Raw genomic sequence first — 49079 nt, forward strand, 5'->3', positions numbered from 1 at the left:
CCCCAAACCCCCAGAGAGTACTTCGGCCAAGAGGAAGGGAGGAGTCATGGCGCCCCCGGGATCGGCAGGTCGAAGACGAGGATGCCGTCGATCCCGCCCAGGGCAGCGGCAACGAGGGCGGCGCCCACGCGCTGGTGGTCGGGGTGGGACTGGTAGGCGGCGAGGGCTTGCCAATCGGTGAAGTCGACGGTGAAGCCGTGGAGATAGCCGCGCTCGATCTGCTCGGGGCTTTCGCTGCGGCCGGAGTGGATGGCGAGGATGCCGGGGAGGCGGAGCGCGTGGAGATCGGCGAAGATGGCATCGAGGTGGTCCTCGGTGACTTCCGGGCGGGCTTTGAGGAGGACGATGTGGCGGATCATCTTTGGGCTTCCTTGATCATGTCGGCGGCTTTCTCGGCGATCATGATGGTGGGGGCGTTGGTGTTGGAGGAGACGACGGTGGGCATGATCGAGGCGTCGACGACGCGGAGGTTGGCGATGCCGTTGAAGCGGAGCTGGGGGTCGACGACGGCCTCGGGGTCGGCGCCCATGCGGCAGGTGCCGGCGGGGTGGTGGTCGGTCTTGGCGTTCTTCACGGCGTAGTCGATGTAGTCCTCGTCGCTGCGGACTTCGGGGCCGGGGAGGCGTTCGGCGAGGACGAAGGATCTCAGGGCGGGCTGGCGCATGATTTCCTGCGCGAGTTTCAAGCCCTTGATCGACATCTCGCGGTCGTAGGGGTCGTCCCAGTAGTTCGGGTCGATCAGGGGGGCGGCCTTCGGGTCGGCTGATGCCAGGCGGACCGTGCCTCGGCTGCGGGGGCGGAGGAAGGCGGAGTTGAGGGTGACGCCGCCGGTCGGCATGGCGGCGACCCCGGCCTCGATCCCGGAGCCGAGGCCGAGGTGGAACTGGATGTCGGGGGAGCGGGCGGAGGGGTCGGCATACCAGAAGCCGCCGGTTTCGAAGAGTGAGGAGGCGACGGGGCCTTTCCTTGTGAGGAGGTATTGGAGGCCTGCGAGGGCCGACCAGTGGAGTTTCGCGTAGCGGTCGTACGTGTGGGGGCCGGTGCATTCGGCGATGACGAAGAGGTCGAGGTGGTCCTGCAGGTTGGCGCCCACCTGCGGGCGGTCGAGGACGACGGGGATGCCGAGGCGCTGGAGGTCGTCGGCCGGGCCGATGCCGGAGAGCTGCAGCAGGCGCGGCGAGCCGATGGCGCCGGAGGAGAGGATGACCTCGGTCGTGGCGCGGAGGATGCCGTCGGGAGTCTCGACGCCGACCGCCCTGCCCTTTTCGGTGACGATGCGCAGGACCTGCGCGCCGGTCTTCAGCGTCAGGTTCGGGCGGCGGAGGGCGGGCTTCAGGAAGGCGGTTGCGGCGGAGGAGCGGCGGTACCAGCGCTGGGTCAGCTGGTAGTAGCCGACGCCGTCCTGGCTTTCGCCGGTGAAATCGCGGTTGCGAGGGATGCCGATTTCGGCGGCGGCGGCGAAGTAGGCCTCGCAGATCGGCAGGGGCGCGCGGGGCTGGCTGACGCCGAGGGGACCATCCTTGCCGTGAAAGCGGTTTTCAAAGCTGTCGTTGACCTCGGACTTGCGAAAGTACGGGAGCACGTCCTCATAGCCCCAGCCGGTGCAACCCATCTGCCGCCAGTCCTCGTAGTCCAGCGCATTGCCGCGGGTGTAGAGCTGGGCGTTGATCGAGGAGCCGCCGCCGATCACCTTGGCCTGGGTGTAGCGGATCTGCATGCCCTTCATGTGGCGCTGCGGCACGGTCTGCCACCCCCAGGAGCCGATGCCCTTGGTCATCTTCGCGAAACCGGCGGGCAGGTGGTAGAACGGATGGCGGTCGCGGCCCCCGGCCTCAATGAGGAGGACCTTGGCGGCAGGGCTCTCTGACAGGCGGGCGGCGAGGACGCAGCCTGCGGAGCCGCCGCCGATGATGATGTAGTCGTAGCCTTCGGTCATGGGTGTCTCGCAGAGGGATGCCGGGCGCAGCGCCGGGCGAGAGGTGCCTCCCCTCCCCCGCGTGGGGAGGGGCTGGGGGTGGGGGGCGTCTGGCGGTGCGCAAGCCCCCCCACCCCGGCCCTCCCCCACAGTGGGGGGAGGGAGGTGCGAGTGTCCGTCCGTTGCGCGGGGTGATGGGCCGGGGGCATGGTTCACAGCCTTTCGATAGAGAGCCCGCCGTCGACGGGGATCACCGCGCCGGTGGCGAAGGCGAGTTGGCCGGTGATGAGGGGGATCACCGCCTGGCCGATGTCTGACGGCTGGCCCCAGCGTCCGGCGGGGACGAGGCCGCCCTCGATGCGGGCGGTGTAGCTGTCCTTCACGGCGGCGGTCATGCCGGTCTCGATGATGCCGGGGCGGAGTTCGAAGACGCCGATGCCGTGGGGCGCGAGGCGGAGGGCGAGGCTCTGCGCGGCCATCGAGGCGGCGGCCTTGGAGATGCAGTAGTCGGCACGCTCGGGGCTGGCCATCCGGGCGGAGACGGAGGTGACGAAGGTGAGCGAGCGGTAGTGGGGGCTTTGGGTGGCCAACATCCGTTTGGCGACCTGCTGGGCGAGGAAGAAAGCGCCTTTCAGGTTGATGTCCATGATCCAGTCGAGGTTCTCAGGTGTGATCTCCAGTATGTCGCCGCGAACCTTCGCCGCCACTCCGGCGTTCTGGATCAGGGCGTCGAGGGGGCCTTGCTGGGCTTCGATGTCGGCAAGGAGCGGGGGAATGGCGGCAAGGTCGGAAAGGTCGTGGCGGTAGTAGCGGGCGTCGGGGCCGAGGGAGGCGAGGACCGCCGTCACGGTCGGGTCATCGGGCGGGGGCAGCGAGGCGATGGCGAGGCGGAAACCTTGCTGGCTGAGCGCACGGGCGATGCCGAGCCCGATGCCCTGCTGGCCGCCGGTGACGAGGGCAAGCGGCGCGATCATGGCAGGGCCTTCGCGATGTGCTCGCCTGCACGCAGGGCCAGGGCGGCGATGGTGAGCGAGGGGTTCACGGCGGCGGAGGTCGGCAGGACCGAGGCGTCGCAGATGTAGAGGTTGTCGAGGTCATGCGCCTTGAGGTTCGGGTCTACGACCGAAGTCGCCGGATCCGCGCCCATGCGGTTGGTGCCGCATTGGTGCGAGGGCTTGGACTTCGGGAAACCCCGCGACAGGGTGATCGGCCAGCCGGCCTTGCGCATCGCCTGTTTCAGGCGCTGGACGAGGAGGTCGTGCGCCTTGGTGTTCGTCTTGCGCCAGTCGAGCACCACCTCGCCATTGCGCCAGAGCACGCGGGAGTTGGGGTCGGGCAGGTCCTCGGACATGGCCATGATGTGAATCGAATGGTTCGCGATGTGGTGGGAGAGCCAGAGGGGGAGGCCGGATTCGCCCGCCAGGATCGGGCCGGTGATGCGGCCGAGCATCTGGATATTGCCGAGGGGTTCGCCGTTCGGACCGCCGGTCAGGTAGAAGTCATTGACCTGGATGGTCTTCTCATAGGTGGTGCGGTTCCTGCGAAAGGGGTTCAGAGCGACCATGCCGGTCAGGTTGTGGTTCATGAAGTTGCGGCCGACCTGGTCGGAGCGGTTGGCAAGGCCGGTGGGGTGGTCGTCGTTGGCACTGGCGAGGAGGAGGGCGGAGGAGAGGATCGCTCCGGCGGAGAGGACCACGATGGGGGCCGTCAGGCGCTGCGGGCCATCGGAACGTTCCAACTCGACACCCGTGATCCGCCGCCCCTGCGCGAGGAGGCGCGTGACCCTGGCGCCGGTCATCAGGGTGACGTTGGGGTGCTTCAGCGCCTCGGCCAGGGCGCAGCTTTCGGCGTCGGATTTGGCGCCGGTGGTGTCGGGGAAGGCGTCCCAGCCGGTCGGCGCGCGGTTCAGCCAGGCGTCGATGTCGACGCCGAGCGGGAGGGCGGAGACATGCAGGCCCTGCGCCTGGAAGGCAGCGCGGAGGCGTTGGATGTCGGGCTCGTCCGGGACGGGCGGGAAAGGATAGGGGGCGGAATGCGGCGGCTCGGTGGGGTCGTTCGCCACGTCTCCCCGGACTCGGTAGAGCGTTTCGGCCCTGGAGTAGAAGGGTTCGAGGTCGGAATAGGGGATGGGCCAGCCGGGGGTGGTGCCCTCGATGTGTCGGAGGGGGGCGAAATCCTCGGCCCGGTAGCGCAGGAGGACGGCGCCGTAGAACTTGGTATTGCCGCCGACATAGGCGTAGTTGCCGGGGTGCAGGGCCGCGCCGGAGATGTCGCGCCAGGTCTCGTTCGGCTTGAAATGGCCACGCTGGAAGATGGCGGCGGGATCGCGGGCCTCGGGGCTGTCTCGCAGGTAGTCGCCGCGTTCCAGGATCAGGATGCGGCGGCCGGTCGGGGCCAGGGCGGCGGCGAGGGTCGCGCCGCCCATGCCGGAGCCGATGATGATCACGTCCGGTTGCATTCAGGCGATCCGGTCCTCGGTCGCGGGGTCGAAGGCGACGGCTTTCTCCATGTTCACCGCGAAGTCGAAGACCTGCCCGGCGGCGACATTGGCGTCGGCGCGCATCCGGGCGATGGCGTCCTTGCCGGAAAGGGTCATGGTGACGAAGGTGTCGGCCCCGGCGGGTTCGGTGACGGTGACGCGGTTCTTCAGCGCGACGATGTTGGCGGACTTGCGGTCGGCGCCTTCCGGGTCGGTAATCGCCTCGGGGCGGATGCCGAGAAGGATGGGCTTGCCCTCCCATTTCGCGAGGCCGGGCTGGGAGAAGCGCAGGCGCTGGACCAGGCCTTCGGCATCGGTGACGGCGGCATGGGGATGCCCCCCTTCGATGACCACGGTGGCGGGGACGATGTTCATCGCCGGGCTGCCCATGAAGGTGGCGACGAAGACGTTGGCGGGGGTGTCGTAGATCTCCTTGGGCGTGCCGAGTTGCTGGACGAACCCCTTGTTCATCACCGCGATGCGGGTGGACAGCGTCATCGCCTCGATCTGGTCGTGGGTGACGTAGACGATGGTGGTCTTGAGGTTGTGGTGCAGCTTCTTGATCTCGGTCCGCATGTCGACGCGGAGTTTCGCGTCGAGGTTGGAGAGCGGTTCGTCGAAGAGGAAGACATCGGGGTTCCTGACCAGCGCCCGGCCCATCGCGACGCGCTGGCGCTGGCCGCCGGAGAGCTGGCCGGGCTTGCGGTCAAGCAGGTGGTCGATCTGGAGCAGTTTGGCGACGGAGGCCAGAGCCTTGTCTCGATCGGGCTTCGGGACCCCGTGCATCTCAAGCCCGAAGGTCATGTTCTGGCCGACGGTCATGTTGGGATACAAAGCATAGCTCTGGAACACCATCGCGATGTTGCGCCTGGACGGGTGGACGCCGTTCACCACGCGGTTGCGGATGGCGATCTCGCCGCCGGTGATGGCTTCCAGCCCCGCGATCATGTTCAGAAGGGTGGACTTGCCGCAGCCGGAAGGGCCGACGAGGACCAGGAACTCGCCCTCCTCGACCGCGATGTCGACGCGGTGCAGGACCTCTACGTTGCCGTAGGACTTGGTGACGTTGCGGATGTCGAGAAAGCCCATCGGGTCAGCCTTTCACAGAGCCTGCCATCAGCCCGCGCACGAAGTAGCGGCCTGCGACGATGTAGACGAAGAGGGTGGGAAGCGCGGCCAGGATCGCGCCCGCGAAATGGACGTTGTATTCCTTCACGCCGGTCGAGGACTGGACGAGGTTGTTCAGCGCAACGGTCATCGGCTGCGAGGTGCCGCCGAAGGAGACGCCGAACAGGAAGTCGTTCCAGATGTTGGTGAACTGCCAGATCACCGAAACCACCGCGATGGGGCCGGAGACCGGCAGGAGGATGCGCCAGAAGATGCGGAAGAACCCGGCGCCGTCGATCTGGGCGGCGCGGATCAACTCGGTCGGGAAGGAGGCGTAGTAGTTGCGGAAGTAGAGCGTGGTGAAGCCGATCCCGTAGACGACATGGACGAGGATCAGGCCGGGAACCGAGCCCGCGAGGCCGAGCTTGCCGAGGACCACGGCCATCGGGATCAGCACGATCTGGAACGGGATGAAGCAGGAGAAAAGCATCAGCCCGAAAACCCAGGTATCGCCCCGGAAGCGCCATTTGGTCAGCACATAGCCGTTCAGCGCGCCGACGATGGTCGAGATGGCGACAGCGGGGACGACCATCAGGATCGAGTTCAGGAAATAGGGCTTAAGGCCGGTCGGTTCGACCCCGATCTGGGCGGTCGACCAGGCGGAACGCCAGGCGTCCAAAGTCCAGGTCTGCGGCAGGGCCATCATGTTGCCGCCGGTGATTTCCGGCAACGGCTTCAGCGAGTTCACTCCCATGACGTAGAGCGGCAGCAGGTAGAAGAGCGCGAAGAGGATCAGGATGAGGTAGAGGAAGGCGCGGGTGACGCGGCCGGTGGAGACTGCGGTGTCCTGGGTGACGGCGCTCATGCCTTCTTCTCCTTCAGCTCGGCGTAGAGGTAGGGCACCATGATCGCGGCGATGGTCATCAGCATGATCACGGCACTGGACGCGCCGATGCCCATCTGGTTGCGGGTGAAGGTGTAGGAATACATGAAGGTCGCGGGCATCTCGGTGGCCCGTCCCGGCCCGCCGCCGGTCAGCGCGATGACGAGGTCATAGGACTTGATCGCCAGGTGGCTGAGGATGACGAAGGCACTGAGGAAGGCAGGGCGCAGGAGCGGGATCACGATCCGCCGGTACAGCTGCCAGTTCGAGGCGCCGTCGATCTGCGCGGCCTTCAGGATTTCGTTGTCGATGCCCCTGAGGCCCGCAAGAAACATCGCCATCACGAATCCGCTCGTCTGCCACACTGCAGCGATGACGATGGTATAAAGCGCCATCTCGCCATCCTTGATCCAGGTGAAGGAGAACGACTCCCAACCCCAGAGATGCATGATCTTCTCCAGCCCGATGCCGGGGTCGAGGAACCATTTCCAGGCGGTGCCGGTGACGATGAAGGAAAGCGCCATCGGGTAGAGGTAGATCGGGCGCAGCACGCCCTCACCGCGGATCTTCTGGTCCAGGAAGATCGCCAGCATCAGGCCGATCAGGGTGCAGATGACGATGTAGAGCGTGGCGAAGATCGCGATGTTGACGATCGCGGTGTTCCAGGCGGGCAGCGCGAAGAGCTTCCGGTAGTTCTCGAAGCCGACCCAGTCGTATTTGGGCAGCATCTTCGAGCCGGTGAAGCTGAGCACGATGGTGAAGAGGATGAAGCCGTAGACGAAGAGGAGCGTCACGGCGAAGGAGGGCGCAAGGACGAGCTTCGGCAGCCAGTCCTGCAGCTTCGTGCGGAAATCGGCCTCGGTCGTGGCCATCATCGTCCTCCCTCGGGTTCAAGCGGGCCAAAATCCTTGAGTAAGGATTTTGACAAATTCCTTGCTTAAGGAATTTGGGGCGGGGGCGACGGGTGCCGCCCCCTTCTCTCAGGTCACTGCGCGGCGGCGACGGCGTCGGCCAGGGCCTTGGCCGCCGTGGCGCCATCGGCATATTCGCCGTTGAAGGCCGCGGTGATCACGTCATAGGTGGCGTTCTTCACCGCCGCAGGCGCGGCATGGCCATGTGCCATCGAGCCGTAGAGCGTGCCGTTGGTCGACGCCTCGGCCAGGTCCACCATGCCCTTCTTGCCGCAGTCGTCGAAGGCGTCGTTCGGCACGTCGGTGCGGGCCGGGACCGAGCCCTTGACCACGTTGAACGCCGACTGGAAGGCCGGGTCCATGATCGCCTTGGCCATCGCGACCTGGGCTTCCTGCTTGGCCGGGTCGGTCTGGTTGAACATCGCGAACTGGTCGGAGTTGAAGGTCACCGACCCTTGGGTGCCCGGGAAGCGGATGCAGACGAAATCGGTGCCGGGCACCTTGCCGGCCTTCAGGAACTCGCCCTTGGCCCAGTCGCCCATCATCTGCATCCCGGCCTCGCCGTTGATCACCATCGCCGAGGCGAGGTTCCAGTCGCGGCCCGAGAAGTTGTCGTCGACGTAGGAGCGCAGCTTGATCAGGTGGTCGAAGGCGGTGGCCATTTCCGGCCCGCCCAGGGCGGCGGGGTCGAGGTCGATGAAGGCCTTCTTGTAAAGATCTCCACCCATGCCGAGCACGACTCCGTCGAAGATGGTGGCTTCCTGCCAGGGCTGGCCGCCGTGGGCGAGCGGGGTGATCCCGGCTTCCTTCATCTTGTCGAGGACGGCCACCAGCTCGTCCCAGGTCGTCGGCGCGGCAAGGCCGGTGGCGTCGAGTGCGGCTTTGTTGATCCAGACCCAGTTGGTCGAATGGACGTTCACCGGCGCGGCGACCCACTTGCCGTCATAGGTCGAGAAGGCCTGCAGCGCGGCGGGAACGACCTTGTCCCAGCCCTCGGCCTGGGCGGTGGCGGTCAGGTCGGCGAGCGCGCCTTCCTTGGCCCAGTCCTGGATGTCGAAGCCCAGCATCTGCACGGCGGTCGGCGGATCGCCTGCCGTGACGCGGGCGCGAAGCGCGGTCATCGCCGCCTCGCCGCCGCCCCCGGCGACGGGCATGTCGACCCAGCCGGTCCCGGCCTTGGCCAGGTTGTCCTTCAGCACGTTCAGCGCGGCGGCCTCACCGCCGGATGTCCACCAGTGCAGCACTTCCACGTCTTCCGCGAAGCCGATCGAGGTGGTCAGCACCAGGGCCGCCGCAGCGGTCATCGTCTTTCCGAACAGGCGCATTGTGGTTCCTCCCGTTTTGCGCATCGTTGCCCGCCGTCAGCGGGGTCTTACCCAAGGCGCGCGCGTGCGGCCGATCCGCATCACCAGCGACTTGATCTCCATGAACTCGTCCAGCCCGTAGCGGCCGATCTCTCGGCCAAGGCCCGATTGCTTGACGCCCCCGAAGGTCACTTCCGGGAAGCCATCCATCCAGGTGTTCGTCCAGACCGTGCCCGCCTGCGCTTGCCTTGCGAAGGTCAGGCAGGTGTGGACGTTTTCGCTCCAGACGCCTGCGCTCAGACCGTAGTCGGCATCGTTCACCAGTTTCAGCGCTTCGTCCAGCGTGCGGAAGGTGAGGACGGTCAGGACCGGGCCGAAGACCTCCTCGCGGGCGATGGGCATGTCGGGGGTGACGTTGGTGACGACGGTCGGGGCGTAGAATTGCGGGCCGAGGCCGGGGATTTGCAACGGCTTGCCCCCAAGCGCGACTTTCGCCCCGGCGTTGCGGGCGGCAGTGACGTAGCCGTCGATCTTCGCACCGTGTTCCGGGCTGACGATGGCGCCGACCTGGGTCGCGGGGTCGAGCGGGTCGCCGAAGGCCACCTGCCGCGAAAGCTCTACGACGCAGTCGGTGAAGGTTTCGGCGATATCCTCATGCACGATGATCCGGCTGCCGGAGTTGCAGCACTGGCCGGTGTTGAAATAGACGCCGAAGGTGACGGCATCGGCGGCGGAGTCGAGGTCGGCGTCGGGAAAGATCACCTGCGGGTTCTTGCCGCCAAGCTCCAGCGCGACCTTCTTCAGCGTGCCCGAAGCCGCCGCCGCGATCCCCTTGCCCACGGCGGTGGAGCCGGTGAAGGTGATCATGTCCACGCGGGGGTCGCTGGCCAAGGTGGCGCCGACCGGCTGGCCGAGGCCGAGGACGATGTTGACGACACCGGCGGGTAGGCCCGCTTCGGCGAGCAGGTCGCCCAGCATGGCCGTGGTCGAGGGGGTGAGTTCCGAGGGTTTCACCACGCAGGTGCAGCCAGCGGCGAGGGCGAAGGGAAGTTTCTGGGACAGGATCCAGAAGGGGAAGTTCCAGGGGGTGATGATCGAGACGACGCCGATGGGTTCCTTCAGCACCACGGCCAGCATGTCGGCGCCCAGCGCGTTGTGGCTATCGCCATGCAGCGTGCGGGCCAGCGCGGCGGCATAGCGCCAGAGATCGGCGGCGCCGGAAACCTCGCCCCGCGCCTGGGTGATCGGCTTGCCGCTCTCCAGCGTCTCGATCAGCGCCATGCGGTCCACGTTGGCCTCGATCAGGTCGGCGACTTTCAGCAGGACCGTGGCGCGGGCCTTGCCGGACAGTGCGCTCCAGCGGCCATCGTCGAAGGCGGCGCGGGCGGCGGCGATGGCGGCTTCCGCCTCGGCCTTGCCGCCCTTGGCCGCGCGGCTGACCACCGTACCATGCGAGGGCGAGAGGCGTTCGGTAGTCGCGCCGTCGGCACTGTCCTGCCACAGGCCGTCGATCAGGTGGCGGGCCTGGAAGACCGGCGGGAGGGTCGCGTTGATGGCGGGGATCAGGGTCAGGTCGAGCATCTCAGGTCCCCGGGAATTCGGCTTTGCGTTTCTGTTGGAAGGCGGCGACGCCCTCCTGCCGGTCGGCGCTGGCGGCGATGGCGGCAGAGCCCAGCGCCTCGATCAGCGCCGCGCTGTCCTCGCCCCGGCCTGCATGGATCATCGCCTTGGTGATCTCGGTCGCGCGGGGGGAAAGGGTGGCGGCTTTCTCGGCGATCTCCTGCGCGGTCGCGCGCACGTCCTCGGCAACCTCGGCGACGAAGCCGCAGGACAAAAGCCGGTCCGCCCCGATCCGGCGACCGAAGAGGGCCATTTCCTTGACCATACCCTCCGGGACCAGCCGCGCCAGCCGCTGCGAGCCGGACCAGCCGGGGACGATGCCGACCCCGGCCTCGGGCAGGGCGATGGTGGCTTTCGGGGTGATCAGCCGGATGTCGCAGGCGGCGGCGAGTTCCAGCCCGCCGCCGAAGGCATGGCCGTTCAGCGCGGCGATGGTGGGTTTCGCCAGCCGCGCCAGCCGGTCGAAGATGCGGTGGCCGCCGCGCACCCAGTTCCGGGCGAAGTCGGCAGGCGACAGGCCGCCCCAGGCGTTGATGTCGGCGCCGGAGCAGAAGGCCTTTTCGCCCTCGCCCGTCACGATCACGGCCCGCACTTCCGGGCGGCCCTCGATCACCTCCAGATGGCTGGCAAACTGGGACAACATCTCGACCGTGAAGCAGTTGAGCTTCGCCGGGTTGTCCAGCCGCAGCTCGGCCACCGGCCCGGCGATGTGCAGGCGCACGCCGGTCATGGCTGCCACCCCATCGGGCCTTCTGCCAGCAGCGACAGCGGCATGGTGGTGGCATTCTCGGCCACCGTCACCCGGCCCTGGCTGGCGCCGACAATGTCCCGCGCGGGGTCGATGCCCGGCATGATCTCGGTCGCGACCAGCCCCCTGTCAGTCGACCGGATCACGCAGCGTTCGGTGATGTAGAGCACTTCCTGCCCCGTGGCGCGGGCGCGGGAGCCCGAGAAGGTGACGTGTTCGACCTTTTCGACCATCTTGCAGAACTTGCCGGGGGTGGCGACGGTCAGCCCCCCTGCCCCGATCCGCACGTCCGCCCCGGCCTCGAACCAGCCGGAGAAGACGATCTTGCGGGCGTGGGCGGTGATGTCCACGAACCCGCCGCAACCGGCAGTCAGGTAGGGCTTCTTGCCCAGTTTCGAGACGTTGACGTTGCCTTCCACGTCGATCTCGAGGAACGAGAGGAACGACATATCGAAGCCTGCGCCCTGAAAGTAGATGAACTGCTGCGGCGAGGGGATGTAGCCCCAGGCATTCGAGGCGCAGCCGAAGGCGAAACCGGTCAAGGGCATACCGCCAACGGCGCCCTGCTCGATGGCCCAGGTCACGGCCTCGGGATGGCCCTCTTCCAGCAGGATACGGGGGACCATCGCCGAGATGCCAAAGCCGAGGTTGGCAGTCTGGCCCTTGCGCAGTTCCATCGCGGCGCGGCGGGCGATGATCTTTTCGACGCCGTGTTCGGCGAGGGTGAAGCTGGACCAGGGACGCATGATCTGGCCGGAGATCGCCGGGTCGTAAGGCGTCTCGGTGGTCTGGCGCTGGTCGGGGTCGAGGACGATGAGATCGACCAGATGGCCCGGCACGCGCACGTCATGCGGGCGGAGCGAGCCTGCAGCGGTCAGGCGGCTGACCTGCGCGATGACGAGGCCCCGGTTGTTGCGCGCGGCGATGGCCTGTTCGAGGCCGCCAAGATAGGCGCCTTCGTGTTCGTAGGTGAGGTTGCCGTTCTCATCCGCCGTGGTGGCGCGCAGGATGCAGACATCGGGCTGGATGTTGGGGAAGTGGAGCCAGGTCTCGCCGTCGAAGTCGACGCGCTTCACGATGGGGTCGGCAGCCCCGCGCGCGTTCATTGCGCAGCCTTCGCGGACCGGGTCGGCGAAGGTGTCCATCCCGACCTTGGTCAGTACGCCGGGGCGGCGGGCGGCGGCCTCGCGGTGCATGTCGAAGAGGATGCCGGAGGGGACGTTGTAGGCGGCGACGCGATCCTCGACGATCATCTTCCAGATCCCGGGCATCGGCAGGTTGGAGGAGCCTGACGGGTAGGAGCCCGCCAGAACGCGGGCCAGAAGCCCATCCTGCGCGATCCAGTCCATGCCCTTGACGCCATACATGTCGCCCGCCGCGATGGGGTGGAGCGTTGTGATGCCCCGCGGATGGCCCTCGGCGCGGAAGCGGTCGCCCAGGGCCTTCAGCACCAGGTCCGGACAGCCGAGCGCCGAGGAGGAGGAGACGGTGACGACGGCCGCGTCCTTGATGCGCGCGACGGCCTCGGACGGAGAGACGAGCTTCCTCATGCGGCCCTCGGGATATCGACGGTCTGGCGGGTGCCGGTCTGCGCGGCGGTGCGGACGGCCAGAGCCACGGCCAGCGAGGCGACACCGTCCCAGCCGGTCGCGGCGGGCTGGCCCCGGCCTTCGGTGGCTGCAAGGAAATCGGTCAGTCCCTGCGCGTAGAGGTCGTGCTGCGGATAAGGCACCGCCTCCCGCCCCTGCCCCGTCACCAGTTCGATCTCGCCCAGCGGGCGCTGGGTCATCACGCCGCGCGCGAAGATCGAGCCTTCGGTGCCGTGCACCTCCAGCCCCGACCCGGCAAAGGGATGGGTGAAGCTTTCGTGGCTTTGCACCATCGCGCCGGAGGGCATGGTCCAGACCGACATGGCGCTGTCCTCCACCCCCTGCCCCATGCCGGAAGCGGACATCTGCGCCACGACCGTCAGCGGGTCTTCCCCCAGCAGGAAGCGCGCCACGTCGGCGTCGTGGACGGTGATGTCGGGAATCACCCCGCCACCTGCGGAGGCATCCTTGATCCGCCAGCCCTGCAGGCTCGCGGGCAGGTGGACAGCGTGGAACAGGCGGAGCGACAACACGCGCCCGATGCGGCCACGGGCGATGAGGTCGCGGATGGCGCGGTGACTGCCAGAGCAGCGCAGGTGGTGGTTGGTGGCGAAGGTCAGGCCTGCGGCATCCGCCGCGCGGACCATTTCGGATGCTTCGGCGACGGTCATCGCCAGCGGCTTTTCGCACAGCACATGCTTGCCCGCCCGGATCGCGGCAAGCGCCTGCGCATGGTGCTTTTCGTTGGTCGAGGAGATGTAGACCGCGCCGATGGTCGGGTCCTCCAGCAGCAGCGACAGCGCGGTACCGTGGGCCGGAATGCCCTGCGCGCGGGCGAAATCCGCCGCGCGCGCCTCGGTCGTGCTGACGATGCCCGCCACGGTTCCGCCGGTCGCGCGGATGGCCCCGATCATGAACTGCTCGGCAATCGTGCTTGCCCCGATCAGACCCCAGCGCATGATTCCCTCGGCTAATTTGGATCGTTCCAAACAAATAGTGGAACGATCCAAACATCGTCAAGCGAATCTTTCTTCAAGACGAAAGGTCCGCCTCTCAGCGCTTGGGTTTCCGGCCCGGTTCCGGGGTTCCAGACCGCAGGTCGAGCTTCTGGAGGTCTTCCAGCAGGTCCAACAGCTGCTCCAGCCGGTCATGTCCGATCTGCGCCTCGATCCGGCCCAGGATCGCCGCCGATTGCCCGGCATGGGCATTGACCAGCGCCAGCCCGGCGGGGGTGATCGCGACCACCGTCTTGCGCCGATCCTCGGGCGGGGTGGCACGGGTAATGAGCCCCTCGTCCACCATCGGTCCGACCATGCGGGTCAGGCTGGAGAGCAGGAGCACCGCCTCGGCTGCGACCTGGCTCAGCTCTTGCGGGCCCTTTTCCTGCAGGACCCGCAGCACGCGCCATTTCTGTTCGTTCACCCCGGAACTGGCCAGCATGTCGCGCACCGGACCCATGACGGTTTCCCGTGCGCGAAGCAGCGCGATGGGCAGCGAACGGCGGGTCTGGCGGAAGGCGGGGGCGTCGGTCATGCCCGGCTTATCGCTTGTTTCTGGCATGGGCTCAACCGTTGCGAAATTACTTGACAAAGCAAGTATCCTGCCGCTGACTGGCAACAGGAGGCTCTCGATGCCGCATATACAGATCGACTATTCCGCCAATCTTGAAACGCGCCTCGATGTCGCAGGCCTGTGCCGGGTGTTGCGCGATGCGGCGGTGGCGACGGGGGTGCTGCCGCTCGCGGGCATACGGGTGCGGGCGATCAGGGCCGATCATGTGGTGATCGCCGATGGCAACCCGGACCATGCCTACCTGGATATCTCGGTCCGCCTGCGCGGCGGGCGGACGACCGAGGCGAAGGCCGCCGCTACCGCCGCGATCTTCGCCGCAGCCGAGGCCTATTGCGCCGAGGTGATGGCGACATCCTCCTTCATGCTGTCGATGGAGATGCGCGACATCGACCCCACGCTGTCGCCCAAGGCCAGCTCGATCCGCAACTACCTGCCGGGAGGCACCGAATGACGCTTCAGACCCATCTGGAAAAGCTCGACCGCCATCTGGCGCGGTTCCGCGAGGGCGGGATCCCGAACCTGATCGACGGGAAGGATGCCGAGGGGTCGGGCGGCACATTCCAGACGCATTCGCCGGTGGACGAGAGCCTGATCGCCGAGGTCGCGCGGGGGACGGCGGCGGACATTGACCGGGCGGCCGAGGCGGCGAAGGCGGCCTTCCCGGCCTGGGCGGCGCTGTCGGGCGACAAGCGCAAGCAGGTGCTGCACCGGATCGCCGACGGGATCGAGGCGCGGGCCGAGGAGATTGCGCTCTGCGAATGCTGGGACACCGGGCAGGCCTGGCGCTTCATGTCGAAGGCGGCGCTGCGGGGGGCGGAGAATTTCCGCTATTTCGCCGACCTTGCGCCCAGCGCCAGGGACGGCAAGACCCTGCCGACGAAGGACCACCTGAACGTGACCTCGCGCCGTCCCATCGGGCCGGTGGGGGTGATCACGCCCTGGAACACGCCGTTCATGCTGTCGACCTGGAAGATCGCCCCTGCCCTCGCGGCAGGTTGCACGGTCGTCCACAAGCCCGCCGAGTTCTCGCCGCTGACCGCGCGCCTGTTGGCGGAGATATGCCATGAGGCGGGGCTGCCGCCGGGTGTGCTGAACCTGGTGAACGGAATGGGCGAGGATGCCGGGCGCGCGCTGACCGAGCATCCGGCGATCAAGGCCATCGGCTTCGTCGGCGAAAGCCGGACCGGCAGCATGATCATGAAGCAGGGCGCCGACACGCTGAAGCGGGTGCATTTCGAGCTGGGCGGCAAGAACCCGGTGGTGGTCTTCGATGATGCCGATCTGGACCGCGCGCTGGATGCGGTGATCTTCATGATCTACTCGCTGAACGGTGAGCGCTGCACGTCGTCCTCGCGCCTGCTGGTGCAGGAAAGCATCGCCGTGGAGTTCCATGCGCGGCTGGCCGACCGGGTGAACCGGATCAGGGTCGGGCATCCGCTGGACCCCGAGACGGAAATGGGCCCGCTGATCCACAAGACCCATTTCGACAAGGTCACCTCCTATGTCGGCATCGGCGAGGCTGACGGTGCCAAGCTGGCCGCCGGGGGACATCGCGTCGGCGACAAGGGCTGGTTCGTCCGCCCCACCCTCTTCACCGGGGCGACCCCCCAGATGCGGATCGCGCAGGAAGAGGTGTTCGGCCCCTTCCTCACCTCGCTGACCTTCAAGGACGAGGCCGAGGCGCTGGAGATCGCCAACTCCACCGCCTACGGGCTGACCGGCTATCTCTGGACCAGTGACCTGACCCGCGCGCTCCGCTTCTCCGACGCGCTGGAGGCCGGGATGATCTGGGTGAACAGCGAAAACGTCCGCCACCTGCCCACCCCCTTCGGCGGGGTCAAGGCCAGCGGCATCGGGCGCGACGGCGGCGACTGGTCCTTCGAGTTCTACATGGAACAGAAGAACACCGCTTTCGCCCTTGGCAGTCACAAGATCCAGCGGCTTGGCGCCTGAAGGGGGAAGGTCATGGGAGAGATCGTTCTGGCGGCGAAATGCACGCATGTGCCGACGATGCTGATGTCCGAACAGGACGGGCCGGTGAAGGGCAAGCGGCAGGCGGCCATCGACGGGCATCTGGAAATCGCCCGCCGCGCCAAGGCGTTGGGGGCGGATACCGTGGTGATCTGCGACACCCATTGGGTGATCAACGCGGGCTTCCACATCAACGCCAACCATCGGTTCCGCGGGCTCTTCACCTCGAACGAATTCCCGCAGTTCATCCAGAACATGCCCTTCGACCATGAGGGCAACCCCGCCCTTGGCGACGCCATCGCCAAAGCCGCGACCGAGGCGGGGGTCTATACGCTGGCCCATCACCTCGACACGCTGGAATGCGAATACGGCACGCTGGTGCCGCTGCATTTCATGGGCCGGGCGCACAAGATGAAGGTCGTCTCCATCGCCGCCTGGTGCACGGTGCACAGCCATGACGAAAGCCGGGTGGTGGGCGAGGCGATCCGCACGGCGGTCGAGGCATCGGACAGCAAGGTGCTGCTTATCGCCTCCGGCTCCCTGTCGCACAAGATCTGGCCGAACCGGGACTATGCGGCGAACAACGGCACGTTCACCATTTCCAGCGAGTTCAACCGGCAGGTCGACCTGCATGTGCTGGACATGTGGCAGCGCGGCGACCATGCCACCTTCCTGAAGATGCTGCCGGACTACGCGCAGTTCTGCTGTGGCGAAGGCTCGATGCACGACACGGCGATGCTGTATGGCGCGCTTGGCTGGGACCGCTACACCGCGAAATGCGAGGTGGTGACGCCCTATTTCCCCTCGTCCGGCACCGGCCAGACCAACGTGATCTTCCCTGTCAACTGAGGCCCGCCATGCCCGTCCCCGCCCCGAACCTGAACCCGCCCTTCAACACTGTTCGCCTGTCCCATGTCGAATTCGGCGTGACCGACCTGGCCCGCAGCCGCGCCTTCTATGTCGATACTTTGGGCCTGCAGGTGACGGACGAGACCGCCGACACCATCTGGCTGCGCGCGCTGGAGGAGCGGGGGCACCACTGCCTTGTCCTGCGGAAATCCGACCGGGCCGAGGCCCGCGACCTGGGCTTCAAGGTCTGGGACGAAGACCACCTCGACCGCGCCGCCGCCTTCTTCGCCGCCAAGGGCCTGCCGGTCGACTGGGTCGATCGCCCCTATCAGGACCGGACCTTCCGCACCCGCGACCCCCAGGGCATCCCGCTGGAGCTTTACGCCCGGATGGACCGCCTGCCGCCGATCCACCAGCAGTATGCGCTCTACAAGGGCGTGAAGCCGCTCAGGATCGACCATTTCAACTGCTTCTCGCCCGATGTCGATGCCTCGGTCGCCTTCTGGAACGAGATCGGCTTCCGCGTCACCGAATATACTGAGGACGAGGCGACCGGCCGGCTCTGGGCCGCCTGGACCCACCGCAAGGGCGGCGTCCATGACATCGCCTTCACCAACGGCACCGGACCGCGTCTGCACCATACCGCCTTCTGGGTCCCGACCCCCCTGAACATCATCGACCTTCTCGACCTGATGTCCACCACCGGCTGGCTGGCCAACATCGAGCGGGGCCCCGGCCGCCACGGCATCTCCAACGCCTTCTTTCTCTACATCCGCGACCCCGACGGCCATCGGATCGAGATCTATTGCTCCGATTACCAGACCGTGGACCCGGACCTGGAGCCGATCCGCTGGGACCTGAAGGACCCGCAGCGCCAGACGCTCTGGGGCGCCCCTGCCCCGCGCAGCTGGTTCGAGGAGGGGAGTTTGTTCGCCGGAACCACGCCCGTCCCTGCCACCCTCTCCGCCAGCCCGATCATCGCGCCATGATGCTGGTCACGTTCACTGCCGGGAGCCGACAGCACTGGGGCACTACCGCACCGGGCGGAGTCCTGTCACTCTCCGAAACCTTCCCGCAATGGCGCACGCTGCGGGGCGTGATCGAGGCGGGCGCAATCCCGCAGGTGCTTGCCGCAGCAAAGGGCCGCCCCGCCAGCCACCCCGACGGCAGCTTCACTTGGGAGCCGCCGATCCCCGACCCGGAGAAGATCATCTGCGTCGGCGTCAACTTCCCCGACCGCAATGCCGAATACAAGGACGGGCAGGACGCGCCGCCCAACATGTCGCTCTTCATCCGCTTCCCGCGCAGCTTCACCGGGCATGGGGAACCGCTGATCCGCCCGCCGGAAAGCCCGCAACTCGACTACGAAGGCGAGATCGCCGTGGTCATCGGCAAGCCGGGCCGCCGCATCCCGGAGGCCGAGGCGCTGAGCCATATCGCCGCCCTCACCATCTGCAACGAAGGCACGATCCGCGACTGGGTGCGGCACGCCAAGTTCAACGTGACGCAGGGCAAGAACTGGGACCGCTCGGGTGCGATGGGACCGGGCCTTGTCCCCTTCACCGACCCCGCCCAGATCACCGACATCCGGCTGACGACCCGCGTCAACAGCGAGGTGCGCCAGCAGGACCGCACCTCCCGCATGATCTTCCCCATCGCCCGCCAGATCGCCTATATCTCCACCTTCACCACCCTTGTCTCCGGCGACATCATCGTCACCGGCACCCCCACCGGCGCGGGCGCCCGTTTCGACCCGCCCATCTGGCTAAGGCCCGGCGACGTGGTCGAGGTCGAAGCGAAAGGCCTTGGCATCTTGCGGAACACCATCGCGGATGAAAGAACCGGCGGATGACACCCAAGGACCACCGCGCCGCCGCCCTTGCCCTCCTCGACGCCGAGGCGACCCGGCGGCAGATCGGCCTCCTGTCGCTCGCCCATCCCGGCATGACGCTGGACGACGCCTATGCCGTACAGGCCGACGTTATCGCCCTGAAACTGGCCGCCGGGAGGCACCGCGTCGGCTGGAAGATCGGCCTAACCTCCCGCGCGATGCAGGAGGCGCTGAAGATCGACACGCCCGACTCCGGCGTCCTGCTGGACGACATGGTCTTCCAGGACGGCGCGACGGTTCCGAAAAACCGTTTCATCCAGCCGAGGGTCGAGGCCGAGATCGCCTTCCTGATGGCGCATGATCTCTCCGGCGCCAGCATCACCCGCGAGGAGGTGATCGCCGCCACCGCCCATGTCGCCCCTTCGCTGGAAATCCTGGACACCCGCATCCTGCGCAGCGACCCGGCGACGGGTCAGGCGCGGATCATCACTGACACCGTCGGCGACAATGCCGCCAATGCCGGGGTCGTCCTCGGCCCCCAGCGCCACACGCTCGACAGCCATGACCTCCGCAGGGTCGGCGCCATCGTCAAGCGCGATGGGGTGGTCGAGGAGACCGGCCTCGGCGCGGGCGTGCTGGACGATCCCGTCACCGGGATTCTCTGGCTTGTGCAAAGGCTTGCTCGCTATGGCCAGGGCCTCTCGGCGGGCGATATCGTCCTGTCCGGCAGCTTCATCCGTCCGATCGAGGCCCCGCCCGGCAGCCGGTTCCACGCCGATTTCGGCACTTTCGGTCAAGTCACCCTCAACTTCGAGTAATCCATGCCCGCGCCCCTGAACCGCCTGAAACTCCGCCTTGCCGCTGGCGAAACCGTCTATGGCTGCTGGGTCGGGATGGCCGACCCCTATGCCGCCGAAATGGCCGCGACCTGCGGCTTCGACTGGCTGCTGATCGACGGCGAACACGCACCGAACGACCTGCGCTCGACGATGGCGCAGCTGGCGGTGGTGGAGCCCTCGCCCTCGCTGCCGGTGGTGCGGCTCCGCGACGACGACCCGGCGCGGATCAAGCAGGCGCTGGATGCAGGCGCGCAGAGCCTGCTGATCCCGATCATCGAGACCGCCGAACAGGCCGAGCAGGCATTGCGCGCCACCCGCTACCCGCCGGAGGGCATCCGGGGGGTGGGGTCGTCGCTGGCCCGCGCCTCGCGGTTCTCAAGCGTCCCGGACTACCTCACCACGGCGAACGACCAGATCTGCCTGATCCTGCAAGTCGAAAGCCGGGCGGGCCTTGCCGCGCTGGACGATATTCTGGCCCTGCCCGGCATCGACTGCGTCTTCATCGGCCCCGCCGACCTTGCCGCCGACATGGGGCATCTCGGGAACGCCGCCCACCCCGAGGTTCGCGCGGCCGTTCTGGACGCGATTTCGCGCATCGCCGCCTCCGGCAAGGCCGCCGGGATGCTGTCGACCGAGGACGGCTTCATCAACGATTGCGTGCAGGCCGGTGCGCGTTTTGTCGGCGTCGGGATCGACGTGCTGGCCTATGTCGGCGCGCTCAGGGCGCGGGCGCGGCAGTTCATCCGCTGAGGCTCCTCGTTCGCCTTCGGCTCCTCGTCGCGGGCGGTTCCGAGAAGAAGCCGAAGGCGCACGACGAGGCGCTCAGCCCGGAACCAGCGCCAGGGCCCGGATCGGCGAACCCGTCCCGTCCTTGATCTTCAACGGTGTTGCGATCAGCACCGCACCTTTCGGCGGCAGCTGGTCGAGGTTGCAGAGGCTGGCAAGGCCGAAGCAGTTGTCCCGGTGCAGGAAATTGTGCGCCGGGAAGGGCGGGCTGAACTTGCCAGCCATCCCCGCATCGGTGCCCACGCATTGCGTGCCCCAGCCGACGATCCCCTTGCCCAGCAGGTAGTCGATGCAATCCGTCGACGGCCCCGGCGAATGCGAGCCGTCCTCGTAGGGGTCCGGGTCCTCGTTCAGGAACAGCTCTTCGTCAGCGCTGCGCTTGTCCCAGTCGGTGCGCATCACCACCCATTCGCCGGGGCCGATCTCGCCGTGCCTCGCCTCCCATTGCTTCACATGGGCGGCGGTCAGCAGAAAATCCGGGTCTGCGGCGGCCTCCGCCGAACAGTCGATGACGTTTACCGGCGCGATCAGGCGCTGGACTGAGAGGGTGTCGGTGAAGCCGTCCGGGTGATCCTTGCCGGAAAGCCAATGGTGCGGCGCGTCGAAATGGGTGCCGGAATGCTCGCCCAGCTCCAGCCAGTTCCAGGCCCAGAACGGGCCGTTCTTGTCGTATGCGCTGATCGGGTGGATCGCGACCTTGGGCGTGTTCCGCGCCAGGTCCTCCGGCAGCCGCAGGATCGGGGTGTCCGGCCCCAGCTCGGCGGAGAGGTCCACCACCTTCACCCCGCCGCCCGCCAATCCGGAGGCCAGCGCCGCCAGCACCTCCCCGGCGCCTTTCTGCGCGTCGCCCTGCCCCGCAAAACGGCGGCGCCGGCGGGTCATGATGTCCTCGATCAGGTCGAAGGTCGCGTCCACCGCCCGCTCCTCGGTCACGAAGCCGGGCGAAAGCCGCAGGATCGGGCCGCGGAAGTCGACCGAATAGCCCTCGACCCCCAAAGCTCCCACGCAGGCGGCGGCCTCGGCCTTGTCGGGCATGTGCAGCATGACGGCGCCACCCCGCTTGTCCGCGTCGCGGGGGGAGTGGAGCGGCAGGTCCAGCCGGTCGGCACGGGCGATGATCCGGTCGACCAGGCGGCGGTTGTGGGCGGCGACGTCGCGCAGGTCCTGCTTGGCGAACCACTCCATCGCCGGAAGCGAGGCGATGGCCGCGACCGAGCCGGGCGTGCCGCTGTCGAAGCGGCGGATGTCAGGGGCGTAGGCGAACTTGTCGAGGTCCCAGGAGAAGGGGTTGTTCTGGGAGAACCAGCCCCGTGCCTCGGGCTGCAGGCTGGGGATCAGGTCCTTGTCGGCGTAGAGGATGCCTGCGCCCGGCGTCCCGCAGAGCCATTTCAGGCTGGTGGAGACGACGAAATCCACCCTGGGGTTCATCGCATCGAAGGGCATCAGGCCAGCCCCTTGCGTGATGTCGGCGACCATCAGGCTGCCCATCTGCCGACCGTGAGCGACCAGCGCCGGGTAGTCCATCTTGGACGAGCCGATCGAGGTGACCCAGGTCAGGAGGGCGAGACCGACGTCGGGACCCCAGTTGGCGAGGAAGTCGTCCGTTTCCACCCAGGCGCGGCCTTCGCTGAGGGGGACGGTGGTCAGGGTGAAGCCCATCTTCGGAGCAAGGCCTGCGAGGAGGAAATGGACGGACGGGAAGCAGTCGGCGGAGGCCAGCACCCGCTTGCCCTTCAGGCTCCCTTCCGGGAGGGCGCGGAGAAGCTTCTGCATCCCCTCGGTCACGTTGTCGACCGTCGTCAGGCTGCCCTTCGGGACGTTGATCAGCCGCCGCCAGCGGTCGATGAAATCCTGCCGCTTCCGGAGGACATACCCCCACTGCTTGTCGTTGGGGGCGGCCCAGATCTCGGAGAACTCGGCCATCGCGCGGGTCAGGTCGTCCTCTTTCCCCGGATAGATGCCGATGGAATGGTAGAGGAAGTAGCCCCCCTCGGTGGTGTTGCGGTTCATGGGATGCGGCCCTCCCCGGCCTTGGGGTGAAGAGTGCCAGCGGGGCGCGGGGGCTGCAAGCGGGTTTGCTGTCCACAGTGGACAGATTTCTCGATCCTTCGAAATCAACGGCTTGCGCGCGGGCGTTCAGGATTTCTTAAGAATTTCACCGCACCAACCGGCGGCGCGCGCGAGGGCGAAGACCTCGCCTGCCAGCACGTCCACCGTGCCGTCTGGATGGACATCGAAGGCGATCGGCAGGCCCGCAGCGCGGCAGAGCGCAAGGCCCGCGGCGCAGTCCCAGAGCCCGCCCACGCGGGGTTCGATGTAGCCCTTCAGCCGTCCGGTCGCGACCAGCATCAGCGACAGCGCGCAGGAACCGAAGAGGCGGGGGGCGTAGCCTGCGGCCTCGACGGCGGCCTCGATGGCGTGGCGGTCGGCGGCGGGCCAGCGCGGGTTGCGGCCAAGGCCGATACAGGGCGGATCGGTGGCGCGCGAGCCGGGCCCAAGGCCGGTTTCGCGCAAGACGCCGCTGGTGTTGCCCACCGCCATCAGGCCCAGCGCGGGGGCGAAGATTCCGCCCGCCAAGGTTTCCCCGTGGTCCATGAGGCCGAGGGAGATCGTCCAGAACGGCAGGCCGGACAGAAAGTTCGCGGTTCCGTCGATGGGATCGACCGCCCAGAAGCGGCCCGTCGCGCTACCGCCGAGTTCCTCGCCAAGGATGCCGTCGCCGGGGAAATGCCGGGCCAGAAGGCGCCGGATCGTGGCTTCCACCTCGCGGTCGGCATCCGACACCAGATCCAGCGGTGCCTTCGCCGTCACCTGTCGCGCGGCAAGGCTGTCGAAGAAGCCAAGCGCCTGCGCGCCCGCTTCGACGAGGATGGAGGAGAGAGTGTCAAGCATCGAGGGTCGACAACGTGCGACTGGCGGGGTCAGAGCGGGATGCGCAAGCCGTCCTGGCCGACATGCAGCGTGCCGGACCAGTGCGGCACGCAGGCCCGGTGCCAGTCGGCGGGCCCGAATTCCGGGTCGTCGGACGGGATCAGGTGGTTGAGGGCCAGCGCCTTCACCCCCGCCGAAGCGGCCGTGCGCGCGACATCCTCGGCCAGGGTATGCGCCCGCAGCCAATGGTGCATCAGCCGGTCGTCGCCGTTGCCGATCCGGGCTTGCAGCGCGGCAAGACCCTTGGCCAGCATCGCCTCATGCACCAGAAGGTCGGCGCCCCGGGCAAAACCGGCCATTGCCGGGTTGTGCGCGGTGTCACCGCTGAAGACGACATGCTTGCCCCCGGCCCGGACAGACAAGGACCAGGATTCGGTCAGTGGCGGATGGATCGACGCCTGTGCAGTGACGGTCCAGGCACCCTCGGTGATCGGGGTGTCGGCGCTGATGGTGTGCAGGCTGACAAGCGAGGCCAGGTCGGGGCGGCCTTCGTCGGCGATGCGGGTGGCGATGTCTTCCTCCATCGAGGCAAGGAAGCCCTGCCAGTAGCGGATCAGGCCCGACGGCCCCCAGACCCGGACCGGGGTCTTCAGGCCCGCTGTCCAGGCAGTGTGCAGAAGCGGCCCGAGTTCGAGATAATGGTCGGAATGCAGGTGGGTGATGAAGATCAGCGACAGGTCCTTGAGTGCAAGGCCCTGGTCGACGATGCCCCGTGTCACCCCCAGCCCGCAGTCGACCACCGCCCATTGCCCGGCCAGCGACAGAAGCGAGGACGTCGGCATCGGCGAGCGGTGCCGGATCGCCGGTCCGCCCTTGGTGCCGAGAAGGGCGAGGTGGTCGGTCATCGTCAAACCCCGTATGCAGCGGCCATGTCGGCCAGACGGCGATCCTCCAGCGCCTGGAACTCGGGGGGCGGTTGCTGGGCCATCAGGAAATCGAGGAAGGGGTCGATCACCGGGGTCCGCCGCGCCGCGAGCCCCTCCATGATAGCCTGTCCGCAGAACGGGACATAGGCCTCGGAATAGCCGCCTTCGTGAACCATGACGAGTTTGCCGCCGCAGAGGGTGTCGGCGGCCTGCATCAGGCTTTGGGTCATGGCGCGGTAGGTGTCGGAATGCGCGAGCATCCGGGCCAGCGGGTCGAGCGCATTGGCGTCGAGGCCGGAGGCGACGACGATCAGGTCGGGCCGGAAGCGGTGGAGGGCGGGCAGGACGATGCGGTCCAGCGCGGTGAGATAGCTTTGATGGCCGCCGCCGGGGAGGAGGGGGATGTTGATGTTCGCCCCCTGCCCCACGCCCGCGCCGCGTTCGGTGGTGGCGCCCGAGTTGGTCGGGTAGCAGGCATTCTGGTGCAGCGAGATGGTGAGGGTGTCGGCGCGGTTCCAGTAGATGGCTTGCGTGCCGTTGCCGTGATGGACGTCCCAGTCGATGACGGCGACCTTGCCAAGGTGGTGGCGGGCGCGCATTTCCTCGATGGCGACGGGGATGTTGGCCAGAAGGCAGAAGCCCATCGGGAAGTCGGGCAGGCAGTGGTGGCCGGGCGGGCGCGAGAGGGAATAGGCGTTCCGCCACTGGCCGGTCAGCACCTTGTCCATCGCGTGGATGGCAAGGCCGGTGGAGAGCGCGGCGATCTCGTAGGAGCCCTGGCCGAAGGGGGTTTCCTCACCCAGCATGCCGCCGCCTGCGTCGGAGAGACGTTTGAATTCGGTCAGGTAACTGGCAGGATGGATGCGCCTGAGGGCTTCGTCGCTGGCCTCGGGGGCGCTTTCCACGGCGAGGTGGCGGGAAAGGCCGGAGACATCGAGCAGGTTCTTGAAGCGGCGCTTCGTCTCCGGGCTTTCGGCATGGCCTCCGGCGGCGAGGGGCTGGATCCAGCCGCCGGGTTTCAGGAAGAGGGCCGCCTCGCCGGTGGTGTGCCAGAGCGTGCGTTCGTCGAAGCAGAAGCCGGTGGTCATAGAGCCGCCAGCCCCGCGTCGAGCGCGGTGAGGATGGTGGTGGCGTCGGCTTCGGTGATCACCAAGGGCGGCGAGAGGATGATGTTCGGGCCGGAGACGCGGACCATCGCGCCTTCCGCGTAGGCCTTGGCCTGAACCTGTCCCGGTTGCGCCTTGGGGGGGGCAGATTTGCCGGGGCCTGCCAGTTCGATGGCGAGCATCAGGCCGTGGCCGCCCCTTACGTCGCCGATCTGCGGGTATTTGGCTTTCAGCGCATTGATCCCGTCCCAGAGCTGCTGGCCCCGTGCGGCGGCGTTGACGGGGACGTTCAGGCGTTTGGTCTCGGCAAGGCTGGCGATGGCGGCGGCGGCGCCGACCGGGTGGCCGGAATAGGTATAGCCGTGGCCCATGGCGGCTTTCCCGCTTTCGTCGGATTCGAAGACCTGCGCCACGCTTTCGGCGATCATCACCGCGCCGAAGGGGAAGTAGCCGTTGGTGATGGCTTTCGCCGTGCAGGCGAAGTCGGGCTTCACCCCCCAGAGCCGGCTGCCGGTCCAGGCGCCGGTGCGGCCGAAGGCGGTGATCACCTCGTCGGCGATGAGGAGGATGCCGTGTTTCCGGCAGATCGCCTCCACCCCCGGCATGAAGGTCGGGTGCGGGGGGATGACGCCGCCCGCGCCGAGGATCGGCTCCATGATGAAGGCGGCGATGGTGGCGGCACCCTGGAAGGCGATCTCGTCTTCCAGGGCTTGCAGGCAGAGTTGGGCGAGTTTGGCGGGGTCGGCTTCGTTGAAGGGGTTGCGGTAGGTGTAGGGCGCGGGGATGTGGAAGCAGCCGGGGAGGAGGGGTTCATAGGCGGTGCGGAAATTGGCGTTGCCGTTGACGCTGGCCCCGCCCATGTGGGTGCCGTGGTAGCCTTTCTTGAGGGAGAGGAACTTGGTCCGGCCCGCTTCGCCGCGGATCTTGTGGTACTGGCGGGCGAGGCGCAGCGCGGTTTCGACCGAGTCGCTGCCGCCGGAGGTGAAGAAGGCGCGGGTCAACCCGTCGGGCGCGAAGAAGGCGCGGAGTTCCTCGGCCAGCTCGATCACCTTGTCGTTCGAGGTGCCGCGGAAGATGGAATAGTAGGGCAATGCGTCGAGCTGGGCGGCGATGGCGTCCTTCACCGGCTGGCAGGAATAGCCGAGGTTGACGTTCCAGAGCCCGCCCACGGCATCCACCACCTCATGCCCGTCGATGTCGCGGATGCGGGTGCCGTGGGCGCCGGTGATGATCGCGGGGGGCGACTTCAGGCTGTCGGCGGGGGCGGTCATCGGGTGCCACAGGCTGCGGGCATTGTGGGCTTTCAGGAAGTTGGCGTCTTTCATGGGAGGCTCCTGTCAGGGGGCTGGCCGCCCCGGAGTTGGGTGATCTCGGCCCCGGCGAGGGTCAGCTCACGGGTGATGGTGGCGTGGAGGTCGGGGGTCATGCGCGGCGCGGCGGCGGCGACAGCAAGGGCGCCGGTGCAGGCGCCGGTGGCGTCGAAGAGCGGCACGGCGAAGGAATGGACGTCCTTCTCGAAGGTCGAGAGGGTTTCGGCGTAGGCCTTCTCGCGGGTGGTGGCGATGCGGGCGCGGAGGGTTTCGGGGTCGGGGGCGGCGGCGATCAGGGGTTCGGGATCAGGGTGGTGGGCGAGGACGGCGGCGCCCGAGGCGGTGGCATGGAAAGGGAGGAGGTCGGCGTCCTCCATCATCACCCGGACGCCGGTGCGGGAGGCATAAGCGAAAGCGAGGGTCTGGAGTTTTCCGGCCACGAGATGCGAGAGATGCGCCGTCTCGCCGGTGGCTTCGGCCAGGCGGCGGAGGATCGGCATTGCGGCTTCACGCGTGGGAACGGCGGCTTCGCGCAAGTTGGCAAGGCGCAGGACGGCGGGGCCGAGGCGGTATTCACGGGCCGGGCCGGTCTGTTCCAGGAGGCCACGCGATTCGAGTTCGGTAAGGAGGCGGTGGCAGGTCGCCTTGTTCAGGCCGGAAGCGCGGGCAAGCTGGCTGAGGCCAAGCTGCGGCTGGCCCCTTGTGAAGAGGTCCAGAAGGTCCAGTGCCTTGCCGACCGTTCCCATCTGGCTGCTGGGCCTCCCCTACCCTTTCCAAAAGAGTTGACAGACGGGGCCGCCCCCTGTCAATCTGTTTTTAAACCATCGGTTCATTATTTGAACCATCCGGGAGGGGATATGGACCAGGCATTGATCGACCGGCTGGCAGCGGCCCCGGTCGCGGCGGGGAGGCTGCTGATCGAGGGGGAGTGGGTCGAGGGCGCCGGGGAAAGCCCGGTGCTGTCGCCCATCGACGGGCGGCAGTTGACGACGCTCGCCTCGGCGGGGCCGGAGGACGTGGCGCGGGCCTGCGCCAGCGCCCGTGCGGCCTTCGAGGACGGGCGCTGGTCGCGGCTGGCACCGAGCGCGCGCAAGGCGGTGCTGCACCGGCTGGCCGATCTGATCGACAAGCACGCCGTTGAACTCGCCGTCTTGGGCGTCCGCGACAACGGGACCGAGATTTCGATGGCGCTGAAGGCGGAGCCGGGCAGTGCTGCGGGCACCTTCCGCTACTATGCCGAGGCCATCGACAAGGTCTATGGCGAGGTCGCGCCCACCGCGCCGAATGTGCTGGGCCTGATCCACCGCGAGCCGGTGGGGGTGGTGGGCGCGATTGTCCCCTGGAACTTCCCGCTGATGATCGGGGCCTGGAAGATCGCCCCTGCCCTGGCTATGGGCAATTCGGTGGTGCTGAAACCGGCGGAAACGGCGTCGTTGTCGTTGTTGCGGCTGGCGGCGTTGGCGCTGGAGGCGGGGGTGCCTCCCGGCGTGTTCAACGTGGTGACGGGGCCGGGGCGGGTGACGGGCGAGGCGCTGGCGCTGGCGCCGGAGGTGGATGTGCTGGTCTTCACCGGATCGGGCGCGACCGGGCGGCGGTTGTTGCAATATTCGGCACAGTCGAACCTTAAGCGCTGCTATCTGGAGCTGGGGGGCAAATCCCCCAACGTGGTCTTCGCCGATGCACCGGACCTGTCAGCGGCAGCGAAAGCGGCGGCGACGGCGATCTTCCGCAATGCCGGGCAGGTCTGCGTCGCGGGCTCGCGGCTGCTGGTGGAAGCTTCGGTGCATGACGCTTTCGTTGCCGAACTGGCGACGGTGACGCGAAAGATGGCGGTGGGCAATCCCTTGCGGCTGGAGACGCAGGTGGGGGCGGTGAACTCGCTGGTTCAGTTGGAAGCGAACCTGGGCTTTGTCGCGGACGCCACGCGCGAAGGCGGCGAGATCGTCACCGGCGGCACCCGGGCGTTGCAGGAAACCGGCGGGTATTACATGGACCCGACCATCGTGACCGGGGTCAGGCCGGAGCATCGGCTGTACCGGGAAGAGGTGTTCGGGCCGGTCCTCGCGGTCGCGCCCTTCGCCGACGAGGCCGAGGCGCTTCGGCTGGCCAATGCCTCGGACTTCGGGCTGGCGGCGGGGGTCTGGACCAACAGCCTCTCCCGCGCGCATCGGATGGTGCGGGGCATCCGCGCGGGCGTGGTGCATGTGAACACCTATGGTGGGGCGGATGTGACGGTGCCCTTGTCGGGGGTGAAGCAGTCGGGCAACGGGGCGGACAAGTCGCTGCACGCGCTGGAGAAATACACCGACCTCAAGACCGCGTGGATCCAGCTATGACCACCATCCTTGTCGCCGGAACCTGGGACACCAAGGACGCCGAACTGGGCTATATGCGCGACGTGATCCTCCGCCAGGGCGGGCGGGTGCTGACGATGGATGTGTCGGTACTGGGCGACCCGTCGCAGCCCACGGACATTTCCAAGCATCAGGTGGCCGAGGCGGCGGGGTCGTCGATTGCCGAGGCGATTGCCGCCGAGGACGAGAATACCGCGATGCAGGTCATGGCGACCGGGTCCGCCCGGCTGGCCGCGAAGCTGCATGGCGAGGGGCGCATCCAGGGGGTGATCGTGCTGGGCGGCACGATGGGGACCGACCTGGCGCTGGACCTCTGTTCGGCGCTGCCCTTGGGGGTGCCGAAATATGTGGTCTCCACCGTCAGCTTCTCGCCCATGCTGCCGCCGGAGCGCCTGCCTGCGGATATCCAGATGATCCTCTGGGCGGGGGGCCTCTATGGGCTGAACTCGATCTGCAAGGCGTCCCTGTCGCAGGCGGCAGGCGCGGTGCTGGGGGCGGCGCGGGCGGTGGAGCCTCCGCTGCGGGACAAGCCGCTGATCGGGATGACCAGTTTCGGCAAGACGGTGCTGCGCTACATGGTCAGCCTGAAACCGGCGCTGGAGGCGCGGGGGTTCGAGGTGGCGGTGTTCCATGCGACGGGCATGGGGGGGCGGGCGTTCGAGTCGCTCGCCGCCGAGGGAGCCTTTGCCGCCGTGCTGGACTTCGCGCCGCAGGAGGTGGGCAACCACCTCTTCGGCTCGGCGATCACGGCAGGGCCGGACCGGATGACCTCGGCAGGCGCAAGGGGGGTGCCGCAGATCGTGTCGATCGGCTGCTATGATCTGGTCGATCTGGTCGGCTGGCACCCGCTGCCCGCGCATCTGGAGGAGCTGCCGGGGCACGCGCATAACCGCCTGCTGTCGTCGGTGGTGCTGGATGCCGAGGCGCGTTGCCGCGTGGCGCGGGCGATCATGGGCAAGCTGGCGGCGGCGAAGGGCGAGGTGGTGTTCCTGCTGCCGACCCGGGGCGGCAACGAATGGGACCGGGAGGGCGGGCCCTTGTGCGATGCCGAGGGGCTGGCGGCTTTCGTGACGGAGGTCCGCGCCGCCTGTCCGCCGAATGTGCGGCTGGTGGAGTTGGACGCCCATATCAACGACCCGGCGTTCAGCGAGGCCGCGCTGGCGGTGGTGGACGACTGGATCGCCGGGGGCCGGTTGCCGAGGGCCTGACCGAAGTTCAGAAACCGCATTCAGTTTCGCCAACAAGGCATTGTCGTGCCGTGATTTTCATCGTCCATGACCGGTATCGCCGTCGTTGTCCCTGTGCTCCTCTCGGGGATAAACTGCCGCTTGTATCGAATCGGCATTGAGTTTTACCTTTTGGTAAAAATCAGACACCCAAAACCAACAGGGATAGGCAGTCACATGACCATCAGGACATTCACGATCTCGCGTCGCGGCCTCATTCTGGGTGGCGCCGCCCTGGGCTTTGCGGCGAACCTGCCGCGCGCCGCCCTCGCGCAGGAGCCGCTCAAGATGGCGGGCGTCTACACGGTGCCGGTCGAACAGCAATGGGTCAGCCGCATCCACATCGCCGCCGAGGCGCTGAAGGCGGCGGGGACGGTGGACTATACCTATACCGAGAACGTGGCGAACACCGACTATCCCCGCGTGATGCGGGAATACTGCGAGGCGGGGGTCAAGCTGATCGTCGGCGAGATCTTCGGGGCCGAGCAGGAAGCGCGCGAGGTGGCGGCGGAATACCCGGACGTGGCGTTCCTGCTGGGGTCGAGCTTCCCGCCGGATGCGGCAGCGAACCCGAACCTGGCGGTCTTCGACAACTATATCCAGGACGCGGCTTACCTCTCGGGCATCGTCGCGGGCGGCATGACCAAGGGCAACATCGGCATGGTCGGCGGCTTCCCGATCCCCGAGGTCAACCGGCTGATGAACGCCTTCATGGCAGGCGTGCGCGAGGTGAAGGCGGATGCGAAGTTCCAGGTCAGCTTCATCGGGTCCTGGTTCGACCCGCCGAAGGCCAAGGAAACCGCCTTCGCGATGATCGATGGCGGCGCGGACCTGATGTATGCCGAACGCTTCGGGGTGAGCGACGCAGCCAAGGAACGCGGCGTGCTGGCGATCGGCAACGTGATCGACACGCAGGGGGATTACCCGGAAACGGTGGTCACCTCCGCGCTCTGGCATTTTGAACCGACGCTGAACGCCGCGGTCGCGGCGATCCAGGGCGGGACCTTCAAGGCCGACAACTACGGCACCTATTCCTTCATGAATGCGGGCGGCTGCTCGCTGGCGCCCTTGGGCACCTTCGAGGGCAAGGTTGCGGCCGAAGTCATGGCCAAGGTCGCCGAGAAGGAGGCCGCGATCAAGGACGGCAGCTTCACCGTGGCCATCGACGACAACGAGCCGAAATCGTCGTGAGCCATGCCGGAGACGGGGCGGAGGTTGTCCTCCGCCTCGACCGCATCAGCAAGTCCTTCGGCGCGCTGAAGGCCAACGATGCGGTCAGCCTGACCCTGCGGCGCGGCGAGGTCGTGGCGCTGCTGGGCGAGAATGGCGCGGGCAAGACCACGCTGATGAACATCCTCTTCGGTCACTATCTGGCCGATGACGGCGGCGTGGAGGTCTTCGGCCAGCCCCTGCCCCCCGGCAACCCGCGCGCGGCGCTGGCGGCGGGGGTGGGGATGGTGCACCAGCATTTCACCCTGGCGGGCAACCTGACGGTGCTGGAGAACATCCGCCTCGGGACCGAGGGACTGTGGTCGCGGGGGGCTGCGGGTGCGCGGGCGAAGGTGGAACGCCTGTCGCGCGACTTCGGGCTGGCGGTGCATCCCGATGCCAAGGTGGGCCGCCTGACGGTGGGCGAGCGGCAGCGGGTGGAGATATTAAAGGCGCTCTACCGCGATGCGCGCATCCTGATCCTGGACGAGCCGACGGCGGTGCTGACCCCGCAGGAATCCGAGGCGCTGTTCGCCACACTGCGCAAGGCCACCGCGCTGGGGCTGTCGGTGATCTTCATCAGCCACAAGCTGCACGAGGTGATGGCGATTGCCGACCGCTGCGTCGTGCTGCGGCATGGGCGTGTGGTGGGCGAGGTCGACACCCATGCCACCGACAAGGGCGCGCTGGCGGCGCTGATGGTCGGTGGCGAGCTGTCGCTGCCAAGGGCCGAAGCGCGGGCGGCGGGGGCGGTGCTGATGCGGCTGGACGGAGTGTCGACGCCGAACCGGGGGGCGGCGCCGGGGCTGAAGGCGGTGACGCTGGAGCTGAAGGCGGGGCAGATCACCGGGTTGGCTGGCGTCTCGGGGAACGGGCAGGCGGCCCTGGCCGAGATCGTCGGCGGCCTGGCCCTGCCGGTTTCCGGATCGATCATGCTGAAAGGCGAAGCGGTCACGGGTTGGTCGCCGGGCGTGGCGCTGGCGAAAGGCGTGGCTCGGATACCGGAGGACCGGCACCATCAGGGCTCCATCGCAGATTTCGACCTGACCGAGAATGCGGTGCTGGAGGGCTATCGCTCACGCTTCTCGCGGCGCGGCTGGATGAACTGGCGCGCCGCGCGGGCGTTTGCCGAAGGGATCATCCAGGACTATGACGTGCGCTGTCCGGGGCCGGAGACACGCATCCGACTTTTGTCGGGCGGCAACATGCAGAAGCTGATCCTGGGCCGGGTCCTGTCGGCGGGACCGGAGGTCATCCTGGCGAACCAGCCGGTCCGGGGGCTGGACGTCGGCGCGATCGCCTATGTGCAGTCGCAGCTGATCGCAGCACGGGACCGGGGCGCGGCGGTGTTGCTCATCTCGGAAGACCTTGATGAAATCATGGGCTTGTCGGACGTCATTCACGTCATGTCTCAAGGCCGCCTGTCCCCCGGTTTCGCGCGGGGGACGATGACGGCGGCGGAGTTGGGCCTGTGGATGGCAGGCCAGAAGTTCGAGGCCCCGGATGCGGCTTGAACCGATTGCCAACCCCTCGGCCCTGCGGCGACTGGGCCTGCCTGCGCTGGCGCTGGTGGCGACGCTTGGGGTCGCCATGCTGCTGGCGCTGGTGGCCGGGGCGAACCCTTTTGCCGTGCTGGGCCAGATCGCCAAGGGCGCGCTGGGGTCGAAGCTGGCGGTGCTGGAGACGCTGAACCGCGCGACGCCCTTGATCTTCACCGGGCTGGCGGTGGCGGTCGCCTTCCGGGCGAAACTCTGGAACATCGGGGCCGAAGCGCAGTTGTATGCTGGCGCGATCCTTGCGGTCGTGCTGGGAACCGGGGTTCTGGGGAGCCCCTGGGTCCTCCCGGTGTCCGCCCTGGCCGCGATGCTGGCCGGGGCGGCGCTTTTGCTGGGGCCGGTGCTGCTGAAGACGCGGCTGGGGGTGGACGAGGTCGTTACCACGCTGCTGCTGAACTTCATCATGCTGCTTCTGGTCAGCTACCTGCTGGAAGGGCCGATGAAAGACCCAGGTGGCATGGGCTGGCCGAAGTCCACTCCGCTGATCCCCGAGGCCCGCCTGCCCCGCATCGTCGACGGCTTGCGGCTGCACTGGGGCTTCGCGCTGGCGATCATCGCGGCGGTTGTGGTTTGGGTGATCCAGACCCGCACCACTTTGGGCTTTGAAATCCGCGCCGTAGGGCAGAACCCGGAAGCGGCGCGGTTCGCCGGGATGCCGGTCAATGCGGTGCTGGTGAAGACCGCGCTTCTGTCGGGCGGCCTCGCGGCACTTGCGGGCTGGTCGGAGGTGGCGGGGCTGAAGGGGCATCTCTCGTCCGACCTGTCGCCGGGCTTCGGCTATACCGGGATCATCGTCGCCATGCTGGCAATGCTGCATCCGTTGGGGGTAATCCTGACCGCGGTCTTCGTGGCGGGGATCTTCGTGGGGTCCGATGCGATGAGCCGGGCGGCGGGGGTGCCGACCTATATCGCCGACATGCTGATGGCGGTCGCGCTGCTGTTCATGGTGCTGGCGATCCTGTTGACCAAGGCCAGGGTGGTGCGGGGATGAGCGCGGTGATCGACATCCTGATCTCGGCCAGCTTCTGGGCGGCGGTGATCCGCATCGCCTCGCCGCTGATCCTGGCGACGATGGGGGAGCTGATCTGCGAACGCGCGGGGGTGCTGAACCTGGGGATCGAGGGGATCATGGTCATCGGCGCCTTTGCCGGCTGGATGGCGGTGTATCAGGGGATGCCGCTCTGGGGTGGCGTCGCGGTGGCGATGGCGGCGGGGATGCTGTTCGGGCTGTTGCAATCCACGCTGACGGTACCCTTCGGCCTGTCGCAGCATGTGGTGGGGCTGGGGGTCACGCTCTTGGCCACGTCTTCGGCCTCCTTCGCCTATCGGCTGATGCTGCCCGAAGTGACCAGCCCGCCGAAGATCGCGCCGTTCCAGCCGGTGCATGTGCCGGTTGTGTCCAGCCTGCCCTGGCTGGGCGAGGCCCTGTCGCAGACCGCGCTGACCTGGGCGGCCTTTGCGGTGGCGGGGCTGGTGGCTCTCGTTCTGTATCGCACGCCGCTGGGGCTGGCGGTGCGGGCGGTGGGCGAGAACCCGGCGGCGGTCGAGGCGCAGGGGCTGTCGGTCACGGGCTTGCGGATGGGGGCGGTGATCGTGGGATCGGGGCTGATGGCGGTGGGAGGGGCGTTCCTGACGCTGTCGGCCTTCTCCAGCTTCTTCTTCGAGATGGTGAACGGGCGCGGCTGGATCTGCATCGCGCTGGTGGTGTTCGGGGCCTGGAAACCGGGCAAGGCGGCGCTGGGGGCGATCCTCTTCGCCGCCTTCGATGCCTTGCAGATAAGGCTGCAGCAGACGCCGCTCGGGGCCGCCCTGCCCTACCAGCTGTTCCTCGCGCTGCCTTATGTCCTGTCGATCCTGGCGCTGATCCTGATGTCGCGCCGGGCCGAGGTGCCAGCCAGCCTGATGGTGCCCTACAACAAGGGGGAACGCTGAATGTTCGATCTTCTGGTCAAGGGTGGCACCCTGCCCGATGGCACCGTGGCCGATATCGGCATCACCGGCGACCGGATCACGGCGGTGGGGCGGCTGGAGGCCGAGGCAGGCCGGGTGATCGATGCGGGCGGCGATCTGGTCAGCCCGCCCTTCGTCGATCCGCATTTCCACATGGACGCGACGCTGAGCTACGGCCTACCCCGGGTGAACGCCTCCGGCACACTGCTGGAAGGGATCAGCCTCTGGGGAGAACTGCGCGAGATCGCGACGGTGGAGGAGATGGTGGACCGGGCGGTGCGCTATTGCGACTGGGCGGTGAGCATGGGCCTGCTGGCGATCCGCACCCATGTCGACACCACGCCCGACCACCTGCGCGGGGTCGAGGCGATGCTGGAGGTGAAGCGCCGGGTCGCGCCCTACCTCGACCTGCAACTGGTCGCCTTTCCGCAGGACGGGTTGTACCGGACGAAGACGGGGCGGGAGAACGTGATCCGGGCGCTGGACAGGGGCGTGGACGTGGTCGGCGGCATCCCGCATTTCGAGCGCACGATGGAGGAAGGCGCGGAAAGTTTGCGCGACCTGGGCCGGATCGCGGCGGAGCGGGGGCTGATGTGGGACGTCCATTGCGACGAGACCGACGATCCTTTGTCGCGCCATGTGGAAACAATGGCGCGCGAGGTGACGCGACACGGGTTGGGAGGAAGGGCGGCGGGCAGCCACCTGACCTCGATGCATTCGATGGACAATTATTATGTCTCGAAACTGCTACCGCTGATCGCGGAAAGCGGAATGACCGCGATCCCGAATCCCCTGATCAACATCACCCTGCAGGGCCGCCACGACAGCTATCCGAAGCGGCGCGGCCTGACCCGGGTCAAGGAGATGCAGGCGATGGGCGTGCCCGTAGGCTGGGGGCAGGATTGCGTGCTGGACCCCTGGTATTCGCTGGGCACGGCGGACATGCTGGATGTGGCCTTCATGGGCCTGCATGTCGCGCAGATGACGCATCCGGCGGAAATGGCGCGCTGTTTCAGCATGGTGACGGAGACGAACGCCCGGATCATGAACCTGGACGGCTACGGATTGCGACCGGGTTGCCTGGCAAGCCTTGTGGTGCTGGACGCAGGCAACCCGACCGAGGCCCTGCGCCTGCGGCCGGACCGGCTGGCGGTGATCTCGAAAGGCAAGGTGGTGGCCGAGCGGCAGCGCAACGATGCCCGACTGACACTGGCCGGGCGGCCTGCCACTGTCCGTCGTCGCCACGGCTAAGGCCGACCCTTCCGCACCGGGCCGAGCCGTGATCCGGGAGCGGAGCCTGCCGGTTTCGACGCCATCTTTCCCGCGCTGGTTGAGCGGACCCATCCTTCAAATCTCCTCTTGAGCGCCCCATTTTCGCCCCGTTCCACAACCATGACGGTCGCAATGGATTGGTGCGCTTGTGTGGACGATTATCCCTGCGTAGCCGGAAGGGCCGCTCGCCGCCCGGTCCGGCACGGCCAGAACCGTCCCGTTGACGCTGCACCATTGTGGGAAGGGTGAACGAGATGGCGCAGCAGAAAGCGGTGGAAGCCGCGACCGATGAGGTCGAGGATCTGATCGACGAACTGCAACCGGGCGCGAAGCTGCTCAAGGGTCAGTACACCATCACCCGCTACATCAACTCGGGCGGCTTCGGCATCACCTATCTTGCCAAGGACAGCCTGGACCGCGACGTGGTGATCAAGGAATGCTTCCCCTCCTCGGTCTGCCGCCGGTCGAAAGTCGTCGTCGCCGCCCGGTCGCGCGCGCATACCGCCGAACTCAGGTCCATCGTCCAGCTTTTCGTGCGTGAGGCGCGCAACCTCGCGAAGATCGTGCATCCGAACATCGTTGCCGTCCACCAGGTCTTCGAGGACAACGGCACCGCCTACATGGCGATCGACTTTATCGACGGGCTGGACCTGCAACAGGTGATCGACGGCGAAGGTCCGCGGCTTTCGACCGACCATATCGTCAAGATCACCGAAAAGCTGCTGCACGCGGTCGGATTCATCCATGACCACGACATGCTGCACCGCGACATCTCGCCCGACAACGTGCTGATCGACAAGACGGGCGAGCCGATCCTGATCGACTTTGGCGCCGCCCGCGAGAAGGCCTCGCAGTCGAACCGCGCCATGTCGGCGCTGCGGGTGGTGAAGGACGGCTATTCGCCGCAGGAATTCTATATCGCCGGGTCGGAGCAGGGGCCGTGGAGCGACCTCTATGCGCTTGGTGCGACGCTGTACCACCTGATCTCTGGCGATGCGCCGGTGAACGGACAGGCCCGGCTTGCCGCCCTCGCCGAAGACCGGGCGGATCCCTACCTGCCGCTGTCCGGCCGGTTCCCGGACTATCCGAAGGGCTTCCTTGAGGCCATCGACCGCGCAATGAGCACGCTGCCGAAACAGCGCCTGCAATCGGCGCGGGATTGGCTGGCGATGTTCCACTCCGCATCGGCACCCCCGGTCGGAAGCGTTGCTGCCGCCGCACCCCTGGTCGCCGACCCGGTGCAGGACGCCGTCCCGGCGGTTGCCGCAGTCGCGGCCCCGCCCCCCCTGGCCAAGGCCGCCTCGCGCCCGGCAGACCCTGTCGCGGCCCCGGCGCCGCCCTCGCGCGGGAAAAGCCCGGTGCAGCTTGCGGCAGGTGTCGCCGCAGCCCTCATCGTGGTGGTCGCCGGGTACATGATGCTGGGTGGCAAGGAGCCCGCGCCGGACGCCGTGGCAACCGCAACCGAGAGCAAGCCCGCCGATGCGGCGGCACCGGCCGAGGCAGCGCCCGTTGAGCCGGCGGCGGCAACGGCCGAAGCCGCTGCCACCACACCTGCAGCGGCAGAGAAACCTGCCGCGACGGAAGCTGCTGCAGCCGCAGTCGAGCCTGCCGCCAAGCCCGAAGAGGCCGTCGCCGCTGCAACGCCGACCCCAGCTGTCGAACCCGAGGCCGCCGCCGCTCCTGCCGCCGCCGCGACCGAGACGGCAGCCAGCCAGCCTCCGGCCGCGCCGGTCGGCAAGCCTTCCGCCAACCAGATCGCCTTTGCCGCCTGGGACGTCGAGATTCCCTTCGCGTCGGACGACCGGATGGTCGATGGCAAGCGTGTTGCCGTGGTGACGCGAATTCCGCCGACGGTCGACGTGAAGGAAGCCGGTGACTGGCTGGCTCCGGGCATCAGCATCTACGCGGTCAACGGCACGCCGATCCAGTCCTCGGGCTCGATCACCGTGGCGGTGATGAACGCGATGTCGGTCGACCCCGACGGCAAGGCCCGCCTGGTCGTGGAGTACACCGATGCATCAAGGGAGAAGAAGACCGGACTTCTCACGGTCAGCGCCGTCCGGCTGGTCAACCTGGCGAACGGCGTCGGCACCCGGACCTCGGTTGTCGACGGGGTCTGGACGACCGAAGTGACCGGCGTCACCCGGCCCGAGATCACCAGCCTGCGCCAGGGCGACGTGCTGTTCCGCGACAAGACCACGACGACGCCGCTGGATGGCCCCGCCTCGCTGGAGCAGATCATCGCGGATCTGACTGCGGCCGGGGCGACGCAGACCGAATTCTCGGTCATCCGCGCCAACAAGGTCGGCGAGGCGCATATGCAGCTTGTCCTGGAGGGGGGCCAGTGATCATGGCGCTCCATCCTGCCCGCGCCGAGGATGCCGGGCGCGCGGGTTCGACGCCGCCCGCGGTCGGCGGACATGTGCGGGTCAAGCCGGGGCCGGATGCACCGCTCGACCCCCTGATCTTCGCCCTTGCCCGGGCGGTGGATCGCCTTGGTCCGGGTCTGCCGCCCGACCCCCGCCCGGAGGCCGCAGACTAGGCCGGGAGGGCTTGGGTTGCACAGAAGACAGATCGATCCCGGACGCCCCAGGCGGGATGGCGCTGCATGCCCGGCGCCGCCGCAGGGACCCCGGCCATAGGAGCACAGACGATGGCACTTTCGCGGACCTTTCTCATCGGCAGCACGGCGCTGCTTCTTTGCGGCACGGCGGCCCGGGCGCAGGAGGCCTGCACGACCTACAAGGTCCAGGCAGGCGACAACCTGCGCTACATCGCCCGGACGGCCTATGGCGATGCCGATCTCTACCGGGTGATCTATGACGCCAACGTGGCCACGATCGGCGAAAAGGCCGACCTGATCGAGATCGGGACCGAGCTGGTGTTGCCCTGCGCCGAGGCGACTTCCACCGCCGAACCCGCAACCGCTCCCGCCGCCGCCCCCGCCGCCGCCGTCGCAGCGCCAGAGCCTGCGGCGACCGAGACCGCCGCTGCAACCGCTACCCCGACCGCCGCCGCCCCGACGGTCAAGCCGATCGGCTTTGTCACCGGCAACGGCTATGCGCCCTTCGCCGATGAAACCCTGCCGGGCGGCGGCATGATGACCCAGCTTGTCGAGATGGCGGTGTTCCGGGCCGATCCGGGCATTCCCTACAACCTGACCTTCATCAACGACTGGCAGGCCCATCTCGACGCGCTCCTGCCCTCGGGCGCCTATGACCTGAGCTTTCCCTGGATCCGTCCGAATTGCGAGGCGCCCGAGACGCTGTCGCCGGGCGACCAGGCCCGCTGCAACGACTTCGTCTTCTCGGGCCCGTTCTACGAGATCGTCGACGGCTTCTTCGCGATGCGGGACAGCGGTCTTGGCGCGGCGACGAAATACACCGAGTTCGAGGGCAAGCGCATCTGCCGCCCCGAGGGTTTTACCACCGGCGTCCTGGATGCGGTGGGGCTGACGGCCGCGACCATCACCCTGACCCGCCCGGTCGAGGCGACCGATTGCTTCCGCGGCCTCGCGGCGGGCGAGGTGGACCTGGTGTCGATCGACGCCGAAGTGGGGGACTCGGCGCTGGCGGAACTGGGCCTGACCGCGAAGGTGGAACAGAACCCGCATCTGATGACCCTCCTCAGCCTGCATGTCATCGCGCACAAGTCGAACCAGCGCGCGGTCGACATGATCGGCCAGCTCGATGCAGGGCTGATCGAGATGTATGAATCGGGCGAGTGGTACGACATCGTCTCGAGCGCCCTGGCGCAGAACGGCAAGAAGCCTTGAGGGCTGTGGAACCGCGCGCGCCAGGCCGGGCGCATGTTGCCGAAACGGAAACGGAAATCGCGGCCAGATTGTGCGGTCGGGATATCGGACCCTTCACGCAACCTGCGCCCTTTTGCGCCGGAACACCGCCCCGCACCCCGTCCCGGCGGGGCCGGACACCCGGTTTCGGCCAGAAATCCGGCCCGGCGATCACAATTCGGGCCCGCAGCCGTCGAGCCGCTATTGATCACCAGATCGCCTTATTCGTGCCATCTATACAACCCTATGGTGCAGCATCGGTAATATTGTTTCGGCAGCTGCACGTTCCAAGCAGCATCTAACGGCCTTCAGAAGGAAATCCACCCCATGAGAACCGCATCGTATTTTCACCGGTTGACCGTTCTGACGGCTGCGATCATCTCGCTGCCTGTTCTTGCGGCAGCCCAGGAAGCTTGCACCACCTATACTGTCAAGGACGGCGATACATTGGGCTCGATCGCCCAGGCCGCCTACGGCACTTTCGACTACCAGATGATCTTCAACGCCAACCGCGATGCGCTGGCGGCGAACCCGAACAGCCTTCCCGCCGGCCTGCAACTGATCCTTCCGTGCGAGGACGGTCGCCTGACCCCCGACAGCCAGTTGAGCTCGGTCATCGAATCCGAGACCGCGAAGCAGGAAGCGAACAAGCCGAAGTCCAACGTCTACGAACCGCCGCTGAAATTCGTGACCTCCAACAACTGGATGCCCTTCACCGATGAATCGCTGACCGGCGGCGGCATCTTCGTCCGCATGGCCGCCACCGCCATGCAGCGCGGCGGCAACGATCGCGGCTACGAGGTCAGCTATGTCGACGACTGGATGTCGCATATCGACGTGCTCCTGCCCTCGGGCGCCTTCGACGTCTCGATCGCCTGGGAATCGCCGGACTGCTCGAAACTGGACATGCTGGGCGAATTCTCGGCGCGGATGTGCACCGAGTTCGACTTCTCGCTGCCGATCTATGAAACCGCCTACAGCTTCAACACGCTGGCAGACAGCAAGTATGCCAATGCCCGCAGCTTCTCGGACTATGCCGGCGCCAAGATCTGCCGCCCGGAAGCCTGGCCGACCGGCGACCTTGAAGTGCAGGGCCTGCTGCCGCCGGTGGTGGAATTCGTCCAGCCGAAGAACCCGCTCGACTGCGCGAACATGCTGCTGAAGGGCGAGGTCGACGTCTACTCGATCGAGGCGGAAACCACGACGGCGAACTTCACGGAACTGAACGCGATGGACAAGATCGCGGTCAACCCGGCGCTGACGACCTTCATCACCTACCACTTCCTGACGGCGAAGAGCAATCCGCGCGGCCGGGTCTACATCGCCATGCTGAACCGCGGCATCACCGAAATGCGCGAGTCCGGCGAATGGTACGACATCGTCGCCACCGGCCTTGAGGAGTACAACAAGCTGAAGCAGAAATAACCCCCCTCTGCATCAGTCTGTCGAAGGCCCCGCTCCCCCCGTGCGGGGCCTTCTCTTGTCGTTCCTTGCGACTTCCCCGTTGTCTTCTGCCACCGCGTCGGTATCAGATGCGGCCCGGACCATAGGGGGATATCCTGGACGAAGCCCTGCACAGCAAGGACCCTGCCCCCCGCACGATGAGCCGCGAGGCCCGGCGGGCGCAGCGGATTGCCTCGACCATCGAGACGCTGGCCGCGCGCGGCTATTCCCGCATCACCCTGACCGATGTCGCCCGCGCCGCCGGGTTGTCGCACGGGCTGGTGCTGTTCCATTTCGAAAGCAAGGAACGGCTGCTGGCCGAGACGCTGAATTTCCTCGCCGAGGAATATCGGCAGAACTGGCAGGCGGCGCTGTCGCAGGCCGGGGAAGACCCGGCCGAACAGTTGAACGCCCTGATCGAGGCCGATTTCAACCCGGCGATCTGCACGCCGTCGCGGCTGGCGGCCTGGTGCAGCTTCTGGGGCGAGGCGCAGTCGCGCCCGATCTACCAGGACCTGTGCGGCGACAAGGACGATGCCTACAACCGCCAGCTTGAAGGCATCTGCCAGCGGCTGAGCGATGCGGGCGGCTACGGCCATGTCGCCAACCGCGTGGCCCGGGTGATCCGCGTGAGCATCGAGGGCACCTGGCTGGACCTGATGACGATGACCGCACCCTACGAGCGGGACGAGGCACTGAGCACCGTCCGCACCTGCGCCGCACTCTGCTTCCCGCAGCATTTCACGCCGGACGGGCTGCGCCACGACCGCCCGCGCGAGGCCGGGCTGCGGTAAAATGCCCGGGAGAGACGGAGTGTTTGGAACATCCGTTCTGTGTGCTATGCTTGCCGGGATCATGCAACGAAAGCCGGGAAACCCATGTCGGACGCCCTGACCGAACCGCGCGACACGCCTCAGACGGTCGAGGCCTTCCGCGAGCGCCTGCAGGAACTCAACGGCCAGCTTCCGCGCCGGTTGCAGCAATGCGCCGACCATGTCGCCACCCATCTGGATTCTATCGCGCTGTCGACCGTGGCGCAGGTGGCGCAGGGCGCCGGGGTGCCGCCCTCGGCGGTGATGCGGTTCTGCCAGATCATGGGGTTCACCGGCTTTGCCGAGATGCAGCGGCTGTTCCGCGAGGCGTTGTCGCGCGCGGCACCCGACTATGCGACACGGCTGGCAAACCTGAAAGCCGGGGGCGCGGGGCAACCCTCGGCGCTGGTGGCCGAATTCGTCGAAGCCGGGCGGCAGTCGATGGAGGCTTTGGCGCGGGACCTGAACGAAGCGGCCTTGAATCAAGCGGTTGCCACGCTGGCCCAGGCGCGGACCATCCATCTGGCCGGCTTCCGCCGGTCCTTCCCGGTGGCAAGTTACCTGGCCTATGTCTTCGACAAGCTGGGCGTCCCGGCGGTGCTGCATGACGGGGTTGCGGGGCTTGGCCACCGCTCCAGCCTGCAACCGGGCGATGCGCTTCTGGCGATAACCTTCGCGCCCTATTCCGAGGAAACCCTGGCGCTGGCGGCCCATGCCCGCGACCGTGGCCTGCCAGTCGTGGCGTTGAGCGATCCGCCCGCCTCAACCCTGTCCGGGGTGGCCGGGACCATCCTGACCGTGACCGAGATCGACTTCGGCGCCTTCCGGTCGCTGTCGGCGGTGATCGCGCTGGCGCTGTCCCTGGCGGTGGCGGTGGCAGCGCGACGCGAAACTTAGGGCTTCCCCGACTCACGGGAATGGAATAAACGTTCCACCATCAGGCCCGAGTCGGCCGCACGGAGCATGTCCATGTCCCCTGAGAAGACCCTCGACGTGATCACCATCGGCCGGTCGTCGGTCGACCTTTACGGCGCGCAGGTCGGCGGTCGGCTGGAGGATATGGGGTCGTTCCAGAAATACATCGGCGGCTCGCCCACCAACATGGCGGCGGGCACCGCGCGGCTGGGGCTGCGCTCGGCGCTGATCACCCGGGTCGGCGACGAACACATGGGCCGCTTCATCCGGGAAGAGCTGGCGAAGGAAGGCGTCGACGTGCGCGGCGTGAAGACCGACCCGGAGCGGCTGACCGCGCTGGTGCTGCTGGGCATCCGCGACGACAAGCAGTTTCCGCTGATCTTCTATCGGGAAAACTGCGCCGACATGGCGCTGGACGTGGGCGACATCGACGAGAGCTTCATCGCCGAGGCGCGGTCGGTGGTCGCGACCGGCACGCATCTGTCCAACACGAAGACCGAGGCCGCCGTGTTGAAGGCGCTGACGCTGGCGCGCAAGCACGGGCTGCAGACGGCGCTCGACATCGACTACCGCCCGAACCTCTGGGGCCTTTCCGGCCACGGCGACGGCGAGAACCGTTTCATCGAATCCGCCGCCGTCACCGCCAAGCTGCAATCGACGCTGCACCTCTTCGACCTGATCGTCGGCACGGAAGAGGAATTCCACATTGCGGGCGGCTCGACCGACACCATCGCCGCTCTCCGCGCGGTGCGGGCGGTCAGCAAGGCCACGCTCGTCTGCAAGCGCGGCCCGATGGGGGCGGTCGCCTTCACCGGCGCGATCCCCGACTCTTTGGACGACGGCGAGACCGGCCCCGGCTTCCCGATCGAGGTGTTCAACGTCCTCGGCGCGGGCGACGGCTTCATGTCGGGCCTGATCCGGGGCTGGCTGGACAACGAACCCTGGCCCGTCGCGCTGAAATACGCCAATGCCTGCGGGGCCTTCGCCGTTTCCCGCCACGGCTGCACCCCGGCCTATCCGTCCTGGGAGGAGCTGCAGTTCTTCCTCAGGCGCGGCGTCAAGGAAAAGGCCTTGCGCAAGGACCCGGCGCTGGAGCAGGTGCACTGGGCGACCAACCGCCATAAGGACTGGTCGACCATGCGGGTCTTCGCCTTCGACCACCGGATGCAGCTTGAGGCGATGGAGGGTGCGACGCCCGCGAAGATCGGGGCTTTCAAGGAGCTGTGCCTGAAGGCGGCGCTGAAGGTCGCGGATGGCAAGCCGGGCTACGGCATCCTCTGCGACAGCCGTCTGGGCCGCGATGCGCTGTTCCAGGCGGCGGGCACCGGGCTCTGGATCGGGCGTCCGGTGGAATGGCCCGGTTCGCGCCCCCTGACGCTGGAACCCGAGATCGGCCCGGATTTCGGCGGCCTTTCCGAATGGCCGCTGGAACATGTGGTCAAGGTCCTGTGCTTCTATCACCCCGACGACGACGCGGCGACCAGGGCGGCGCAGGAAGACACTGTCCGCCGCCTGTTCCACGCCTGCCGCCGCAACCGGCTGGAGATGCTTCTGGAGATCATCCCGTCGAAGGTCGGCCCTACCGATGACAAGACCAGCGCGGAGATCATCCAGCGGTTCTATGACCTTGGCGTCTATCCCGACTGGTGGAAGCTGGAACCCTTCACCAGTGACGCCGCCTGGGAGAACGCCTGTGCCGAGATCACGAAGAACGATGCCCATGTGCGGGGCATCGTGGTGCTGGGCCTCGACGCGTCCGAGGCCGATCTCTCCGCCTCGCTGGCGCTGGCCGCGAAGCACCCGCTGGTCAAGGGCTTCGCCATCGGTCGCACCATCTTTGGCGATGCCGCGCGCGGCTGGCTGAAGGGTGAGATGACCGATGCCGAAGCCGTCACGATGATGTCCGACCGTTACGCCCGCCTTGGCCAGCTCTGGGACAAGGTGCGCGAGGGAGCAAGCCAATGACCACGATCCGCCTTACCGCCGCGCAGGCCCTTGTCCGCTGGCTTTCGGTGCAGCAGGCCGAAGACGGCAGCCGTTTCATCGAGGGCGTCTGGGCGATCTTCGGCCACGGCAACGTCGCCGGGCTGGGCGAGGCGCTGCACGCCCATCGCGACGTGATCCCCACCTGGCGCGGCCACAACGAACAGACCATGGCCCATGCCGCCATCGCCTATGCCAAGGCGAAAGGGCGGCGGAAGGCGATGGCCGTGACCTCCTCCATCGGCCCCGGCGCCACCAACATGGTCACCGCCGCCGCGCTGGCGCATGTGAACCGCCTGCCCGTCCTCTTCCTCCCCGGCGATGTCTTCGCCAACCGCGCCCCCGACCCGGTGCTGCAACAGATCGAGGATTTCGACGATGCGACCGTGTCGGCGAACGACTGCTTCCGCCCGGTGGTGCGGTACTTCGATCGGATCAGCCGGCCGGAGCATATCCTGACCGCCCTGCCCCGCGCGTTCCGCGTCATGACCGACCCGGCGAATTGCGGCCCGGTCTGCCTTGCCTTCTGTCAGGACACCCAGGCCGAGGCCTATGACTATCCGGTGGACTTCTTCGAGCCGCGCATCTGGCACATCCGCCGCCCCGAACCCGACCAGCGCGAGCTGGAAGCCGCCGTCGCGGCGATCAAGGCCGCCAAGACGCCGCTGATCGTCGCGGGCGGCGGGGTGCTGTATTCGGGTGCCGAGCAGACGCTGCTGGACTTCGCCCGCGCGCACAACATTCCGCTGGTCGAGACGCAGGCTGGCAAAGGCGCGGTGGACTGGGAGGAGAAGCTGCATTTCGGCTCGCCCGGCGTCACCGGCACGGGCTGCGGCAACGAACTGGCGGCAAAGGCCGATCTGGTGATCGGCGTCGGGACGCGGTTCCAGGACTTCACCACCGGGTCGTGGACGGTGTTCTCGAACCCCGGTCGCAAGCTTCTGTCGATCAACATCCACGGCTACGATGCGCACAAGCGCGCGGCGCAACCGCTGGTTTCGGATGCGAAAGTCGCGCTGGAGAAGATCGGCGCGGCCCTTGGGTCACTCCGCTTCGCAGACCCGGACTTCAGCGCGCGGGACAAGTGGTTCCAGACCACCGACGGGTTGTTCGCGGCGCCGAAGGGCAATCAACTGCCCACCGACGCACAAGTCATCGGCGCGGTGGACCGCAACACCGGCAAGGACTCGGTCATCATGTGTGCCGCAGGCACCATGCCCGGCGCGCTGCATGTCCTGTGGCGTGCGGCGCAGGGCGGCTATCATATGGAATACGGCTTCTCCTGCATGGGGTATGAGGTCGCGGGCGCGATGGGGATCAAGATGGCCCAGCCCGAAAAGGACGTGATCTGCATGGTCGGCGACGGCAGCTACATGATGGCCAACAGCGAACTTGCGACCGCCGTGATGATGGGCATCCCCTTCACCGTGGTCCTGACCGACAACCGGGGCTATGGCTGCATCAACCGGCTGCAACAGGCCACCGGCGGGGCGCCGTTCAACAACATGCTGGACGACAGCTATCATGTGAACGCCGCCCATATCGACTTCGTGGCGCATGCCCGGTCGATGGGCGCGAATGTGGTGAAGGCCGCCGGGATCGCCGATCTGGAAGCCGCGATGCAAGGAGCCAAGGCCGCGACGATCCCGACCGTCATCGTGATCGACACCGACCCGATGCCGGGCACCGGGGCGGGCGGGGCGTGGTGGGATGTGGCCGTGCCCGAAGTCTCCACCCGGAAGGAAGTGAACGAGGCCCGCAAGGGCTATGAAGCGGGCACCCGTGCCCAGTGGCTGCTGAACTGAGAGAACGAACATGAGCGTGAAGATCGGGATCTCCCCTATCTCTTGGCAGAACGACGACCTGCCGGACCTGACCGCCGCCTATACGATGGAACAGGCGCTGAGCGAGGCGCGGGAGATCGGCTATACCGGCGTCGAGCGCGGGCGGCGGATGCCCTCCGACACGGCGGGCCTCGGGGCTTACCTGACGGCGAACGGGCTGTCGCTCTGCGGCGGCTGGTGCTCGGGCAACCTCCTGATCAACGATGTGAAGACCGAGATCGAGGCGGTGCGCGCCCAGGTCGAGCAGTTCGTGGCGCTTAAGGCCCCCTGCATCGTCTATGCCGAATGCTCGAACACCGTGCAGGGCAACATCGCGGTGCCGGTGAACGACCGCCCGAAATTCGCGGTCGAGGACGTGCGGGCCTATGGCGCGAAGCTTTCCGAACTGGCGAAATGGATGGCCGACCAGGGCATGACGCTGGCCTACCATCACCACATGGGGTCCTTCATCGAATCCGAAGACGACGTGGACGCGCTGATGGAAGGCTCGACGCCGGAGGTGAAGCTTCTGTTCGACACCGGCCACCTCCTCTTCGGCGGGGCCGATGTGATGCGGGTGCTGGACCGCTGGGCGGAACGGGTCCACCACGTCCACTTCAAGGACATCCGCCCCGAGGTGGTGAAGGACGTCCGCGAGAACCGCCGCAGCTTCCTCGACGCCGTGATCGCCGGGGCCTTCACCGTGCCGGGCGACGGCTGCATCGACTTTCAGGCGGTGACGGACAAGCTGCGCGCGATGGATTACAACGGCTGGATCGTGGTCGAGGCCGAGCAGGACCCGGCCAAGGCACCGCCCTATGAGTATTCAAAACTGGGCTACGAGCATATCGTGAAGCTCTGTGCGGCAAGCGGTCTGGTGATCGACCACTCCCGCCCCTCCTGAAGGAAACCCCATGCCCGACCTCCTGCTCAAACCCACCGGAACCCGCGGCAAGGTGCATGAGGTGACCCCGGCCTCGGCGGGCTGGGGCTATGTCGGCTTCACCCTCTACCGGCTGGAACCGGGCGATGTGGCCGAGGAAGCGACGGGGGGCGAGGAGGTGATCCTCGTGCTGGTCGAGGGCAAGGCGAAGGTCCAGGCCGCCGGGCAGGACTGGGGCGAGATGGGCGCGCGGATGGATGTCTTCGAGAAGACCCCGCCGCATTGCCTGTATGTCCCGAACGGCAGCCAGTGGAAGGCCACCGCGACCACCCCCTGCACCATCGGGGTCTGCAAGGCGCCGGGCAAGGGCAACCATCCGGCCCGAAGGCTCGGGCCGGAGGGGATCACCCTCACCCCGCGTGGGCGCGGGACCAACACGCGGCATGTGAACAACATCGCGATGGAGGCGCTGGACGTGGCCGACAGCCTGCTGGTGACCGAGGTCTTCACCCCGGCGGGGAACTGGTCCTCCTACCCCAGCCACCGGCATGACGAGGACGACTTCCCGAACATGACCTATCTGGAAGAGACCTATTACATGCGGCTGAACCCCGGGCAGGGCTTCGGCATCCAGCGGGTCTATACCGAGGACGGCTCCCTGGACGAGGTGATGGCGGTGAAGAACCACGATGTCACGCTGGTCCCGAAGGGGCATCATCCCTGCGGGGCGCCCTATGGCTATGAGATGTACTATCTGAACGTGATGGCCGGGCCGATCCGCAAGTGGCGGTTCAGGAACGACCCGGACCACGACTGGATCGCGCAGCGCGACGCCTGACTGGCCACGGTGGACATTTGCGGTTTCCTGATCGATTCCAGCAGGTTATCCGTGGGCATTTACCTGGGCTTAACCTTGGGTCGGCCCCATCCCAAGCCCGCCTGCAATCATGACAGGGTTTGTCACTGGAGACTGGGCCCCGTGCGGCGTAAGACAGGCCAGCACCGCCCTTTGCCAATGGAGATGAGAATGAAAACCGCTCTTTCCGCTCTCGCCCTTGCCGCCCTGCTTGGCACCCCTGCTGCTGCGACGCACTACGAGATCAGCGAACACACCACCTCGATCATCGTGCATGTCGAGGCCACGAACGCCACCCACGCCGCGTCCGGGAAGGGCAAGTAGGCGTCGCGCGCACATTCAGGACCGCTCGTCGTGCGCCTTCGGCTTCTCCTCGCCGGGGCAGGA

At 67.4% G+C, this 49079-nt stretch carries 44 protein-coding genes; 25 read left to right on the top strand and 19 right to left on the bottom strand.

Features of this window, described 5'->3' with window-relative positions; genetic code table 11:
* Window positions 1-44 precede the first annotated feature (44 nt).
* The 13 genes from ACE3P6_RS06030 to hpaR form a co-directional block, all read right to left on the bottom strand.
* Entirely contained in the window at window positions 45-359 is a 315-nt protein-coding gene (locus ACE3P6_RS06030) for a Dabb family protein (protein ID WP_374392705.1), read from the bottom strand.
* Window positions 356-1936 (bottom strand): GMC family oxidoreductase, encoded by a 1581-nt coding sequence (locus ACE3P6_RS06035; protein ID WP_374392707.1) that lies wholly within the window; start codon window positions 1934-1936, stop codon window positions 356-358. The genes ACE3P6_RS06030 and ACE3P6_RS06035 overlap by 4 nt, the downstream gene beginning before the upstream one ends.
* A 191-nt stretch (window positions 1937-2127) precedes the next feature.
* Window positions 2128-2889: a 3-ketoacyl-ACP reductase gene (locus ACE3P6_RS06040; RefSeq protein WP_374392709.1), complete on the bottom strand. Its 762-nt coding sequence runs from the start codon at window positions 2887-2889 to the stop codon at window positions 2128-2130.
* Window positions 2886-4373: an FAD-dependent oxidoreductase gene (locus tag ACE3P6_RS06045; RefSeq protein WP_374392711.1), complete on the bottom strand. Its 1488-nt coding sequence runs from the start codon at window positions 4371-4373 to the stop codon at window positions 2886-2888. Before ACE3P6_RS06045 ends, ACE3P6_RS06040 begins: the two co-directional genes overlap by 4 nt.
* The gene (locus ACE3P6_RS06050; RefSeq protein WP_374392714.1) at window positions 4374-5483 is read right to left on the bottom strand and encodes an ABC transporter ATP-binding protein; all 1110 of its coding nucleotides are present in this window, start codon (window positions 5481-5483) and stop codon (window positions 4374-4376) included.
* A gap of 4 nt (window positions 5484-5487) precedes the next feature.
* Window positions 5488-6366: a carbohydrate ABC transporter permease gene (locus ACE3P6_RS06055; protein ID WP_374392716.1), complete on the bottom strand. Its 879-nt coding sequence runs from the start codon at window positions 6364-6366 to the stop codon at window positions 5488-5490.
* Entirely contained in the window at window positions 6363-7259 is an 897-nt protein-coding gene (locus ACE3P6_RS06060) for a carbohydrate ABC transporter permease (RefSeq protein WP_374392719.1), read from the bottom strand. The genes ACE3P6_RS06055 and ACE3P6_RS06060 overlap by 4 nt, the downstream gene beginning before the upstream one ends.
* Window positions 7260-7369: 110 nt before the next feature.
* Window positions 7370-8620: an ABC transporter substrate-binding protein gene (locus tag ACE3P6_RS06065; protein WP_374392721.1), complete on the bottom strand. Its 1251-nt coding sequence runs from the start codon at window positions 8618-8620 to the stop codon at window positions 7370-7372.
* A gap of 36 nt (window positions 8621-8656) precedes the next feature.
* The gene (locus ACE3P6_RS06070; RefSeq protein ID WP_374392723.1) at window positions 8657-10180 is read right to left on the bottom strand and encodes an aldehyde dehydrogenase family protein; all 1524 of its coding nucleotides are present in this window, start codon (window positions 10178-10180) and stop codon (window positions 8657-8659) included.
* A gap of 1 nt (window position 10181) precedes the next feature.
* Window positions 10182-10949: an enoyl-CoA hydratase/isomerase family protein gene (locus ACE3P6_RS06075; protein ID WP_374392726.1), complete on the bottom strand. Its 768-nt coding sequence runs from the start codon at window positions 10947-10949 to the stop codon at window positions 10182-10184.
* Window positions 10946-12517 carry an acyl CoA:acetate/3-ketoacid CoA transferase gene (locus tag ACE3P6_RS06080; protein WP_374392729.1) on the bottom strand — a complete coding sequence of 524 codons (1572 nt, stop codon included), beginning with the start codon at window positions 12515-12517 and terminating at the stop codon, window positions 10946-10948. The genes ACE3P6_RS06075 and ACE3P6_RS06080 overlap by 4 nt, the downstream gene beginning before the upstream one ends.
* Window positions 12514-13515, bottom strand: coding sequence for a Gfo/Idh/MocA family protein (locus ACE3P6_RS06085; protein ID WP_374392731.1), 1002 nt, complete (start codon window positions 13513-13515; stop codon window positions 12514-12516). The genes ACE3P6_RS06080 and ACE3P6_RS06085 overlap by 4 nt, the downstream gene beginning before the upstream one ends.
* A gap of 94 nt (window positions 13516-13609) precedes the next feature.
* Window positions 13610-14089, bottom strand: a complete 480-nt coding sequence (gene hpaR / locus ACE3P6_RS06090) for a homoprotocatechuate degradation operon regulator HpaR (RefSeq protein ID WP_374392733.1) — start codon at window positions 14087-14089, stop codon at window positions 13610-13612.
* A 97-nt stretch (window positions 14090-14186) separates the two neighbouring features.
* Between hpaR and ACE3P6_RS06095 the strand changes: the two genes are divergently transcribed.
* From ACE3P6_RS06095 to ACE3P6_RS06125, 7 genes are read left to right on the top strand one after another with little or no spacing between them, the layout of a single operon-like run.
* Window positions 14187-14579, top strand: a complete 393-nt coding sequence (locus ACE3P6_RS06095; protein ID WP_374392735.1) for a 5-carboxymethyl-2-hydroxymuconate isomerase — start codon at window positions 14187-14189, stop codon at window positions 14577-14579.
* A complete protein-coding gene (gene hpaE / locus ACE3P6_RS06100) occupies window positions 14576-16081 on the top strand; it encodes a 5-carboxymethyl-2-hydroxymuconate semialdehyde dehydrogenase (protein ID WP_374392737.1) in 1506 nt (501 codons plus the stop codon). Before ACE3P6_RS06095 ends, hpaE begins: the two co-directional genes overlap by 4 nt.
* A 12-nt stretch (window positions 16082-16093) precedes the next feature.
* Complete coding sequence (gene hpaD / locus ACE3P6_RS06105) at window positions 16094-16948, top strand: 3,4-dihydroxyphenylacetate 2,3-dioxygenase (RefSeq protein ID WP_374392740.1); 855 nt, start codon at window positions 16094-16096, stop codon at window positions 16946-16948.
* Between the two features lie 8 nt (window positions 16949-16956).
* Window positions 16957-17937: a 3,4-dihydroxyphenylacetate 2,3-dioxygenase gene (gene hpaD / locus ACE3P6_RS06110; protein WP_374392741.1), complete on the top strand. Its 981-nt coding sequence runs from the start codon at window positions 16957-16959 to the stop codon at window positions 17935-17937.
* Entirely contained in the window at window positions 17934-18800 is an 867-nt protein-coding gene (locus tag ACE3P6_RS06115) for a fumarylacetoacetate hydrolase family protein (RefSeq protein WP_374392743.1), read from the top strand. Before hpaD (ACE3P6_RS06110) ends, ACE3P6_RS06115 begins: the two co-directional genes overlap by 4 nt.
* Window positions 18797-19597 (top strand): 2-oxo-hept-4-ene-1,7-dioate hydratase, encoded by an 801-nt coding sequence (gene hpaH / locus ACE3P6_RS06120; protein ID WP_374392745.1) that lies wholly within the window; start codon window positions 18797-18799, stop codon window positions 19595-19597. The genes ACE3P6_RS06115 and hpaH overlap by 4 nt, the downstream gene beginning before the upstream one ends.
* Window positions 19598-19600: 3 nt before the next feature.
* Window positions 19601-20368 (top strand): aldolase/citrate lyase family protein, encoded by a 768-nt coding sequence (locus tag ACE3P6_RS06125; RefSeq protein WP_374392748.1) that lies wholly within the window; start codon window positions 19601-19603, stop codon window positions 20366-20368.
* Between the two features lie 72 nt (window positions 20369-20440).
* Here the strand turns inward: ACE3P6_RS06125 and ACE3P6_RS06130 are convergent, their stop codons facing one another.
* From ACE3P6_RS06130 to ACE3P6_RS06155, 6 genes are all read right to left on the bottom strand, one after another.
* Complete coding sequence (locus ACE3P6_RS06130; RefSeq protein WP_374392750.1) at window positions 20441-22414, bottom strand: aminotransferase class V-fold PLP-dependent enzyme; 1974 nt, start codon at window positions 22412-22414, stop codon at window positions 20441-20443.
* A gap of 126 nt (window positions 22415-22540) precedes the next feature.
* Window positions 22541-23296 carry an inositol monophosphatase family protein gene (locus ACE3P6_RS06135; RefSeq protein ID WP_374392752.1) on the bottom strand — a complete coding sequence of 252 codons (756 nt, stop codon included), beginning with the start codon at window positions 23294-23296 and terminating at the stop codon, window positions 22541-22543.
* A gap of 29 nt (window positions 23297-23325) precedes the next feature.
* Complete coding sequence (locus ACE3P6_RS06140) at window positions 23326-24180, bottom strand: MBL fold metallo-hydrolase (RefSeq protein WP_374392754.1); 855 nt, start codon at window positions 24178-24180, stop codon at window positions 23326-23328.
* Between the two features lie 2 nt (window positions 24181-24182).
* Window positions 24183-25289 carry a class II histone deacetylase gene (locus ACE3P6_RS06145; RefSeq protein WP_374392757.1) on the bottom strand — a complete coding sequence of 369 codons (1107 nt, stop codon included), beginning with the start codon at window positions 25287-25289 and terminating at the stop codon, window positions 24183-24185.
* The gene (locus ACE3P6_RS06150) at window positions 25286-26632 is read right to left on the bottom strand and encodes an aminotransferase class III-fold pyridoxal phosphate-dependent enzyme (RefSeq protein ID WP_374392759.1); all 1347 of its coding nucleotides are present in this window, start codon (window positions 26630-26632) and stop codon (window positions 25286-25288) included. Before ACE3P6_RS06150 ends, ACE3P6_RS06145 begins: the two co-directional genes overlap by 4 nt.
* Complete coding sequence (locus ACE3P6_RS06155; protein ID WP_374392762.1) at window positions 26629-27363, bottom strand: IclR family transcriptional regulator; 735 nt, start codon at window positions 27361-27363, stop codon at window positions 26629-26631. Before ACE3P6_RS06155 ends, ACE3P6_RS06150 begins: the two co-directional genes overlap by 4 nt.
* 111 nt (window positions 27364-27474) lie before the next feature.
* Between ACE3P6_RS06155 and ACE3P6_RS06160 the strand changes: the two genes are divergently transcribed.
* The 18 genes from ACE3P6_RS06160 to ACE3P6_RS06245 all read left to right on the top strand — a co-directional run bounded on the left by ACE3P6_RS06160 (window position 27475) and on the right by ACE3P6_RS06245 (window position 49016).
* Window positions 27475-28953, top strand: coding sequence for an aldehyde dehydrogenase family protein (locus ACE3P6_RS06160; protein ID WP_374392764.1), 1479 nt, complete (start codon window positions 27475-27477; stop codon window positions 28951-28953).
* Window positions 28950-30179 carry a Tm-1-like ATP-binding domain-containing protein gene (locus ACE3P6_RS06165; protein ID WP_374392766.1) on the top strand — a complete coding sequence of 410 codons (1230 nt, stop codon included), beginning with the start codon at window positions 28950-28952 and terminating at the stop codon, window positions 30177-30179. The genes ACE3P6_RS06160 and ACE3P6_RS06165 overlap by 4 nt, the downstream gene beginning before the upstream one ends.
* A 195-nt stretch (window positions 30180-30374) precedes the next feature.
* Window positions 30375-31388 carry a BMP family protein gene (locus ACE3P6_RS06170; protein WP_374392769.1) on the top strand — a complete coding sequence of 338 codons (1014 nt, stop codon included), beginning with the start codon at window positions 30375-30377 and terminating at the stop codon, window positions 31386-31388.
* A complete protein-coding gene (locus tag ACE3P6_RS06175; protein ID WP_374392771.1) occupies window positions 31385-32920 on the top strand; it encodes an ABC transporter ATP-binding protein in 1536 nt (511 codons plus the stop codon). Before ACE3P6_RS06170 ends, ACE3P6_RS06175 begins: the two co-directional genes overlap by 4 nt.
* Window positions 32910-33953: an ABC transporter permease gene (locus tag ACE3P6_RS06180; protein WP_374392774.1), complete on the top strand. Its 1044-nt coding sequence runs from the start codon at window positions 32910-32912 to the stop codon at window positions 33951-33953. Before ACE3P6_RS06175 ends, ACE3P6_RS06180 begins: the two co-directional genes overlap by 11 nt.
* Window positions 33950-34894, top strand: a complete 945-nt coding sequence (locus ACE3P6_RS06185; protein WP_374392777.1) for an ABC transporter permease — start codon at window positions 33950-33952, stop codon at window positions 34892-34894. The genes ACE3P6_RS06180 and ACE3P6_RS06185 overlap by 4 nt, the downstream gene beginning before the upstream one ends.
* Complete coding sequence (locus tag ACE3P6_RS06190) at window positions 34895-36163, top strand: amidohydrolase family protein (RefSeq protein ID WP_374392780.1); 1269 nt, start codon at window positions 34895-34897, stop codon at window positions 36161-36163.
* A gap of 275 nt (window positions 36164-36438) precedes the next feature.
* Window positions 36439-38532 (top strand): serine/threonine-protein kinase, encoded by a 2094-nt coding sequence (locus tag ACE3P6_RS06195; protein ID WP_374392781.1) that lies wholly within the window; start codon window positions 36439-36441, stop codon window positions 38530-38532.
* Window positions 38533-38534: 2 nt separating this feature from the next.
* Entirely contained in the window at window positions 38535-38726 is a 192-nt protein-coding gene (locus tag ACE3P6_RS06200; protein ID WP_374392784.1) for a hypothetical protein, read from the top strand.
* A 111-nt stretch (window positions 38727-38837) separates the two neighbouring features.
* On the top strand, window positions 38838-39959 hold the full coding sequence (locus ACE3P6_RS06205) for a peptidoglycan-binding protein LysM (protein ID WP_374392787.1): 1122 nt from the start codon (window positions 38838-38840) through the stop codon (window positions 39957-39959).
* A 372-nt stretch (window positions 39960-40331) separates the two neighbouring features.
* Entirely contained in the window at window positions 40332-41402 is a 1071-nt protein-coding gene (locus ACE3P6_RS06210) for an ABC transporter substrate-binding protein (RefSeq protein ID WP_374392789.1), read from the top strand.
* A gap of 176 nt (window positions 41403-41578) precedes the next feature.
* Window positions 41579-42214 (top strand): TetR family transcriptional regulator C-terminal domain-containing protein, encoded by a 636-nt coding sequence (locus ACE3P6_RS06215; RefSeq protein WP_374392791.1) that lies wholly within the window; start codon window positions 41579-41581, stop codon window positions 42212-42214.
* 84 nt (window positions 42215-42298) lie between these two features.
* Window positions 42299-43129 carry a MurR/RpiR family transcriptional regulator gene (locus tag ACE3P6_RS06220; RefSeq protein ID WP_374392792.1) on the top strand — a complete coding sequence of 277 codons (831 nt, stop codon included), beginning with the start codon at window positions 42299-42301 and terminating at the stop codon, window positions 43127-43129.
* 72 nt (window positions 43130-43201) lie between these two features.
* Window positions 43202-45112 (top strand): 5-dehydro-2-deoxygluconokinase, encoded by a 1911-nt coding sequence (gene iolC, locus ACE3P6_RS06225; protein WP_374392795.1) that lies wholly within the window; start codon window positions 43202-43204, stop codon window positions 45110-45112.
* Window positions 45109-46935, top strand: a complete 1827-nt coding sequence (gene iolD, locus ACE3P6_RS06230) for a 3D-(3,5/4)-trihydroxycyclohexane-1,2-dione acylhydrolase (decyclizing) (protein ID WP_374392798.1) — start codon at window positions 45109-45111, stop codon at window positions 46933-46935. Before iolC ends, iolD begins: the two co-directional genes overlap by 4 nt.
* Before the next feature lie 10 nt (window positions 46936-46945).
* Window positions 46946-47857 (top strand): myo-inosose-2 dehydratase, encoded by a 912-nt coding sequence (gene iolE / locus ACE3P6_RS06235; protein ID WP_374392800.1) that lies wholly within the window; start codon window positions 46946-46948, stop codon window positions 47855-47857.
* A 10-nt stretch (window positions 47858-47867) separates the two neighbouring features.
* Window positions 47868-48674, top strand: a complete 807-nt coding sequence (gene iolB / locus ACE3P6_RS06240; RefSeq protein ID WP_374392802.1) for a 5-deoxy-glucuronate isomerase — start codon at window positions 47868-47870, stop codon at window positions 48672-48674.
* A gap of 189 nt (window positions 48675-48863) precedes the next feature.
* The gene (locus ACE3P6_RS06245) at window positions 48864-49016 is read left to right on the top strand and encodes a hypothetical protein (protein WP_374392805.1); all 153 of its coding nucleotides are present in this window, start codon (window positions 48864-48866) and stop codon (window positions 49014-49016) included.
* Window positions 49017-49079: the final 63 nt, after the last annotated feature.

This window comes from Tabrizicola sp. (genome assembly GCF_041911175.1).
In the GTDB taxonomy this organism is placed as follows: domain Bacteria; phylum Pseudomonadota; class Alphaproteobacteria; order Rhodobacterales; family Rhodobacteraceae; genus Tabrizicola.

What these genes read in the sequence shown, in the direction of transcription:
- ACE3P6_RS06030 (WP_374392705.1), bottom strand. Translation starts at nt 359, where the DNA reads ATGATCCGCCACATCGTCCTCCTCAAAGCCCGCCCGGAAGTCACCGAG.
- ACE3P6_RS06035 (WP_374392707.1), bottom strand. Translation starts at nt 1,936, where the DNA reads ATGACCGAAGGCTACGACTACATCATCATCGGCGGCGGCTCCGCAGGC.
- ACE3P6_RS06040 (WP_374392709.1), bottom strand. Translation starts at nt 2,889, where the DNA reads ATGATCGCGCCGCTTGCCCTCGTCACCGGCGGCCAGCAGGGCATCGGG.
- ACE3P6_RS06045 (WP_374392711.1), bottom strand. Translation starts at nt 4,373, where the DNA reads ATGCAACCGGACGTGATCATCATCGGCTCCGGCATGGGCGGCGCGACC.
- ACE3P6_RS06050 (WP_374392714.1), bottom strand. Translation starts at nt 5,483, where the DNA reads ATGGGCTTTCTCGACATCCGCAACGTCACCAAGTCCTACGGCAACGTA.
- ACE3P6_RS06055 (WP_374392716.1), bottom strand. Translation starts at nt 6,366, where the DNA reads ATGAGCGCCGTCACCCAGGACACCGCAGTCTCCACCGGCCGCGTCACC.
- ACE3P6_RS06060 (WP_374392719.1), bottom strand. Translation starts at nt 7,259, where the DNA reads ATGATGGCCACGACCGAGGCCGATTTCCGCACGAAGCTGCAGGACTGG.
- ACE3P6_RS06065 (WP_374392721.1), bottom strand. Translation starts at nt 8,620, where the DNA reads ATGCGCCTGTTCGGAAAGACGATGACCGCTGCGGCGGCCCTGGTGCTG.
- ACE3P6_RS06070 (WP_374392723.1), bottom strand. Translation starts at nt 10,180, where the DNA reads ATGCTCGACCTGACCCTGATCCCCGCCATCAACGCGACCCTCCCGCCG.
- ACE3P6_RS06075 (WP_374392726.1), bottom strand. Translation starts at nt 10,949, where the DNA reads ATGACCGGCGTGCGCCTGCACATCGCCGGGCCGGTGGCCGAGCTGCGG.
- ACE3P6_RS06080 (WP_374392729.1), bottom strand. Translation starts at nt 12,517, where the DNA reads ATGAGGAAGCTCGTCTCTCCGTCCGAGGCCGTCGCGCGCATCAAGGAC.
- ACE3P6_RS06085 (WP_374392731.1), bottom strand. Translation starts at nt 13,515, where the DNA reads ATGCGCTGGGGTCTGATCGGGGCAAGCACGATTGCCGAGCAGTTCATG.
- hpaR (WP_374392733.1), bottom strand. Translation starts at nt 14,089, where the DNA reads ATGACCGACGCCCCCGCCTTCCGCCAGACCCGCCGTTCGCTGCCCATC.
- ACE3P6_RS06095 (WP_374392735.1), top strand. Translation starts at nt 14,187, where the DNA reads ATGCCGCATATACAGATCGACTATTCCGCCAATCTTGAAACGCGCCTC.
- hpaE (WP_374392737.1), top strand. Translation starts at nt 14,576, where the DNA reads ATGACGCTTCAGACCCATCTGGAAAAGCTCGACCGCCATCTGGCGCGG.
- hpaD (WP_374392740.1), top strand. Translation starts at nt 16,094, where the DNA reads ATGGGAGAGATCGTTCTGGCGGCGAAATGCACGCATGTGCCGACGATG.
- hpaD (WP_374392741.1), top strand. Translation starts at nt 16,957, where the DNA reads ATGCCCGTCCCCGCCCCGAACCTGAACCCGCCCTTCAACACTGTTCGC.
- ACE3P6_RS06115 (WP_374392743.1), top strand. Translation starts at nt 17,934, where the DNA reads ATGATGCTGGTCACGTTCACTGCCGGGAGCCGACAGCACTGGGGCACT.
- hpaH (WP_374392745.1), top strand. Translation starts at nt 18,797, where the DNA reads ATGACACCCAAGGACCACCGCGCCGCCGCCCTTGCCCTCCTCGACGCC.
- ACE3P6_RS06125 (WP_374392748.1), top strand. Translation starts at nt 19,601, where the DNA reads ATGCCCGCGCCCCTGAACCGCCTGAAACTCCGCCTTGCCGCTGGCGAA.
- ACE3P6_RS06130 (WP_374392750.1), bottom strand. Translation starts at nt 22,414, where the DNA reads ATGAACCGCAACACCACCGAGGGGGGCTACTTCCTCTACCATTCCATC.
- ACE3P6_RS06135 (WP_374392752.1), bottom strand. Translation starts at nt 23,296, where the DNA reads ATGCTTGACACTCTCTCCTCCATCCTCGTCGAAGCGGGCGCGCAGGCG.
- ACE3P6_RS06140 (WP_374392754.1), bottom strand. Translation starts at nt 24,180, where the DNA reads ATGACCGACCACCTCGCCCTTCTCGGCACCAAGGGCGGACCGGCGATC.
- ACE3P6_RS06145 (WP_374392757.1), bottom strand. Translation starts at nt 25,289, where the DNA reads ATGACCACCGGCTTCTGCTTCGACGAACGCACGCTCTGGCACACCACC.
- ACE3P6_RS06150 (WP_374392759.1), bottom strand. Translation starts at nt 26,632, where the DNA reads ATGAAAGACGCCAACTTCCTGAAAGCCCACAATGCCCGCAGCCTGTGG.
- ACE3P6_RS06155 (WP_374392762.1), bottom strand. Translation starts at nt 27,363, where the DNA reads ATGGGAACGGTCGGCAAGGCACTGGACCTTCTGGACCTCTTCACAAGG.
- ACE3P6_RS06160 (WP_374392764.1), top strand. Translation starts at nt 27,475, where the DNA reads ATGGACCAGGCATTGATCGACCGGCTGGCAGCGGCCCCGGTCGCGGCG.
- ACE3P6_RS06165 (WP_374392766.1), top strand. Translation starts at nt 28,950, where the DNA reads ATGACCACCATCCTTGTCGCCGGAACCTGGGACACCAAGGACGCCGAA.
- ACE3P6_RS06170 (WP_374392769.1), top strand. Translation starts at nt 30,375, where the DNA reads ATGACCATCAGGACATTCACGATCTCGCGTCGCGGCCTCATTCTGGGT.
- ACE3P6_RS06180 (WP_374392774.1), top strand. Translation starts at nt 32,910, where the DNA reads ATGCGGCTTGAACCGATTGCCAACCCCTCGGCCCTGCGGCGACTGGGC.
- ACE3P6_RS06185 (WP_374392777.1), top strand. Translation starts at nt 33,950, where the DNA reads ATGAGCGCGGTGATCGACATCCTGATCTCGGCCAGCTTCTGGGCGGCG.
- ACE3P6_RS06190 (WP_374392780.1), top strand. Translation starts at nt 34,895, where the DNA reads ATGTTCGATCTTCTGGTCAAGGGTGGCACCCTGCCCGATGGCACCGTG.
- ACE3P6_RS06195 (WP_374392781.1), top strand. Translation starts at nt 36,439, where the DNA reads ATGGCGCAGCAGAAAGCGGTGGAAGCCGCGACCGATGAGGTCGAGGAT.
- ACE3P6_RS06200 (WP_374392784.1), top strand. Translation starts at nt 38,535, where the DNA reads ATGGCGCTCCATCCTGCCCGCGCCGAGGATGCCGGGCGCGCGGGTTCG.
- ACE3P6_RS06205 (WP_374392787.1), top strand. Translation starts at nt 38,838, where the DNA reads ATGGCACTTTCGCGGACCTTTCTCATCGGCAGCACGGCGCTGCTTCTT.
- ACE3P6_RS06215 (WP_374392791.1), top strand. Translation starts at nt 41,579, where the DNA reads ATGAGCCGCGAGGCCCGGCGGGCGCAGCGGATTGCCTCGACCATCGAG.
- ACE3P6_RS06220 (WP_374392792.1), top strand. Translation starts at nt 42,299, where the DNA reads ATGTCGGACGCCCTGACCGAACCGCGCGACACGCCTCAGACGGTCGAG.
- iolC (WP_374392795.1), top strand. Translation starts at nt 43,202, where the DNA reads ATGTCCCCTGAGAAGACCCTCGACGTGATCACCATCGGCCGGTCGTCG.
- iolD (WP_374392798.1), top strand. Translation starts at nt 45,109, where the DNA reads ATGACCACGATCCGCCTTACCGCCGCGCAGGCCCTTGTCCGCTGGCTT.
- iolE (WP_374392800.1), top strand. Translation starts at nt 46,946, where the DNA reads ATGAGCGTGAAGATCGGGATCTCCCCTATCTCTTGGCAGAACGACGAC.
- iolB (WP_374392802.1), top strand. Translation starts at nt 47,868, where the DNA reads ATGCCCGACCTCCTGCTCAAACCCACCGGAACCCGCGGCAAGGTGCAT.
- ACE3P6_RS06245 (WP_374392805.1), top strand. Translation starts at nt 48,864, where the DNA reads ATGAAAACCGCTCTTTCCGCTCTCGCCCTTGCCGCCCTGCTTGGCACC.